The 57,455-nt window shown below is 60.7% G+C and carries 49 protein-coding genes (2 of these 49 cut by a window edge); 21 read left to right on the top strand and 28 right to left on the bottom strand.

The window, feature by feature from the left end; all coding sequences use genetic code 11:
* A protein-coding gene (locus IC231_RS17825) for a hypothetical protein (protein ID WP_190785831.1) crosses the window boundary here: on the top strand, positions 1-637 show its 3' portion. Its footprint begins 86 nt before the window's first position; the window shows 637 of its 723 coding nt (coding positions 87-723); the start codon falls outside the window, past its left edge; the stop codon is at positions 635-637.
* 254 nt (positions 638-891) lie between these two features.
* Positions 892-1,491, top strand: a complete 600-nt coding sequence (locus tag IC231_RS17820) for a hypothetical protein (RefSeq protein ID WP_190785830.1) — start codon at positions 892-894, stop codon at positions 1,489-1,491.
* A 195-nt stretch (positions 1,492-1,686) separates the two neighbouring features.
* On the opposite strand, the gene IC231_RS17815 is transcribed toward IC231_RS17820, so the two are convergent.
* Positions 1,687-3,027, bottom strand: a complete 1,341-nt coding sequence (locus IC231_RS17815) for a peptidoglycan DD-metalloendopeptidase family protein (RefSeq protein WP_190785829.1) — start codon at positions 3,025-3,027, stop codon at positions 1,687-1,689.
* A 152-nt stretch (positions 3,028-3,179) separates the two neighbouring features.
* Here IC231_RS17815 and IC231_RS17810 point away from each other — a divergent pair, with 152 nt between their 5' ends.
* From IC231_RS17810 to IC231_RS17795, 4 genes are all read left to right on the top strand, one after another.
* Positions 3,180-3,887: a helix-turn-helix domain-containing protein gene (locus tag IC231_RS17810; protein ID WP_190785828.1), complete on the top strand. Its 708-nt coding sequence runs from the start codon at positions 3,180-3,182 to the stop codon at positions 3,885-3,887.
* A 123-nt stretch (positions 3,888-4,010) separates the two neighbouring features.
* Positions 4,011-4,988 (top strand): hypothetical protein, encoded by a 978-nt coding sequence (locus IC231_RS17805; protein WP_190785827.1) that lies wholly within the window; start codon positions 4,011-4,013, stop codon positions 4,986-4,988.
* A gap of 70 nt (positions 4,989-5,058) precedes the next feature.
* Positions 5,059-5,910: a hydroxymethylglutaryl-CoA lyase gene (locus IC231_RS17800; RefSeq protein ID WP_190785826.1), complete on the top strand. Its 852-nt coding sequence runs from the start codon at positions 5,059-5,061 to the stop codon at positions 5,908-5,910.
* A gap of 133 nt (positions 5,911-6,043) precedes the next feature.
* On the top strand, positions 6,044-6,778 hold the full coding sequence (locus tag IC231_RS17795) for a (Fe-S)-binding protein (protein ID WP_190785825.1): 735 nt from the start codon (positions 6,044-6,046) through the stop codon (positions 6,776-6,778).
* Between the two features lie 132 nt (positions 6,779-6,910).
* Here the strand turns inward: IC231_RS17795 and dapA are convergent, their stop codons facing one another.
* Complete coding sequence (dapA, locus tag IC231_RS17790) at positions 6,911-7,780, bottom strand: 4-hydroxy-tetrahydrodipicolinate synthase (protein ID WP_190785824.1); 870 nt, start codon at positions 7,778-7,780, stop codon at positions 6,911-6,913.
* A gap of 123 nt (positions 7,781-7,903) precedes the next feature.
* Here dapA and IC231_RS17785 point away from each other — a divergent pair, with 123 nt between their 5' ends.
* The gene (locus tag IC231_RS17785; RefSeq protein WP_190785823.1) at positions 7,904-8,830 is read left to right on the top strand and encodes a polysaccharide deacetylase family protein; all 927 of its coding nucleotides are present in this window, start codon (positions 7,904-7,906) and stop codon (positions 8,828-8,830) included.
* A 78-nt stretch (positions 8,831-8,908) separates the two neighbouring features.
* Here IC231_RS17785 and IC231_RS17780 read toward each other — a convergent pair whose 3' ends face one another.
* The 4 genes from IC231_RS17780 to IC231_RS17765 form a co-directional block, all read right to left on the bottom strand.
* Complete coding sequence (locus tag IC231_RS17780) at positions 8,909-9,292, bottom strand: rhodanese-like domain-containing protein (protein WP_190785822.1); 384 nt, start codon at positions 9,290-9,292, stop codon at positions 8,909-8,911.
* Between the two features lie 40 nt (positions 9,293-9,332).
* Entirely contained in the window at positions 9,333-11,489 is a 2,157-nt protein-coding gene (gene ligA, locus IC231_RS17775; protein ID WP_190785821.1) for an NAD-dependent DNA ligase LigA, read from the bottom strand.
* 181 nt (positions 11,490-11,670) lie between these two features.
* Positions 11,671-12,189: a DUF4920 domain-containing protein gene (locus IC231_RS17770; protein ID WP_185886357.1), complete on the bottom strand. Its 519-nt coding sequence runs from the start codon at positions 12,187-12,189 to the stop codon at positions 11,671-11,673.
* Positions 12,190-12,231: 42 nt separating this feature from the next.
* Entirely contained in the window at positions 12,232-13,104 is an 873-nt protein-coding gene (locus tag IC231_RS17765; protein WP_190785820.1) for a TapB family protein, read from the bottom strand.
* Between the two features lie 208 nt (positions 13,105-13,312).
* Between IC231_RS17765 and IC231_RS17760 the strand changes: the two genes are divergently transcribed.
* The 3 genes from IC231_RS17760 to IC231_RS17750 all read left to right on the top strand — a co-directional run bounded on the left by IC231_RS17760 (position 13,313) and on the right by IC231_RS17750 (position 14,737).
* On the top strand, positions 13,313-13,564 hold the full coding sequence (locus tag IC231_RS17760) for a hypothetical protein (protein ID WP_185886355.1): 252 nt from the start codon (positions 13,313-13,315) through the stop codon (positions 13,562-13,564).
* The gene (locus tag IC231_RS17755; RefSeq protein WP_190785819.1) at positions 13,557-13,904 is read left to right on the top strand and encodes a hypothetical protein; all 348 of its coding nucleotides are present in this window, start codon (positions 13,557-13,559) and stop codon (positions 13,902-13,904) included. Before IC231_RS17760 ends, IC231_RS17755 begins: the two co-directional genes overlap by 8 nt.
* 188 nt (positions 13,905-14,092) lie before the next feature.
* Positions 14,093-14,737, top strand: a complete 645-nt coding sequence (locus tag IC231_RS17750; protein WP_190785818.1) for a cytochrome c oxidase subunit 3 — start codon at positions 14,093-14,095, stop codon at positions 14,735-14,737.
* Between the two features lie 45 nt (positions 14,738-14,782).
* Here the strand turns inward: IC231_RS17750 and IC231_RS17745 are convergent, their stop codons facing one another.
* Positions 14,783-17,050, bottom strand: a complete 2,268-nt coding sequence (locus tag IC231_RS17745) for a T9SS type B sorting domain-containing protein (RefSeq protein WP_190785817.1) — start codon at positions 17,048-17,050, stop codon at positions 14,783-14,785.
* 166 nt (positions 17,051-17,216) lie between these two features.
* Here IC231_RS17745 and IC231_RS17740 point away from each other — a divergent pair, with 166 nt between their 5' ends.
* Positions 17,217-19,268, top strand: coding sequence for a M1 family aminopeptidase (locus IC231_RS17740; protein WP_190785816.1), 2,052 nt, complete (start codon positions 17,217-17,219; stop codon positions 19,266-19,268).
* A 101-nt stretch (positions 19,269-19,369) separates the two neighbouring features.
* Here the strand turns inward: IC231_RS17740 and IC231_RS17735 are convergent, their stop codons facing one another.
* The 4 genes from IC231_RS17735 to IC231_RS17720 all read right to left on the bottom strand — a co-directional run bounded on the left by IC231_RS17735 (position 19,370) and on the right by IC231_RS17720 (position 22,356).
* Positions 19,370-20,002 (bottom strand): hypothetical protein, encoded by a 633-nt coding sequence (locus IC231_RS17735; RefSeq protein ID WP_190785815.1) that lies wholly within the window; start codon positions 20,000-20,002, stop codon positions 19,370-19,372.
* Between the two features lie 152 nt (positions 20,003-20,154).
* Positions 20,155-20,592, bottom strand: coding sequence for a DUF2147 domain-containing protein (locus IC231_RS17730; protein WP_190785814.1), 438 nt, complete (start codon positions 20,590-20,592; stop codon positions 20,155-20,157).
* A gap of 134 nt (positions 20,593-20,726) precedes the next feature.
* Positions 20,727-21,167 carry a DUF2147 domain-containing protein gene (locus tag IC231_RS17725; protein WP_190785813.1) on the bottom strand — a complete coding sequence of 147 codons (441 nt, stop codon included), beginning with the start codon at positions 21,165-21,167 and terminating at the stop codon, positions 20,727-20,729.
* Positions 21,168-21,804: 637 nt separating this feature from the next.
* Positions 21,805-22,356: a C40 family peptidase gene (locus IC231_RS17720; RefSeq protein WP_190785812.1), complete on the bottom strand. Its 552-nt coding sequence runs from the start codon at positions 22,354-22,356 to the stop codon at positions 21,805-21,807.
* Between the two features lie 228 nt (positions 22,357-22,584).
* On the opposite strand from IC231_RS17720, the gene IC231_RS17715 reads away from it, so the two are divergent.
* From IC231_RS17715 to IC231_RS17700, 4 genes are all read left to right on the top strand, one after another.
* A complete protein-coding gene (locus IC231_RS17715) occupies positions 22,585-24,387 on the top strand; it encodes a M61 family metallopeptidase (RefSeq protein ID WP_211539169.1) in 1,803 nt (600 codons plus the stop codon).
* Positions 24,388-24,686: 299 nt separating this feature from the next.
* A complete protein-coding gene (locus tag IC231_RS17710; protein ID WP_190785811.1) occupies positions 24,687-25,967 on the top strand; it encodes a cation:proton antiporter in 1,281 nt (426 codons plus the stop codon).
* Positions 25,968-26,183: 216 nt separating this feature from the next.
* Positions 26,184-28,334 carry a catalase gene (locus tag IC231_RS17705; RefSeq protein ID WP_190785810.1) on the top strand — a complete coding sequence of 717 codons (2,151 nt, stop codon included), beginning with the start codon at positions 26,184-26,186 and terminating at the stop codon, positions 28,332-28,334.
* A gap of 56 nt (positions 28,335-28,390) precedes the next feature.
* Positions 28,391-30,997 carry a cation-translocating P-type ATPase gene (locus IC231_RS17700; RefSeq protein WP_211539167.1) on the top strand — a complete coding sequence of 869 codons (2,607 nt, stop codon included), beginning with the start codon at positions 28,391-28,393 and terminating at the stop codon, positions 30,995-30,997.
* A gap of 427 nt (positions 30,998-31,424) precedes the next feature.
* Here IC231_RS17700 and IC231_RS17695 read toward each other — a convergent pair whose 3' ends face one another.
* Positions 31,425-31,622 (bottom strand): hypothetical protein, encoded by a 198-nt coding sequence (locus IC231_RS17695; RefSeq protein WP_190785809.1) that lies wholly within the window; start codon positions 31,620-31,622, stop codon positions 31,425-31,427.
* Between the two features lie 56 nt (positions 31,623-31,678).
* Here IC231_RS17695 and IC231_RS17690 point away from each other — a divergent pair, with 56 nt between their 5' ends.
* The 3 genes from IC231_RS17690 to IC231_RS17680 all read left to right on the top strand — a co-directional run bounded on the left by IC231_RS17690 (position 31,679) and on the right by IC231_RS17680 (position 33,437).
* Positions 31,679-32,221 (top strand): hypothetical protein, encoded by a 543-nt coding sequence (locus IC231_RS17690; RefSeq protein ID WP_190785808.1) that lies wholly within the window; start codon positions 31,679-31,681, stop codon positions 32,219-32,221.
* A gap of 156 nt (positions 32,222-32,377) precedes the next feature.
* On the top strand, positions 32,378-32,665 hold the full coding sequence (locus tag IC231_RS17685; RefSeq protein ID WP_190785807.1) for a hypothetical protein: 288 nt from the start codon (positions 32,378-32,380) through the stop codon (positions 32,663-32,665).
* A gap of 130 nt (positions 32,666-32,795) precedes the next feature.
* Positions 32,796-33,437, top strand: coding sequence for a hypothetical protein (locus IC231_RS17680; protein WP_190785806.1), 642 nt, complete (start codon positions 32,796-32,798; stop codon positions 33,435-33,437).
* A 397-nt stretch (positions 33,438-33,834) separates the two neighbouring features.
* Here IC231_RS17680 and IC231_RS17675 read toward each other — a convergent pair whose 3' ends face one another.
* The 8 genes from IC231_RS17675 to IC231_RS20260 form a co-directional block, all read right to left on the bottom strand.
* Entirely contained in the window at positions 33,835-34,038 is a 204-nt protein-coding gene (locus IC231_RS17675; RefSeq protein ID WP_190785805.1) for a PID-CTERM protein-sorting domain-containing protein, read from the bottom strand.
* Positions 34,039-34,075: 37 nt separating this feature from the next.
* Positions 34,076-36,643, bottom strand: coding sequence for an ice-binding family protein (locus IC231_RS17670; RefSeq protein ID WP_190785804.1), 2,568 nt, complete (start codon positions 36,641-36,643; stop codon positions 34,076-34,078).
* A 27-nt stretch (positions 36,644-36,670) separates the two neighbouring features.
* A complete protein-coding gene (locus IC231_RS17665) occupies positions 36,671-37,228 on the bottom strand; it encodes a helix-turn-helix domain-containing protein (protein WP_211539165.1) in 558 nt (185 codons plus the stop codon).
* Positions 37,229-37,588: 360 nt separating this feature from the next.
* Positions 37,589-39,151 (bottom strand): S8 family peptidase, encoded by a 1,563-nt coding sequence (locus IC231_RS17660; protein ID WP_190785802.1) that lies wholly within the window; start codon positions 39,149-39,151, stop codon positions 37,589-37,591.
* 192 nt (positions 39,152-39,343) lie between these two features.
* The gene (locus IC231_RS17655) at positions 39,344-41,278 is read right to left on the bottom strand and encodes a KUP/HAK/KT family potassium transporter (RefSeq protein WP_190785801.1); all 1,935 of its coding nucleotides are present in this window, start codon (positions 41,276-41,278) and stop codon (positions 39,344-39,346) included.
* Positions 41,279-41,380: 102 nt separating this feature from the next.
* The gene (locus IC231_RS17650; RefSeq protein ID WP_190785800.1) at positions 41,381-41,917 is read right to left on the bottom strand and encodes a hypothetical protein; all 537 of its coding nucleotides are present in this window, start codon (positions 41,915-41,917) and stop codon (positions 41,381-41,383) included.
* Between the two features lie 96 nt (positions 41,918-42,013).
* Positions 42,014-42,646 (bottom strand): FKBP-type peptidyl-prolyl cis-trans isomerase, encoded by a 633-nt coding sequence (locus IC231_RS17645; RefSeq protein WP_190785799.1) that lies wholly within the window; start codon positions 42,644-42,646, stop codon positions 42,014-42,016.
* A 256-nt stretch (positions 42,647-42,902) separates the two neighbouring features.
* On the bottom strand, positions 42,903-43,037 hold the full coding sequence (locus IC231_RS20260) for a hypothetical protein (RefSeq protein WP_262892778.1): 135 nt from the start codon (positions 43,035-43,037) through the stop codon (positions 42,903-42,905).
* A gap of 248 nt (positions 43,038-43,285) precedes the next feature.
* Here IC231_RS20260 and IC231_RS17640 point away from each other — a divergent pair, with 248 nt between their 5' ends.
* The gene (locus IC231_RS17640; RefSeq protein ID WP_190785798.1) at positions 43,286-43,636 is read left to right on the top strand and encodes a hypothetical protein; all 351 of its coding nucleotides are present in this window, start codon (positions 43,286-43,288) and stop codon (positions 43,634-43,636) included.
* Positions 43,637-43,659: 23 nt separating this feature from the next.
* Here the strand turns inward: IC231_RS17640 and IC231_RS17635 are convergent, their stop codons facing one another.
* From IC231_RS17635 to IC231_RS17625, 3 genes are all read right to left on the bottom strand, one after another.
* Complete coding sequence (locus IC231_RS17635) at positions 43,660-44,670, bottom strand: alpha/beta hydrolase (protein ID WP_190785797.1); 1,011 nt, start codon at positions 44,668-44,670, stop codon at positions 43,660-43,662.
* A gap of 50 nt (positions 44,671-44,720) precedes the next feature.
* The gene (locus tag IC231_RS17630) at positions 44,721-45,791 is read right to left on the bottom strand and encodes an OmpA family protein (RefSeq protein WP_190785796.1); all 1,071 of its coding nucleotides are present in this window, start codon (positions 45,789-45,791) and stop codon (positions 44,721-44,723) included.
* A 137-nt stretch (positions 45,792-45,928) separates the two neighbouring features.
* Positions 45,929-47,755: a peptidoglycan D,D-transpeptidase FtsI family protein gene (locus tag IC231_RS17625; RefSeq protein WP_190785795.1), complete on the bottom strand. Its 1,827-nt coding sequence runs from the start codon at positions 47,753-47,755 to the stop codon at positions 45,929-45,931.
* Positions 47,756-48,219: 464 nt separating this feature from the next.
* Here IC231_RS17625 and IC231_RS17620 point away from each other — a divergent pair, with 464 nt between their 5' ends.
* The gene (locus IC231_RS17620) at positions 48,220-48,894 is read left to right on the top strand and encodes a hypothetical protein (RefSeq protein ID WP_190785794.1); all 675 of its coding nucleotides are present in this window, start codon (positions 48,220-48,222) and stop codon (positions 48,892-48,894) included.
* A 135-nt stretch (positions 48,895-49,029) separates the two neighbouring features.
* Here IC231_RS17620 and IC231_RS17615 read toward each other — a convergent pair whose 3' ends face one another.
* The gene (locus IC231_RS17615; protein ID WP_190785793.1) at positions 49,030-49,599 is read right to left on the bottom strand and encodes a hypothetical protein; all 570 of its coding nucleotides are present in this window, start codon (positions 49,597-49,599) and stop codon (positions 49,030-49,032) included.
* A gap of 864 nt (positions 49,600-50,463) precedes the next feature.
* Here IC231_RS17615 and IC231_RS17610 point away from each other — a divergent pair.
* Positions 50,464-50,607, top strand: coding sequence for a hypothetical protein (locus IC231_RS17610; RefSeq protein ID WP_190785792.1), 144 nt, complete (start codon positions 50,464-50,466; stop codon positions 50,605-50,607).
* A 129-nt stretch (positions 50,608-50,736) separates the two neighbouring features.
* Here IC231_RS17610 and IC231_RS17605 read toward each other — a convergent pair whose 3' ends face one another.
* The 4 genes from IC231_RS17605 to IC231_RS17590 form a co-directional block, all read right to left on the bottom strand.
* A complete protein-coding gene (locus tag IC231_RS17605; RefSeq protein ID WP_190785791.1) occupies positions 50,737-54,210 on the bottom strand; it encodes a methylmalonyl-CoA mutase family protein in 3,474 nt (1,157 codons plus the stop codon).
* Positions 54,211-55,116: 906 nt separating this feature from the next.
* Positions 55,117-55,968, bottom strand: a complete 852-nt coding sequence (locus IC231_RS17600; protein WP_190785790.1) for a hypothetical protein — start codon at positions 55,966-55,968, stop codon at positions 55,117-55,119.
* Positions 55,969-56,118: 150 nt separating this feature from the next.
* Positions 56,119-57,312: a formaldehyde dehydrogenase, glutathione-independent gene (gene fdhA / locus IC231_RS17595; protein ID WP_190785789.1), complete on the bottom strand. Its 1,194-nt coding sequence runs from the start codon at positions 57,310-57,312 to the stop codon at positions 56,119-56,121.
* 46 nt (positions 57,313-57,358) lie between these two features.
* Positions 57,359-57,455 carry the 3' end of a GlcG/HbpS family heme-binding protein gene (locus IC231_RS17590; RefSeq protein WP_190785788.1) on the bottom strand. The gene runs 311 nt beyond the window's last position, so only the last 97 of its 408 coding nucleotides appear in the window; the start codon falls outside the window, past its right edge — the gene reads right to left on this strand; the stop codon is at positions 57,359-57,361.

Raw genomic sequence — 57,455 nt, 5'->3', positions numbered from 1 at the left:
GCAGTCTACGACGGCTGAAGACACTGTGTACGAGCAGTTCGGGCCCAACCGGGCCTTCTTCAACCACCTCTATCTGGGCTACATGCCGGTGGTAGGCAGGTCGGCGGGAAACGGTGCCAAACTGCGCTATGGCAGCTCGGCCGAGTTTATGGTAGGGGTCCGCAACAAGTTTCGCCTGAGTGAGCCGCTGAGCATTGGCTTCGACCTGCGCTTTGTGCGCCTGACCTACGACCTAGCGCAAACTTCTGGCAAACTCCTGCCTACTGCAGACCTGCACTACCGCGAGTCGCTGGCTATGTCGCAGGTGCAGGTGGAGGGCTTCGTGCGCCTGAATGCGGGCCAACGCGGCGACGCCATAGGCCGCTACCTCGACCTGACGGGCTGGGGCGGTTGGGCCCTGAGCACCGCGCACCGCTTCGAAGACCGGCCCGGCACGGGCCCCAAAAAGGTGCAGCAGACCGAAAACGGCCTGCCTTATCTGCGGCGCTGGTCCTATGGAGTGGGGGCGCGGCTGGGTTCCAGCCGGTATGCCGCCGTAGCCCGCTACCGCCTCTCCGATACCTTTACTTCTGATGCCGGCTCGCTTTTTCCTGAGCTGCCCCGCTGGACCGTGGGAGTGGAGCTGGGCTGGCTGTAATATGCCTACCACGCAGCGTCGGCCAGCTTTTAAGCGCGGCAGTCCGGCGGAGATATTTACTGCCTTACCACACGTTGGGCCCCTTATCAGAAAAGAAAAAAGTAAAGAACCCCAACCCTGTGCTATTTTTTTGGTAGATGCAGGGAGAGCCGTAGCTTTGAATAAAATTAGCTGTTGCGGCTTTATGTTCCTCTCCACTGTCGGGAGGTTTTGTAGTTAGCCGATCTGACTTGACAATGGTTGCTCACCACCAAATGAAAAAAATACTCCTGGCCGCCGCCTGTTCGGGGCTGCTGTTCCAGACTACTTCGTGTCTTAATACGGAAAAGGAAATGGGAAATTCCCGGAATCCTGACCGTCCATTTACTCCTACGCCAGAGGGTGCCCGGGGCCGTGTAAACGACCGGACTATTCTGCGGACGGTAAATGCCACGCACTACTTTTCGAATACCAAAACCAAGGACAACTTCATTCTGCAACTGCAGGGGCCTAAAATCCTCAGCTCGCGGGTGCGCCTTATCATTCTGAACAGCGCCGGCGATACACTGCGCAAAGAAGTAATGCCGGCCACGGCGCTGCTCGACGAGCGGGAAATGGCCGATCCGCAGGCTGCTACGGTGCGCGACAAGGAAATTGCCATTCTGCAGGGCATGAACTCATTCTTCCGGGAAGACCGGTTCACGCAGCCTGCTGTGCCACGCAACGCCACCCAGCCTAGCGAGGTGGATGCGCAGGCTTGGCAGGCAGTGAAGGCCGACACCAAAGCCGTGGGCTTCGATTACGTAGCCAATGGCAAGGAGCGCCGCCTCGCGTATGCCAAGAAACTGCAGAAAGCAGTTATTGTAGCCGAGTAGGACGGTATACCGTTTTCCAATAAAAAGGCCCGCACGAAACGTGCGGGCCTTTTTGCTTACGTAGTTAGGAGGGGTTGTTGCGGAAGCGCGGCATTGGCTATCCAAGGAACGCCGTGCCGCGCGGTACTCCAATCACCGTGTCAAAAGTGGTGATGGCCAGATGAGTAATAGGTGAAGCGGCGCTTTTTGGTAAGGCTAGGAAGCAGCCAGCACTATCCAGCCCAGCCGGCCAGTGGCGCTACGCACCAAGCGGTAGCCACCAAACTCACCTAGAACCGCCACCGAACTGCGGGCGGGCAACGAATCGAGCGAAGCAGACCCGGATTGAGGCAGAGTGTAGAGAATAGCAACGTCGGTTAGGGCTGCCTGGCGCAGAGGAGTGCTGGCGGGCACAACCGCTTTAGCCGGCACGTAGCCAAACCGGCCATCCGGATGCTGCACACGGTACCAGTTTGTTTGGCTGCCTACCACCAGCAGAGGAGTGTTGCGCCCAACAGACGCTACTGCAGCTTCTTTCGCAACCGGGCCCCGGCGCAGGTCAATCCGCTTATCCTGCACGCGCACCCACTGCCCCAGACGCTCGGGAGCAGTACGCGGCGTAGCCGGGGCTGTATCAGGACGACGCACAAACGGGAAAGGATCAACTGCGCCCCGGCCGCTGCGGTAGACGCCGAAATGCAGGTGCGGTGGAGTGGTGCGGGCATTGCCGGTGTTGCCTACCAGCCCCAGCGTATCTCCTATGCGTACCTGCTGGCCGGGTTGCACTAGCTGTTTGTCCAAGTGGGCGTAGTAGAGGTGCTGGCCGTGCTCCGTATCCATCAGCCAAACTACCCGTCCGCCAAGTGGCGTCTCGTTTACGCGGGTGATATAGCCATTGGCGGAGGCGACGGCCGGCGTGCCGCGCTTGGCAAAAATGTCGATGCCCTCGTGGCGGCGGGCTCCTCCGTCGCGGTCTACCCCCCAGAAGCTACCCACCGCTACGTCGTTCTTGCCGCGCACCGGAAAGCTGAGACTGGGTGCCCGCTGAATGCGCAATGTGAACCGGCCGGTACGCAGTAGCTCGGGCTGCACGCGCAACAGATGCTGCCGGTCGTCTTCGGCAAGGTAGCTGAAGGCCAGCGCCGTGGTATCAGCCGAGGCCAGGGGGCGGGTAGCACGGCGCTCCGGGTCTAGCTCGAAGGCATCCAAGAACACGCGGGCATCAGCGCCTTTGTCAAGAGTAAGGCTGATGCGGACGGTTTCGCCGGCCCGCACCTGGTAGCGGAAGGCCGCCGCAATGGCCCTCTCAGCCGCAAAGTAGCCCGTTTCCTCAAAAGGCAGTGTCACGACCAGCGAGTCGCGCAGTGCCCGGTCGGCGGCGGCCAGCCAGTCGCGGCCCAAGGCGGTTTGGTCGAGGCCAGCCTGCCGGAGTTTGCGGGCATACGCCTCATGCGGAGTTGATTTCTGAAAGATGCCCTGCAGAGTCTGCTGTTTGCCACAGGCAGCGAGAAGCAGAAAAAATGATAAATAAAAAGCGGAACGCAAGGAGTAGGGCATAGGAAGTATCGATTTCCTTCTAAACCTCAAATTGCTGAGGGTAGTTCGCTGCTTCTGCTGATCTACCCCGACAAAACCCGCTTACTTATGGCACAGGTTCTGGTAGCGGAAAGAAGTATTATTGTGGCATCATTCCCCTGCTACTTGCTACTATGTTTTCTGCTGCTCGTGTTGTTGCTATCCGGAAAAGTAAAGGTCTTTCACAGGAGGTGCTGGCGGAGCAAGCCGGCATAAGTCTGCGCACTATTCAGCGGGTAGAACAGGGCGACACCGTACCACGGGGCCACACGCTGCTGGCCCTAGCCTCGGCGCTACAAGTGCCACTGCAGGAATTACAGGCCGAGCAAGTGCCAGTAGCTGTGGCTTCTGTGGCCGCAGTGCCATTCAGCGAGATAGTAGTAGCGCCCCAGGTGTTGCCGGCCTCACTTGAGCAAGGGCTGGCACCAGCGCCGCCACCCACCCCAACACTGGTGACCAGGCCCGTTGAGCCAGCTCTGCGCTCCGACCCGGACTTTCTACAACTGCTCAACCTGAGTGCCCTCAGTTTTCTGGTGCTGCCGCTCCTGAATCTGGTTGTACCGTTCCTGCTGTGGCGCGCGCGCCGACACAGTATTGCGCATGTAGCAGAAGTGGGCCGCCGCGTACTGGGCTTTCAGATTCTGTGGCAGGTAGGCTGCTTCTTTGCCTACGTGCTGCTGGCCGTGGGCCAGATAATAGCCGCGCAGTACCAGCGGGCACCGCTCAAGGGTGGGTTTCTCTGGATACTACTGCTCACCTATCTGCTGAATGTAGCCACAATTGGGTACTATGGCTGGCAGCTGCGGCGGGGAAATCTAGCAGTTTATCCAGTTCGGTTGTAGTGGCAATGCGTTGATAAATAGCTGTATGTGATAAGTGGCGGGTGAATGTCGGGGAAATGACGCACGGCTGAGCGAGAGGAGCGGGTAGGTTTGCTACCGTATTCTAACCCGCTTTTCAGCCTCATGAAAACTCTCTTCAAAATCCTGCTGTCGGTTGTGGTGCTGCTCGTGCTGAGCGGCATAGGTGGCTACTTCTACATGAAGCAAAAGTTCGCGCCACCCGCCAACCAGCTCACTATTGCCGGGCTGCCCGCCACCGGCCTCCTGCACTGGACTGCTGATACTACGGCGAAGCCCGCCGTGCAGCACACCGCGCTGCTGGTGCCTGTCAGGCTACCTAATTGCGCGCGCACCTTCTACCTGCAGTTTGATACCGGCGTGCCCTACACAGTACTCTATGCTCACCAGCTAGAAGTGCTCCGCACCCACTACCCGGCGCTGTCTACTGCACTGCAAGCCTCCCATGATACTGTGCGCAACTTCCACTTCAGCCTAGGTGGCGCCCAGGTAGCCATGCGCCGTACCACGGTACTGGCCCAAGGCCGCCCCGAACTGCCCGCCGACAGCCTGGAGCCGTATATTATCGGTACGCTCGGGACGGATGTGCTCGACGGGCGCGTGCTGGTGCTTGACTACTCCCGGAACCAGTTTACGCTTGCCGCGCAGGTGCCCGACAGTCTGGCTCGTCGCACGGAGTTTGCGCCGCTGGCCTTCACCAACCGCCGCTTACTACTCGACGCCGGGTTGCAAGGCAAGACCCAGCAGCTTCTGTTTGACTCCGGCTCTAGCGGCAATGCCCTTATAACTAGCCAGGATACCTGGAAGCAGATGGCTACGCCGGGCGCCCCGGCCCGTACTACCGTCGCTAACTCCTGGGGCAAAAAACTACTCGTGCACAAAGCCCCGACTGCCGCGCAGCTCCGCTTTGGGGCCACTGAGGTTCCTCTGCGCACCGTCACGTACATTGAAGGTATGAACCTGATGCAACAGACGCTGATGCGCTTTTCAGGCATGGCCGGGATGCTGGGCAATGAGCCCTTTGTGGGCCGCATGCTTGTGCTGGACGTCAAAGGCGGCCGGTACGGGGTCTTGCAGCCCTGACAGGCCAGTGGCAACCGGGCAGTTGTCGTGCAGGATTCTACCTTTGCGCCTCCCACTCAGCTAGCTGCCCATGAAACTCATCGACTGCCCCCGCGACGCCATGCAGGGCTGGCCCACGCTCATCCCTACTACCCAGAAAATAGCCTACCTAAACACGCTGCTGCGGGTAGGATTTGATACGTTGGATTTTGGCTCGTTCGTTTCGGCGAAGGCCATTCCGCAACTCGCGGATACAGCCGAAGTGCTGGACGGTCTGAACTTGGCGCAGTCAAGTACGCGGCTACTGGCCATTGTGGCCAACCTTCGCGGCGCCGAAACTGCCGCCACGCACCCCCAGATTCGCTATATCGGCTTCCCGCTGTCCGTGTCCGAAACGTTTCAGTTGCGCAACACCAACAAGACCATTGCCGAGGCGCTGATTGATGTGACGCGCATTCAGGAGTTGTGCGCCCGCACCGGCCAGCAACAAGTCGTGTACCTGAGCATGGGCTTCGGAAACCCCTACAACGACCCCTGGAACCCAGACATTCTGGGCGAATTCACGCAGCAGCTCGACGAGCTGGAGGTAGGCATCGTGGCCTTGTCCGATACCATCGGAGCTTCTACACCTGCCACCATTGCACCGCCTTTCCGCGAGTTGACGGCTGCTTTCCCCCATATTGAGTTTGGCGCGCATCTGCATACCACACCCACCAGCTGGCGCGAGAAAGTGCAGGCTGCTTACCAGGCTGGCTGCCGCCGCTTCGATGGAGCGCTGGGCGGCTACGGCGGCTGCCCCATGGCCGCCGACCAGCTCACGGGTAACATGCCCACTGAGCACCTGATTTCGTTTGCTGCCGAAGCAGGGGAGGACCTGCACCTGAATCCGGAGGCGCTGGCAGAAGCCATGCGGCTGAATCAGCAGATATTTGCGGGGCATTAGCTGTACTTTGCCATCCTGAGTCCCCTGTTATGCTGCGCGAAGGAGCTTCTCACGACTACATATCTGTCAGACGTTTCGTCCAGACCTGAGAAGGTCTTCCGCGCAGCATGACAGCCATTTTCCGCCACATACCATGCCTACTGCTGTCGATATATTCATTCCCTGTTTCGTAGATCAACTTTTTCCAAACACCGCCATGAACATGGTGAAGGTGCTGGAAGCGGTAGGCTGCGAGGTGCACTACAACAACAAACAGACCTGCTGCGGGCAGCCAGCCTATAATGCCGGCTACAAGGCCGAAAGCCGCGAAGTGGCCTGCAAATTCCTGGACGACTTTCCTAACGAGCCGAGCCGCTACATCGTCAGCCCCTCAGCATCGTGCGTGGGTATGGTGCGCAACTCCTACGCCGAGCTGTTCGATGGCAGCCCGGAGCAGGGCCGCTACCACGGCACCCAACGCCGCATCTTCGAAATGACTGAATTTCTGGTGGATGTGCTGGGCGTGAAATCCATCCCGCAGGCCCGCCTCTCGGGCACTTACACCTACCACGACTCCTGCTCGGCGTTGCGGGAGTGCGGCATCAAGGAAGCTCCGCGCCGCCTGCTCGACGCTGTGCCGGGCCTGGAACGCCTGGAAATGGCTGAAAACGAAACCTGCTGCGGCTTTGGCGGCACATTCGCCGTGAAGTTCGAAGCCATATCTGTGGCTATGGCTGAGCAGAAAGTGGAACACGCCCTGGCCACCGGCGCCAACTACATCATCAGCACCGATACTAGCTGCCTGATGCACCTCGACGCCTATATCCGACGCGAGAAAAAGCCCATCAAGACCCTGCACGTCGCCGATGTGCTGGCCAGTGGGTGGTGAGAATCAACCGTAAAAAAGCCTGTCATCCTGAGCGGAGCGAAGGGCCTTATCACGTTGAACATAATCGTTCTGGTGTGATAAGGTCCTTCGCTCCGCTCAGGATGACAGGCTTTTAGCGAGATAAAATTGCTGCTACAGCAGCTTCTTCACCCGATCCATTAGGCCTTCTGAGGCGACCAGCAGCGGCAGGCGCACTTCGCCGGAACATACGCCCAGGGCTTCCAGTGCTGCTTTTACGCCCACGGGGTTGCTTTCCTCATACATCAGCGGGTTCAGGTCTACGAAGCTGAAAAGCAGCTTGGACGCCTCCTGAAACTTGCCGGCCAGCGCGTGGCGCACCATGTCGGAGAAGGGGCGGGGGAAGACATTGGCCAGCACCGAAATAACGCCTACGGCCCCGAAGCTCACGAGCGAAGTCGTCATCATGTCGTCGCCGGAGATGAGCAGGAAGTCGGCGGGCTTGGCGGCGGCTATCTGCTGGCACTGCTCTAGGTTGCCGCTGGCTTCCTTGATACCGATGATGTTGGGGTGCTGCGCCAGATGCAGTGTGGTAGCGGCCGTGAGATTGGAAGCAGTACGGCCCGGCACGTTGTACAGAATAATTGGTAGGGGCGAGGCATCAGCCAGCCGCTCGTAGTGCGCAATGATGCCGCGCTGGCTGGGTTTGTTGTAGTAGGGGCTGGCCGACAGAATAGCCGTTACGCCGCTCAGGTCGGTGCTGTGGATGGTAGCTTCGGTGCCGGCCGTGTCGTTGCCCCCGATGCCGTACACGAGTGGCACGCGGCCGGCTACATGTTCCTTCACGACGCGCAGAATCTCGGCTTTTTCCGCCGTCGTAATGGTCGGCGACTCGGCCGTGGTGCCGTTGATGACGAGGTATTCCACCCCACCTTCAATGACAAAATCGAGGAGGCGGCGCAGGGCGGCGTAGTCTACGGCGTGGTCGGGGGCAGGCGTGAAGGGCGTAACGAGGGCGACGCCGGTGCCACGGAGTTTGTCCATGCGGGGAATTAGCTGTTGCTTTGTAAGATGGAACGCCAGTGCGCCGGTTCACGGCTGCCCCAGCAGACTAATTCGACAAAAATACAGCATTTCCTTTGCGGCCCGGCCGTGTTTTCCTTTTTCATGAAGCGTACCCATTTCACGCTGCTCGCCGTAGCGGCCCTGGCCTCGGCCCTCAGCCTGCCCTCCTGCAACGATTCTAAGTCGGCCGTTACTACGGAAGCAGATTCTCCCACCAGTGAAGCCATGAGCGGTACGGCCGCCACTGCCGCGGCCGAAGATTCGGCTGCCGCAACTGCTTCCGGCACCACGGCTCCCGACCCAAGCAGCATTCCGGCCGGAAAAATTGCGGATGCCGCCACCATCACTGCCCGCCCGCAGGTTCCGATTCTATGCTACCACCAGATCCGGGACTGGCGCGCCAAGGACTCGAAAGGCGCCAAAGACTACATCGTGCCGGTTGATGCCTTCCGCAAGCAGATGCAGATGCTGGCCGACTCTGGCTACCACACCATCCTGCCCGACCAGCTATACGCCTACCTCACCACTGGTGCCAAGCTGCCCAGCAAGCCTGTGATGCTGACCTTCGATGATACTGACCTTGACCAGTTTACCGTTGCGAAGCCTGAGATGGAAAAGCACGGTTTCAAAGGCGTGTTTTTTGTGATGACTGTGAGCCTAGGCCGCCCCAACTACATGAGCAAGGCGCAGGTAAAGCAGCTTTCGGATGAGGGTCACGTTATCGGCTCGCACACCTGGGACCACCACAACGTGAAGAAATACCAGGGCCAGGATTGGGTGACGCAGATCGAGAAGCCCACCAAAACGCTGGAGGAAATTACCGGCAAAGACATTAAGTATTTCGCCTATCCTTTCGGCCTCTGGAACCCCGAGGCTATTCCACAGCTGAAGCAGCGCGGCATGGTGGCCGCCTTCGTGCTGGCCGAAAAGCGCGACCCACAGGACCCGTTGTTCACAATTCGCCGCATCATTGCTAGCGGCTACTGGAGTGCCCGTACGTTGCACAACAGCATGGTAAACAGCTTCTAAGGCAAAGGCTATTGCAAAACAAACGGCCCCGCCTGCATTATGCAGGCGGGGCCGTTTGTTTTATCACGAAGGGAAGAATTACTCCGTTTTCAACCCGGCGTCTTTCAGGTCCTTGAACGCACCGGCATTCACGATTTTGCGGAAACCAAGCTCCTCCATGAGCACGGTGCTCTGGCCGCTGCGGTTGCCGGAAGCGCAGTAGAGCACGTAGGTTTTGCTCTTGTCAAGCTTACGGACTTGCTCCCCAAAGCCCGGGGCGCGGAAATCCAGATTCCGGGCTCCTTTCAAATGACCGGTGGCAAACTCTTCGGGCGTGCGCACATCCAGTACTACAACATCCGGTTTCTTAATGAATTCAGCCGCTACAATAGGCGGAACGGGTTTGGAGGCCGTCTGGGCCTGGGCTGGCTGGAAGCTGAGCAGGGCGGCAAGAGAAGCCAGTAGCAAAAGGCGGGTAGTCATGGCGAAAAGCAGGAGTAGAAGTGGGGGGACTGGCCGGTGGCTAAAATAAAGAGCCCTGTTGGCCCGGTTGGGTATTAAGTGGTGCTGAGGGTTCTGGCGTAACGTCTGGCGTCGGTATTCGTTCCGCAGTAGCCGCCATATCCGGGGCGTTGGCGGCGGGTGTGGCAGCATCAGTGGCAGAAGGAAGCATGGCCAGCAACTCGTTTTCAGAAATGATAGGCACTTTCAGCTCGGTGGCTTTTTCGCGCTTGGCGGGGCCCATCTTGTCGCCGGCCACCAGGTAGCTGAGCTTCTTGCTGATACTGCCCGTCACCTTGCCGCCGTGCGCCTGGATAAGTGCCTGCAACTCGTCGCGGGAGTGCAATTCAAACACGCCCGACAACACGAACGTCTGGCCGTCCAAGCGGTTGCTCATAGCTTTGGGTGCTTCTCCCGTGAGGGCCAGCTGCACCCCGGCCAGTTGCAGCCGCTCCAGCAGCAACCGGTTTTCCGGTTCCTGAAACCACGCCGCCGCCGACTCGGCAATGACACCGCCAACTTCCGGTACGGCGGCCAGCTCCGTAGCCGTGGCCGCCATCAGCCCCTGAATCGTGCGGTAGTGGTTGGCCAGCTTTTCGGCAACTGTTTCTCCCACGTACCGAATACCCAGCCCGAACAGCACCCGGTCGAACGGTACCTGCTTGCTCAGCTCCAGTCCGGCCAGCAGGCGCTGCACCGATTTTTCGCCCATGCGGTCCAGCTGGGCCAACTCCTCGGCTTTGGCTGGCAGGTCGTACAAGCTGGACGGGTCCGTCACGAGGCCCAAGTCGAAGAAGCGGCCCACGGTTTCGGCACCCAGTCCATCGATATTCAGCGCCTTACGCGACACATAATGCTCCAATTTGGCCTTCCGTTGCGGGGGGCAGCTCCGGTCATTGGGGCAGCGGAAGTGCGCTTCGCCTTCGGGACGGATGAGCGGTGTGCCGCAGGCCGGGCACTCAGTAGGATAGACGATGGGCTGGCTGTCCTCGGGCCGGGCGGCCAGATCTACGCCAGTAATCTTAGGAATGATTTCGCCGCCTTTCTCCACGAATACCATGTCGCCGAGGCGCAGGTCCAAGGCGGCTATCTGGTTGGCGTTGTGCACGGAGGCGCGCTTTACCACGGTGCCGGCCAGCGGCACCGGGTCCAGCAGCGCCACCGGCGTAACGGCGCCCGTGCGGCCCACCTGGTACTGAATAGCGCGCAGGCGCGTGCGGCCCGCCTCGGCCGGATACTTGTACGCAATAGCCCAGCGCGGACTCTTGGACGTGTAGCCTAGCTGCTCCTGCTGCCGGAAATCATCGACTTTGATGACAATGCCATCGGTGGCAACCGGCAGCGTGAAGCGTTTCTTGTCCCATTCGTGCACGAAGTCCAGCACTTCCGCCATGGAGCCGCACAGCCGCCACGTGTCCGACACGGGCAGGCCCCAGCCGCTGAGAGCCGCCAGCGAGGCGCTGTGCGTGGGGAACACGCTGCGGCCGGGCATCAGAAACGAATAGGCGTAGAAGCGAAGCCGCCGGGCGGCCACCAGCGCCGAATCCTGGAGCTTGAGCGCCCCACTGGCCGCGTTGCGCGGGTTGGCCAGCAGCGCCTCACCGTTGGCTTCCCGCTCGGCGTTCAGCTCGGCAAATACCGGCAGCGGCATAAAAATCTCGCCGCGCACCTCAAACTCGGCGGGCTGTGGCGAGGCGGCGCGCAGGTGTAGCGGCAGGTTCTTGATGGTGCGCACGTTGCTGGTTACCACGTCGCCGCGCGTGCCGTCGCCGCGCGTGACGCCCTGCGTCAGCTGGCCGTTTTCGTACGTCAGGCTCATGGCCACGCCATCGAACTTCAGCTCGCATACATACGCGAAGTCGGCCCCTTCCAGGCCCTTGCGCACCCGCTCATCGAATTCGCGCAGGTCAGCTTCGGAATAGGTGTTGCCGAGGCTGAGCATGGGGTAGCGGTGCGCAGCCGTCGGGAACTGCTTGGTGATGGTGCCGCCCACGCGCTGGGTAGGGGAGTTGGCGTGCGCGAATTCGGGGTGCTGCTTTTCCAGCTGCGCCAGCTCGGTCAGCATCTGGTCAAACTCCTGGTCCGGAACCTCTGATATGTCGCGCTGGTAATATTGGTAGTTGAGGTGGTGTAGCCGTTCAGTAAGGGCCGTGATGCGCTGCTGGATGTCAGTTGTCATAGGCGGGCGGAGCTATAGCAGGGGCCAGATCGGAGGATTCGGTAGTATGGGTCAAAGGCTCCGCAAGCTACTAACCGGGGCCCGTTTCTGACAGCCATATGCCTCTAACCAGTGGTGAATTTCAAAAACAAAAGCCCCGCTTGTAGAGCGGGGCTTTTCTTCGTGAGGCCAGATGCTTGTGCTACAGCTTATCTGCAATTAGCACTCCGTCAGCCTCAAAGTTGAGTTGCTGTTCGGGTTTGGTAATGGCCGCAATTTCTTTCTCAGACTTGCCCGCGTCTTTGGCGTAATGCTGCAAATCAGACACTGGCACTTCTTCCCGGTGCGCCCAGCCATTGATAACGACAGTTTTGCCGGCAATGTCTTTGGGAACGAAGAAGGCATAATCCTTGAACCGCACCCGCATTTCCCGGCCATCTGGCGTCTTCATCGTCATCCAGCAACCCTTGGCCTGGCACACGGCATCGGCTTTGCCAATCAGCTTCACTTGCGCCGAATCCTGGGTGCCGAGCACCTGATTGAGTTCTGACAGTGGCTTGGCACCTTCCGAGTTTACCGCAGCCCCGTAGGTTTTGCCGGTAAGCAAAACGGGCGTTTCGGTAGCGGGCTTATCAGTAGCCGCTGTTTCGGTTGCGGGAGAAGATTGGCAAGCAGCCAGGGAAAGCAGGGCCGCCGCGAAAACGAAGTGCTGGAAGGACATGGAAAAGAAAGGTGAGGACAACGAAATATTCCGGTCCGGAAATTACGATTTTTTTGCCTTGTATTTCACCTTCTCATCCGTAGCGCCCGCCGAGGTAGTGCGGGAAGTGAGTTCCTGAACCTGCTCAAGCTTACCGCCTTTCGTGTAGCGCTCCGTCCGGATGATGCCCACGCCGGGTGCATAGAAATCCACTTGCTTCGTGGTGCTGCGCATGGCCATGTCGGGGCGGGGCACCGTGGCCTCTTCCCGCTCAGATTCCACTTTGTAGCAGGAGAAGGTGCCGGCTGGTGTTGTAAGAGGAGTAGGGCCGCCTACCACCCGCCGCTTGCGCAGCGTGGTGCTTACGTTGGCAATGCTCACCACGGAGCTGCTGACGTTGATGGTGACGCCACCATCGGGCAGGTCGGTGCCAACGGTGGGCCGGTCGGGCCAGGCCAGCGCTACCGGGGTGTACACGATTTTCCGGTCGCGGAAGGAGCGCAGCGCATCGTGGTTGATGCAGGCCATACCGTCGGTGAAGCTGGTGTCGCGGCGGGCCCGGAAAGTGAGGTCCTGGAGGGTTACCAGAATATTTTTCTTGTCGTAGAGGCCGCTCTTAAGCAGCGCGGTTTGCTCCGTTACTACCTGCTTTTTGCTTTCTTCCCGCTCATCCCTCTTCAGGCGAACTACACGTTGGTGCAGCTCGCCGGCAGGCTTGCCATTGGCATCCAGCAGACGATAAACCAGTTCGGTGTTATCAGAAAGGCCGAAAGGCTGGCCGGCGGCGGGCTTTATGGCTGGTGAAAGCAATGCTCTGTCTGCCGGGCGCACCGCATTGGATTCGGCGGCAGCAGGAGTAGTTTGGGCATAGGTGAGACTTGGTGCCAATGTGAGGACCGAAATCAGCAGAAAGGGGCGAGGACAGGAGAATAGCATGCGAAACAGGTGCAAAAGAGACGTACAGCAACGGGCCAACATACGCAGTCCGCAATATTTTGATTGCAGTAGCTGAGCTTCGGTAGTGCAAAATCGTTGCCAGCCTGCCGTTGTGCCCAATGCCGGAGTCTACATCCCGGAATCCAATGGGGCGTGTAACTTGCGCCACTCGCCTTCGTTTTCATAGCAACACCCTCACCTCTTCCTTATGCCCGATTCTTCTCAACCCACCTCCTGGGCCGACACGGCTGCCTCGTTGCTCTCCAAACTGTCGGGCGGCGTAGAGCTGGCCCTGACTTTCGACCAGATGGAGCTGCAGATGCCCAATGCGCAGAACGCCAGTGCTCCGGCCACCACGTTTCGCCTGAACGGTTCCCTGCGCATCCGGACGCGCGGCGAAAACCCGCCTGCGCCGGCCCGGCCGGAACTGCCGTCCTCAACTTCGCCGTCCCTTGGCTAGCGGCCTCGATATTGAGGCTCAGCTGGTTATTTCCTTCGACGGCGACGATATTCAGGTGGCAGCTTCCGGCTCCTACCTCATCCTGAACGTACCCAGCCAGCGGGTCCTCGATAAGCTTACCAGCGGCCCACCCAAAGACCCGAACGCCCCGCCCAAACCCAAAGGCCCCCGCGGCCCCGATCCGCTGCAGCAACTGAACGACCTGGCCCTGCAGCTGGGACTGGTGCTGGATCTGCGGGTAGCCGGCAAAACCTACGTTACGTTCGGCGCCGGCCGCAGCCCTAAAATCACCCTGAATGCCGTGTTGGGGAAAATAGGTTCCTTCTTTCGCGGCGACTGAAAAGGCCGTCTTTCCGCCCTGAGCGGGAGGACGGTTTTTTTCTGGAAAAATGCCCCGAATCCTACTCGTCGGTACGAACCGGTTTTACGTATCTGGCTCTAAGACCTTGGGTTAAGCGGCGGCAGCGCGTCCGGAACTAAAGGCCTTTCTATTGGTTTGCAAAAGACCGTTGCCTACTACCGCCGCTCATGAACTCCGATAAAGAACACAAAGATAAAGTCGGTGCCAACCGGCCGGCTTCCGCCTTCCAGCGCATGGAGCGAGTACCGCCGCTGCTTATGATTCTGTACCTGGGGCTGTCGGGGGTGGCGGTGCTGTTTCTTTTTCTGGTAGTGGCGTATGCCTATACCCGCTACGCGGCCGAAATGCCTACTAGCACACAGTCCCTCCCAAGGTTCTTTTCCATTAGCACAATTGTGCTGCTCATCAGCAGCTATGTACTAAGCCAGGCCCCACGCCTCTACCGCGCCGACGATGTGCAGAGCCTGACCCGGTGCTTGGGTGCCACTCTGTTGCTGGGCTGCATCTTCTCAGGGTTGCAGGTACTGGGCTGGCGCGAACTGCTGCTGCAGGGCGTACCCTTCGGGGGCCGGGCCAGCGGCACGTTTCTATATTTGATTTCGGCGCTGCACGTCGTGCATCTGCTGGGCGGCATGGTGTTCCTACTGGTGCTGTTGCTGCGTACTCTGCATGCCTCCCATGATGCCGTGCGCACCCTGGTTTTTATCCGCAACCCCTACCGCCGTCTGCAACTACGGATGCTCAATATCTACTGGCACTTCATTGATGTGCTCTGGGTGGCACTGTTCGTGGTATTTGTGCTGCTCTATTAGCTGTGGTGGCAGAAAGCAGCTGATACGTAGCCTTGCCTGTCAGCTTCATCTTTCCAGTGTGATAGGGCCTTTGTATTTGCGGCCGTCGGTGAACTCAATCAGGTAGAAGTACACGCCAGCCGGCTGCTGGCCACCATTCCAGCGGAAGTTGCGGAGCTTGCTCTCATACACCTGATTTCCCCAGCGCGAAAACACCTTGATGCTGGCAAAGCGGGAGTCGCAGAAGTCAGGCGGCAGATTGGGGATAGTGAAGAACTCGTTGCGCTGGCCGGGGTCGTTGTTGGGAGTGAATATATTAGGCGGCGTGAAAGCCAGCGTATCCGGGTTAATCAGCTCAAAGCGCACAACCCGGGTGCGAGGCTCAGGGCGGCAGGTGGTTTCCTCCAGCCGGAACGTTACTTCCAGCGCCCCATCGGGCTGCTGTTGGCCGGCGCAGTTGGCATCCCAGCGAAAAACGGCCGTAGCACGACCAGCGCCATTGGTAGCCCGGAAGCTCATGCCCGCCGCGGCCAGATCAAACCCGTTGCCCGTAGCCGACAGCACCAGCGGGTCTGTGTCGGCATCGGTGCCGGCGAAGGTGGCTTCGTACACGCCGCCCACGGCCCGCCGGATGCGCACCGGCGCGTCGATGGGCGTGGTGGGGGCGGGCGGCAGGCTGGAGGTCAGGACCGGCGGGGTATTGGTGTAGTCAATCTGAATGGGAATGCGCAGGCTTGCCGTCTGGGCCTCACTACAGACCGATGAGCTGGCCAGGAAATTCAGCTCGTACAGCGGCCGGCCGACTGCCCGGCAATCCACGCGCCAGGAGAAGCGCCCCCGGATCTGGTTGCCGCTGGCCCCCTGCGTGAAGGTAATGCCCTGATCAGCTGGCTGAAAACCCTGGCCGGTCATCGAAAGCGACAGTGGGTCGCCGTCGGTATCGGTGCCGGTTACGTCGAACGTTATCAGGTCGCCGACGCGGGCCCGCAGTGGCAGCGCGGCTGTGGAGGTGATGGTGGGCGGGCTGTTGGGGTCCGGGATGGCCGTGAAAGCCACACGCACGGTGTCGCGCTTGGGCAGGCTGCAGCCGTCATCGGCCACTATTATATCAAGCAGATATACCTGGCCCCGCGAGTTGAAGCAGGCCGGAAAGCACAGCTGCGATACCAGCGTATCGGGGGCGCCCGGGCTTTTCACGGTGCCCTGCGTGACGGTGAAAGACGGCAGCAAGGAGGCCGGGAAGTTGACGGGCCGCAACGACAAGGCCAGGCGCGAAGGAGAGTCAGGGTCGGTGAAGCGCAGCGTGATGCAGCGGCTGAAGCCGGGGCGTAGGCGCAGCGTGTCGCGGCCGGGTAGATAGGAACTGGTGGTTCCCGGCATCTGCACGCTCATGCTGGGGGCCGCGTTGCGCGGGCAGGAAATCACCTTGAGCTGAAAGTCGCGTCGGGTTTCGCCAATCTTGGTGCCGTCCCGGAACTCCGAGCATTTGATGCCAAATACAAACAGCCCGACATTGGTGGGCCGGACTTCCAACCGGCCCGTAGCCGAGTTGATGCTAAGCGTAGGTGCCCCCGGAATCTGATTCTGCACGCTCAGGCCAGTACCCCAGCGTACTTCAGGGTAAGGCTGCGGGCGGGCTTCCGTGGGCTTGGGCACGCCCGTAGTAGAGTAGCCATTGAAGGGCGTAGCCAGCTCATACACCAGCGAGTCGCCGTCGGTATCTACCCCGCCGAAATCATAATAGAACAGCTCACCCAGGCAGGCATAATCACTCAGGGGCGGAAAAATGCGGGGAGTAGAGTCGCGGAAGGGCTGGCCGTTGCGCACCACCGGCGGAAACTCCAGGTAGAACGTCTGGCCGGCATCGGCGGGCAGCACAATGTTGCTGATACCATTATTGCGGCAGCACCGCTCTACGGCCGCATAGTAGCCCGCCGCATTGGTGTAGATGTTGGCCGATAAATCAACGCGGGCGGCGTACACAATGCGGCGCGTAACGAGCGAAGGCGACGAACAGGCCGGGTTTGTGTAGTTGACGAGCGTGTTGGAAGCGAGCGGCAGCGTCAGGTTTTGCATGCGGCGGTTAGAGCCTTTTTCAAAGATGCTGACCGTCATGTCATTGTCGAGGGCGCCAGGGTTGCCGTTCAGCGCGTCGAAATACAGGTTGAGCGTAATCTGGTAGGTATTGCCCTGCAGATAGAGCAGGTCCATTTCGCCGCCCACAATGTGCGTGGCACGGGCCGCCGGCGCGCAGCCCAGCCACAGCGCAAGCAGCAGAAACAGGCCCAGGCAACGGCTGCGGCAACGGACGAAACGGGGAGTAGCAACGGGCATATAGCAGACGGATATAACAGGTTGAAAAGAGCTTCCGAAATATACAACCAGGACAGTGGAACCCGGTTCTTTTCAGCAACGGTTAGTGAAGGGTACTGCGTATCTTGGCGGGCTGCTTCTTGCTACTGCAGCGGCTTCTTCACTCTTTAACATTCCCGGTTTCTCTATGTATCGTTTCTACTCTTTGCTGGCAGGGGTATTGCTGGCCGCTTCCGGAGCGCATGCTCAGTCGCCGGCCGCCCGACCAGATCCGCTTAGCCTAACCCATGATGGGGCCGCCAGTTGCGTGCGGGCCCATGCCCAGGCGGCGCAGCGCGGCCCGGCAGCTACCGTGCGCCACCGCCAGAAAATGGACCGCTACGATGTGAAGTACTACAAGCTGGATATTGCGCTTGAAAACAACTCCCGCAACGTTGGCGGCAATGTCCGGATGGTGGCCCGCACCCTCGCCCAGCCGCTGGACTCTGTTGCGTTTGAGCTCTACCAGACGTTCACCATCGACTCGGTGGTAGTAAACGGCCGCCGCTCACCGGGCCTGCGCCGCGCTGGCTCCGATGTGACGGCCGCTCTGCCGCAGGCCGTACCGGCAAACACCCAGTTCAGCACCGTGGTCTACTACCGGGGCACGGCACCGAACGGCAACACGGCGGCCATTGGCAATGCGCTCAACACGCGTTCCAGCGTCCGGATCAACAACCTGAACTACACGTACAACGTCACCTGGAGCCTGTCGGAGCCTTTCTCGGCCCATGAGTGGTGGCCCTGCAAGCAGGTGCTCACCGACAAAGCTGATTCTCTGGATGTGTGGGTGACAACGAGCAGCATCAACAAAGTGGGCTCCAACGGGGTGCTGCAGCGGGTTTCGCCCATGCCCAATGGCAAGAGCCGCTACGAGTGGAAGCACCGCGCTAAACCCATCGACTACTACCTGGTGTCGGTGGCGGTGGCACCTTATGTAGAGTACATCAACTACGCCAATCCCGTAGGCGGCCCCCAGATTCCCATCGTCAACTACGTTTACAACCAGGCGGCGCTGACTTACTACCGGACGGAAATTGACCGCACGCCGGGCTTCCTCGAAAACTTCTCCAGCCTGGTAGGGCTCTACCCGTTTGCCAGCGAAAAGTATGGCCACAGCATGGCGCCCATCGGGGGCGGCATGGAGCACCAGACCATGACCACGCAGGACGGGTTCAACTTCACGCTCACGGCTCACGAGCTATTTCACCAATGGTTCGGCGACAACGTGACCTGCGCGTCCTGGGAAGATATCTGGCTGAATGAGAGCTTCGCTTCCTACGGCGAATACCTGTCCCTCACGCGCTTTGCCTCGGCGAATGATGCCAGGCAGTGGATAGAAACGGCCCAGTACTATGCCAAAAACCGCTACGTAGGCGGGCAGTGGGTACCGGCGCTGGGCGGCAGCGTCCGGGTGCCGGACACGACCAACGTGGGCCGCATTTTCGACTACAATCTGACCTATAAGAAAGGCGCGATAGTCGTTCATATGCTGCGCTACCTGCTCAACGACGACACCAAGTTTTTCCGGGCCCTGCGCACCTACCAGAGCACGTACAGCGGCCGCACGGCCCGCACCCGCGACCTGCAGGCTGTTTTTGAAGCCGAAGCAGGCCGCTCCCTGCAGTACTTCTTCGACCAATGGTACCGCGGCGAGGGCTACCCCACATTCTCGGTTTACTGGAATCAGGTAGGCCAGAACTTCTACCTGCGCAACACCGAAACGGTATCGGTGGCCGGCATAACGCCCTTTTTCGATACCGACGTTGATTACACGCTGTTCTTTACTGATGGTACTTCGCAGGTGTTGCGTCTGCGTCAGTCTCAGTTGGTTTCCAACTTCACCGTACCTATCACCAAAACGGTAGCTTTGGTAGAGGTAGATGCCAACAACTGGCTGCTGAAAGGCGACGGTATCACCTCGCGTGACTTCACGCTGATACTGGGCACCGAGGCGGCGGCCCGCACTGCTCGGTTCACCGTGTACCCAAACCCCTGCCGCGAAACGCTCCGGCTCCAGGACCTGACTGCCCGCGCCACTGCGGAAGTTACCGATGCTACCGGCCGCGTGCTGTTGCGCCAGCAGGTAGACCCGCTCCATGCTCAGCTCGATACCAAAGTGCTGGCTGCGGGCCTATACCACATGCGTCTCACTTTCGCCAACGGCAAAGTGGCACTGGCCCGCTTCGTGCGGGAGTAGCCGTCGATACGCTACAGAACCAACAAGCCCTTGCTGCCACGATGGTAGCAAGGGCTTGCTGTATAACAGGGGGCTACACAGAGTCCAGTAAAGCTGGTAAACTATCCTTTGGCGTACTGCTTGATGCGGGCCTGTACTTCCTTTGGAGCGGGTGGCAGGTCCAGTACTGCCGCCATCAACTCGTCAAAGGAGTGTGGCGCCGTAAAGATGGAATCCTGAAAGGGGTTGCTGAAAAAGCGGATGAACCCCGGCTGACCGTTTACCTGCACCAGGTCTACCACCACATTGCCATAGCGCTGGTTGCAACGGCCGGTGGCGGTACAGTCGTTGGGCCGGGGCTTCAGAAAATGCTTCTCTATGGTTTCGGTATACTGCTCGTGGTGCAGCGTGCGCTGGTCCGAAGTCGAGACGTTATAACCCAGCGCCAGCACACGGTCGCGCAGCAGGTCGAAGAAGTGGCGGAAATTCCCTGGACCAATACTGGGGTCGTAGAGCAGTACCGCTCCCTGGCGGCCGGGCTCATTCAGGAGCTGCACCCGCAGGCCATGCCCCTGAATACCGGCTTTGCAAAAATGATAGGCCTTGAAGTAAGGCCCGGCCCAGTTCAGATACACCTGTTGCGCTATCCAGCGGGCATGCAGCCGCTCTTGCGCAGGCGTGCGGTGCAGTGGCTTCCACTCAGTTGGCTGAGTAGCAGCGCCGGAGGAAAAGAGCCGTTTAAAGAGTTGTAACAAGGTGAACCGGGTATATCATGAAGAACACCACCCCAGGCAAATGGTTTTTTCAGTGGGGGCAGGGCGAAATTTTTTTGACCCCCTCGGGAAGGCAAGAAAAAAGGCAAGCACTGGAAGGTGCCTGCCTTGCAAAGAAAAAACAGTGCCGGTTTCTACTTCACGCGCTGCCAGTAGTGCGCCCGCCCAAAAAGAGAGAACCCAATGTATCCTTTCACTTCCAGCCGGTCTTTCCCGGCGGCGGCGAGGTAGCAGGAGTAGGTGCGGCCATTGTCGGGGTCGTAGAGTGAGCCGTCTTCCCATCGGTCATTCTCGGCATTGTAGCGCAGGTTCTGCAGCACGGTCATGTTGTGCAACGGCTGGCTGCGTTTGCTCTGGTCGGGGTGGTGTTCGTCGAGGCGGGGTTTGCCGTTGGCATCAGTAGGAGTGCGCAGCCACACCAGCCGTCCGCACAGCTGCTCCCCACAGCGGTAAAGCTCAATATGGGAGTCACCGGAATCATCGGCCCAGACGCCCAGCGGCACCGGGGTTTGGGCGGGCGCTGGTACCAGCGCCCGCAACCATAGCAATAAACTCAGTAATAAGGATTTCAAAGCGTTGAAAAGCTGGTTTGAGAGGGAATGATGAGGTGCAGCGCATGGGCCACAACAACTCTATGGCAGCAAAAAGCGACGCCCCCGCACGTGCGGAAGCGTCGCCAAGTATACGCCTGAAAAGTGAATCGGGCTTATTTGACCCGGGTCCAGGTCTGCGATTTGCCAATCATGGAGAAGCCGATGTAGCCTTTTACTTCCATGGTGTTGGCGTTGATCATCTTCATGTAGCAGGAGTAGGTTTTGCCGCTTTCGGGGTCGTAGATCTTGCCATCATCCCACTTGTTGCTATCATCATATTCGAAGCCCTGCATGAACACCAGGCCCAGACGTGGACGGTTGCGCAGCTTGGGGTCGGGATTCTGGGAGTCGGTTTTGGGTTTGCCGGTAGCCGGGTCGTTGGGCACGGTCAGGGTCACGATTTTGCCACACAGCTTGTTGCCGCATTTGTAGATTTCGAACGTGGCTTTCTTTTCTTCGTTCTGCCAGGTGCCCAGCGGGGAGAGGGTCTGGGCAGAGGCCAGCCGTACCAAGCCAAGCAGGAAAGCGAGGGAGAGAAACAGGGATTTTTTCATGGTGTGAAGAGAGGGGGGTAAAAAGATGGTGGGAAAAGATAGGAGAAAACTCCTACATGTCAGCAACTCCCGGCAAATAGCTGCTACCTGCCCGGATTGCAAGTTTGAGGCCAGTGCTGCGTTTATCCGTAAAAGAAAAATTAAAACGGCTGAGGATCAGGTTTATGACCAGTAAAGCGGCTTGCAGTGCTAAAAAAAGCCCTTTTTATTTTGAACCATCCCGCAGGCTTTTAACTTTACCAACCGTAGTGAGTGCTACAGCCCCGCCCAAGGAGCCCTAAGGTATTGGGAGACGCGGCCGGGGTTATGTCGAACGTAAAGAAAGGAGGTACAAAATGTCTAGTAGTCCCAAACAAATCCTGCCAAGCCTGTCGAATGTAGTCCGCTTCACCGCCGGACGCGCTTAACAAAAGGTTTCGCGCGGAACCTGCTTCCATTTTAGCATTTCCCGCATTACGGCAAGGTCTTACCTATATAAGGAGATGACGGGCCTGTACCCCAGACTCGTCGCTTGGTAAGATTTGAAGGATTAGATGCCCGGCCCGCCCAGCAGCCTCAATCAGGAGGACATGCATAGGCGGCCGGGCATCGCTCTTTTATAGCTCCGGCACAACTAGGCAAAAGGGCCGTTTTTCGGCTATAGTACCCGGCGCACCTGCATAAAGCGCCGCTCGTAGTCGGTGCCTTCTACCTGGCTGATCTTGACTCCGGATTCACGTCGGGCGGAGGAAGAGTGAATAAAGCGCAGCGGCTCACCGGGAGCCGACACCACAATGCCGGCATGGCCGGGCGTGCTGGACGTGGCGGCCGTACCTGTAAATACCACAATATCGCCGCGGCGGGCTTGTGCACGAGCCACCGGGCGGCCGACCTCAATCAGGAGGGCCGTGGAGTGGGGCACCGGCAGATTGAAATTTCTGAATACGTACTGCACGAAACCCGAGCAGTCGAAGCCGGTGGCGGGAGTGTTGCCGGCGTAGCAGTAGTTGGTGCCTAGCTGGCGCATCGCGAAGCTGACGATACTATCGGCTTTTGGGGGAGTGCGGTTGCTGGTGACCCAGGCCGTACGCTGCACGGGCAGCGGCTCCTCAGCAGGAGCAGCAGCACGCTCCACCGGGCGGCTAGGCCACAAAAACACGCCCAAAAGCAGAGCAACCAGCGCACTAAAGGCTATCCAAACGAAGCGCATAGGGTAACGCGGCCCGGAAAGCGGCGGGCTGCTGCCTCCCTAACGGCGGAGCTACGTAGCGGGTTCCGGTCCGGCTGTGGGCGGGCTGGGCACCAGCGGCCAGAGCGGAGACTTTGCCGATAGGCTTGCAGCCCTGCCTGTTTTTCCCCGTTCTTTGCCTTGGCCCGCTGTGGAAGGCACTACGGTGGCACCCGGCGGGCTCCTTACTTCTCACCTAATTCCCCTTTCATGACCCATTCCCGTACCCGCCTGCTTGTGGCGGCGGTGCTGGTGCTGCTGCTGAGCCAGTTCAGTGCGGCACTGGCGGCTCCGGTGCTGCGCTACACGCTGGCCATGCCCGCCCCGCAAACCCACTATTTCGAAGTTGAAACCTCGCTCAGCGGCTTCAGCAAGCAGTATACCGACATGAAAATGCCGGTATGGGCGCCGGGTTCCTATCTGGTGCGGGAGTTTTCGCGGCACGTAGAGGGCTTTGCGGCCCAGGCCGGGAGCGAGGCACTGCGGGTAGAGAAAGTGGCCAAAAACACCTGGCGCGTGTATCATCCTAAAAACAAGGATTTCACGGTGCGCTACCGGGTGTATGCCTACGAGCTGAGCGTGCGCACCAGCTTCCTCGACGCGGCCCACGGCTACGTAAACGGCACCAGCGTATTCATGTACCCCGCTGAAAACCAGGCGCTGCCCAGCACGCTAGAGGTAAAGCCCGCCCCGGGCTGGACGCAGGTGAGCACCAGCTTGAAGCCGGCTGGCGGCCAGTTCACGTTCCGTTCCTCGGGCTACGACGAGCTGGCGGATTCGCCCATTGAAATCGGGACGCACAAGGTACTGAGCTTTGAGGCTGCCGGCACGCCGCACACCATTGCCATGTTCGGGCAAGGCGTGAAGTACGACGAGGCCAAGCTGCTGGCCGACATGAAAAAGGTATGCGAGGAAGCGCACCGCGTGGTGGGCAAAAACCCGCTGGACCGCTACCTGTTCATCATTCACAACATCGACCGGGGCACGGGCGGCCTGGAGCACCTGTTCTCCACCACGCTGTCGGTGTCGCGGAACGCCTACAGCACCGAGGGAAGCTACAAAGGCTTTCTGGGGCTGGTGGCGCACGAGTATTTCCACCTCTGGAACGTGAAGCGCATCCGGCCGGTGGCGCTGGGGCCGTTCAACTACGACCAGGAAAACTACACCCGCATGCTGTGGGTGAGCGAAGGCGGCACCGAGTATTTCTCGAACCTGATTGTGCAGCGGGCCGGCTTTGTAACCCCCGACGGCTATCTGGCCGACCTGAGCAACGGCATTGGGCGGGTAGAAAATACGCCCGGCAACAAGCAGCAGTCGGCCGCTGAGAGCAGCTACGATGCCTGGATCAAGTACTACCGTCCCAACGAAAACTCGGCCAACACCGGCATCAGCTACTACGACAAGGGCGAGCTGATCGGGGCCGTGCTGGATCTGATGGTTATCAACGAAACGAAGGGCCAGAAAAGCCTCGACGACGTGATGCGCACCCTCTACGACGAATATTACACGAAAAAGCAGCGCGGCTTCACCGACGAGGAATACCAGGCCGCCGTGGCGAAAGTGGCCGGCCGCCGCTTCGATGAGTTCTTCCGCCGCCACGTGTACGGCACCGAAACGCTGCCCTACGAAACGGCCTTCGGGTATGCAGGCCTCACGCTGAAAGCTACGCCGGTGGCCGAAGGCGCGGCACTGGGCGCTACGGTAAGCAGCGCCAGCGGCAAGAACGTGGTGACGAACACCGTGCGCGGGGGCAGTGCCTGGCAGGGCGGCCTGAACGTGAACGACGAGATTCTGGCTCTGGATGGCGCCCGCCTCACCGGCGACCTGACGCAGGCGCTGGCCGGCCGGGCCACGGGCTCGGAGGTACAACTGCTGGTTTCGCGCGATGGGCAGGTGCAGGAGCTGCGGTTTCCGCTGCTGGCGGCCACGGCCCAGCGCTACCGCATCGAGCGGGTAGCCAGCCCCACGGCCGCCCAGCAGGCGGTACTGGCTAAGTGGCTGCCGGTGCGGTAAGCCGCCGTTGGTTTTGGCACGCACAACGCCCCGTCCGGATTCCGGGCGGGGCGTTGTGCGTGCTGAGCTTGTGTATTCTTCGGGGCCGCTGTTTGGGCAGCGCCGCCAGCGCGTGCTGGTCGCGTATCCATATCGACAGCGTGTTAGCCGCCTATCATTGCGGGTGGCGGGCGCGGTGGGTTCGCCCGGCTTTGAAAAGGTTGCACCGGAGCCCGTACCAGCAAGCAGCCAACCCTACTGCCGCAAACCCTACTGCTCCCATCCGCGTCTTACCTCATAACTCATCCACCCTCTATTGCATGGAATTGTACAACACCCTGGCTCTGCTCATCGTGGTGGCCGCCGTTTTCGGCTATCTTAACTACCGCTTTCTGAAGCTGCCGGGCGTCATCGGCCTGATGGTTCTGGCCCTTATTTCGTCCTTGGCGGCTATCGGGCTGGGCAAGCTGGGCGTTGGGTGGGTGCTGCAGGCCGGCGAGCTGGTACGCGGCATCGACTTCCACGCCGTGCTCATGGAAGTGATGCTCAGCTTTCTGCTGTTTGCCGGGGCGCTGCACGTGGATGTGGGGGCCCTGGGCCGGCAGGGCGTGGCCATCGGCACCATGGCCACGGTCGGGATTCTGCTGTCCACGTTCCTGATTGGCACGGCCTTCTACTACCTGCTGCCGCTGTTCGGGCAGCCCATCGATTACATCTACTGTCTGCTGTTCGGAGTGCTCATCTCCCCCACCGACCCGATTGCCGTGCTGGGTATCCTTAAGGAAGCCCGCATTGATAAGTCGCTGGAAATCCGCATTGTGGGCGAGTCGCTGTTCAACGATGGTATTGCCGTGGTGGTGTTTATCAGCCTGTTTCAGATTGCCAAATTCGGGGCCGAGCAGGCCACGCCGGCCGTTATCGGCGAACTGTTTCTGGTGGAAGCGGTGGGCGGCATTGCGCTGGGCGCAGTGCTGGGCTACGCGGCCTATTGGGCGCTGCGCACCATCGACAACTACCAAGTAGAAGTGATGATAACGCTGGCCCTCGTGATGGGCGGCACGGCGCTGGCCACCAGCCTACATACCTCGGGGCCGCTGGCCATTGTGGTGGCCGGCCTGATCGTGGGCAGCAAGGGCCGCAGTCTGGGCATGTCGGACATCACCCGCGAGTACCTCGACAAGTTCTGGGAGATTCTGGACGAGATTCTCAACGCGGTGCTGTTCGTGCTCATCGGCCTGGAAATGCTGATTCTCGACATCAGCCGCACCACGCTGCTGGTGGGCCTGGTATCGATTGGGCTGGTGCTGCTGGCCCGTTGGGTGTCGGTGGGCGTGCCGCTGGTACTGCTCAAGCGCTTCTACCCGTTCGACCGCCAGACGCTGCGGATACTGACCTGGGGCGGGCTCCGGGGCGGTATTTCGGTGGCCCTGGCGCTGTCGCTGCCCGAGTCGATGCCCCGCGACCTGCTGGTGGGCGTGACCTATGTGGTGGTCATTTTCAGCATCATCGTGCAGGGGCTCAGCATCGGGCCGCTGGTGAAAAAGCTGGGCCTAAGCACCGCCCCGCCCGCCGACGGCAGCGCTGACAGCGCTGCGCACTAAGCTATAAGGGGCATTGAACCGATTGTTTAGTAGTGAAATGACATGTTTTTGATTTTCATGAATTTAGCTAAGTGAGTTGATGCTGCCGGGTAGAAATAATGACAATCTTGAGCCGTGAGGCAGCCCAAGGCATCCGGGTTGCGTACCAAGGGTAGAGCCGCCGATTCAGGCACTATCGGGTCGGCAGCTCTCCATTTCACTATCCCACTCCCAGTCATGAGTCAACCAGCTAACCCCGAAAACACCAACGCCAAATCCCAGGACTTGGAGCAGAACCGCGAGTACGGTACCGGTGAATTTCTGACCTCCAACCAGGGCCTGCGCGTCAACGACGACCAGAATTCGCTGAAAAGCGGTGAGCGGGGGCCCACGCTGCTGGAAGACTTCCTGCTGCGCGAGAAAATAACCCACTTCGACCACGAGCGGATTCCGGAGCGGGTAGTGCACGCCCGCGGAGTAGCTGCCCACGGCTACTTCGAGGCCTACGACAACGCCAGCCAGTATTCCAAAGCGCATTTCCTGCAGCCGGGCGTGCGCACGCCCATCTTCACCCGCTTCAGTACTGTGGCCGGCTCGCGTGGGTCCACCGACATGGCCCGCGACGTGCGCGGCTTCGCCGTAAAATTCTATACCCAGGAAGGCGTATATGACTTTGTGGGCAATAATATCCCGGTATTCTTCATCCAGGACGCCATCAAGTTCCCGGACCTGGTTCATGCCGTGAAGCCGGAGCCGCACAACGAAATTCCGCAGGCGGCCTCGGCGCACAATACGTTCTGGGACTTCATTTCGGTGACCCCCGAGGCCATGCACATGATCCTCTGGACCATGTCGGACCGGGCTATTCCGCGCAGCCTGCGCACCATGGAAGGCTTCAACATCCATACCTGGCGGCTGATTGATGCCGAGGGTAAGTCGCGCTTCGTGAAGTTTCACTGGAAGCCCAAGCAGGGCATCAAGTCCGTAATGTGGGACGAGGCACTGCAGATTTCGGGCAAAGACCCTGACTTCCACCGCCGCGACCTGTGGGACAACATCGAGCAGGGCAACTTCCCGGAGTGGGAGCTGGGCGTGCAGGTGGTGGAGCAGGAAGACGAGCACAAGTTTGACTTCGACTTGCTGGATGCCACTAAGATCATTCCCGAAGAGCTGGTGCCCGTCACCATCATCGGGAAGATGGTGCTGGACCGCAACCCCGACAACTACTTCGCCGAAACCGAGCAGGTGGCCTTTCACCCCGGTCACGTGGTGCCCGGCATCGACTTCACCAACGACCCGCTGCTGCAGGGCCGCCTGTTTTCGTACACAGACACCCAGCTGACGCGCCTGGGCGGCCCCAACTTCCACGAAATTCCGATTAACCGCTCGGTGGCGCCCATCCACAACAACCAGCGCGACGGCCACATGCGCCAGCAGATGAACGTGGGCAAAACCAGCTACTCGCCCAACCTGCTCAACGACAATACGCCCAAGCAGGCCAAGCAGAGCGAAGGCGGCTTCAGCAGCTACGAGGAGCGCGTGGACGGCAACAAGGTGCGTGCCCGCAGCAAGAGCTTCGTCGACCACTATAGCCAGGCCCGCCTGTTCTGGAACAGCCAGGCCGACTGGGAAAAGGCGCACATCGTAAAAGCGCTGCGCTTCGAGCTGGGCAAAGTGGAAGAGGAATCGGTGCGGAAGCGCATGCTGATTCATCTGGGGCTGGTGGCCGACGAGCTGGCGCAGCGCGTTGCCAAAGGCCTGGGTCTGGAGGTTCCTTCGGCCGAAGGCGTGCAGCTCAACTACATCGTGGGAGCCGATGCCGACGTGGCCGCGCACCAATCGAAGCCCGCTACCGGTAAGGAAGGAAAGTCGGCGGCGCTCAGCATTGAGTTCAGCCCGGTGAATGCCAAAAAGGACATCAAAACCAAGATGGTAGCCGTGCTGGCCGCCGACGGGGCAGATGCCGCCAGCATTTCGGCCCTGAAAAAGGCGCTGGAAGCCGGTGGCGCCACGGCCAAGCTAGTAGCCCCGCACCTGGCCATGCTGAAAGTAAACGGCGGCGAGGCCCTGCGCATCGACTTCAGCCTGCAAACCACTGCCTCGGTGCTGTTTGATGGCGTGTACGTGGCGGGCGGCGAGAAAAGCGTGCAGACGCTCCGGCAGCAGCCCGACGCGGTGCAGTTCATCAACGAGGCCTACCGCCACTGCAAGCCGGTTGGCGCGGCCGCCGAAGGAGAAGCCCTGCTGAAAGCCGCCGCCTATGCTGGTGCCGAAGCCCTGCCCGGCGGCCCCGGCGTGAGCGTGGGCAACAGTCCGAAGCAGTTTATCCAGGACCTGACCACCGGCCGCTTCTGGGAGCGGGAGCTCAGCTCGGAGCCCAAAGTATAGTTTCAGCGCAGATGCGCGGCAAAACGGAATGCGCCCAGAAGGGTGCATTCCGTTTTTTGCGTACAGGCCCTGCCAAGCTGCCCATAACGGTGTACCTTATGCTCGTCAACACGGGCGGCGAAGTCCGGCCCAGGGCGTTGCCGTTTCCTCACCGCTACCCATCGTGCCTGCCTATGCCGCTGCTTCCTGATGCTCCCGCGCCCGGTCTGACTGATGAGGCCGTAGCTGCTTCCCGCGCTGCCCACGGCCGCAACGTACTGACGGCCGCTGCTCATTCCGGGCTGCTGGCTACGTTGCGGGAAGTAGTAACCGAGCCCATGTTTCTGCTGCTGCTGGCGGCCTGTGCCGTGTATAGTGCGCTGGGCGAAGGTGCCGAGGCCATGACGCTGGGCGTGGCGTTGCTGGCGGTGGCGGGCATCTCGGTATACCAGGAAATCCGCAGCGACCGGGCCCTGAGCGCCCTGCGTCAGCTGACGCAGCCGCGCGCCCAGGTGCGCCGCAATGGCGTGGTGGGTCCGGTGCCGGTGGAGGACCTGGTGGTGGGGGATGCCGTGCTGGTGGCCGAAGGCAGCCGCCTTCCCGCCGATGGCACGGTAACAGAACCGAACGACTTCTCGGTGGACGAGGCCATCCTGACGGGGGAGGCCGTGGCGGTGACCAAGGCCGTGGGCGACCCGGTTTTTGCGGGCACCAGCACCGCTTCCGGTAGCGCCTGGCTGACGGTTACGGCCGTGGGTGCGACTACCAAGCTTGGTCGTATCGGGCAGAGTATGGAGGGCATCGTCACCGAAAAAACGCCCCTGCAGCTTCAGGTCAGCCGGTTTGTGCTGCGCATGGCCTGGGTAGGAGCGGGCGCTTTTGCCCTGGTCTGGGGTATCAACTATGCTCACTCCGGCAACTGGGTGACGGCGCTGCTCTTCGGGCTTACGCTGGCCATGTCCATTCTGCCCGAGGAAATTCCGGTAGCATTCAGCAGCTTTATGGCCCTGGGCGCGGCCCGCCTGAGCCGGCTGGGCGTGCTTACCAAGCAACCCCAGACGGTGGAAAGCCTGGGGTCGGCCACCGTCATCTGCGCCGACAAAACCGGTACGCTGACCCAGGAGAGTATGCGCGTGCGCCAACTGTATGACGGAGCCGCTGCCCGCCTGGTGCCGGTGCCCGGCCCGCTCGCGCCCACTGCTGCCTCGGTACTGGCCTACGCCCGCTGGGCCAGCGAAACCGAGCCCTTTGATGCCATGGAGAAGGCCATTGTGGACGCCTATGCCACCGCCGATCCGGCCGGTGCCGCCAGCCCCGCGCCCATGCTGCACGAGTACTCGCTGGGCGGCACCCCGCCCATGATGACGCATGTGCGCCAGGTAAACGGCGCAACGCTGGTAGCCGGCAAAGGCGCCGTAGAGCATATACTGGCCGTGTGCCGCCCGCTCCCGGCCGTAGCGGCCGAAATCCGGCGGGTGGCGCAGGAGCTGTCGGGGCAGGGCTACCGGGTGCTGGGCGTGGCCCGGGCGGCGGCGGCCGGTGCCGGATTTCCGGCCGAGCAGGACGATTTTGCCTGGGAGTTTCTGGGGCTGGTGGCCCTCGAAAACCCGCCCAAGGCCAACGCGGCGGCCGTGATTCAGGATTTCCTCGCCGCCGGTATCAAAGTGAAGATGATAACCGGCGACTTTCCCGAAACGGCCCAGGCCATTGCGCGCCAGGTGGGGCTGCCGGGCGCCGATACGCTGCTGACCGGGCAGCAGGTGATGGCGCTGTCCGAAGCGGCTTTGCAGCAGCAGGCACCCGGCACGGCGGTTTTTGCCCGTATGTTTCCGGAGGCCAAGCTGAAAGTAGTGGAAGCCCTCAAAGCCACCGGCGAAGTGGTAGCCATGACCGGCGACGGGGTCAACGACGGGCCCGCCCTCAAGGCGGCCCACATTGGGGTGGCCATGGGCCGGCGGGGCACCGAAGTGGCCCGGCGGGCGGCTTCGCTGGTGCTGGTTGAGGATGACCTGGCCGGCATGGTGACGGCCATTGCCCAGGGCCGGCGCATCTACCAGAACTTCAAGAAGGCAGTGTTCTACGTCGTTTCCATTCATATCCCGATTGTGCTGACCGTGGCCGTGCCGCTGCTGGCCGGCTGGCCGCTGGCGAATCTGTTTGCGCCCGTGCACATCATCTTTCTGGAGCTGGTGATGGGCCCGACCTGCTCCATTGCCTTCGAAAACGAGCCGGCCGAAGCCGGCCAGATGCGCCAGCCGCCGCGCCCGCTCACGGCCACCTTTCTGGGCCGCGCCGAGCTGGGCCGCAGTCTGGTGCAGGGGCTGGGTATTGCGGCGGCGGTGCTGGGCGTGTACTACGTTGCGATGCGGCAGGGGGCGCCCGTGCCGGTGGTGCGTACGCTCACGTTTGCCACGCTGGTGTTCAGCAACCTGTTTCTGACGCTGGTCAACCGCTCGTTTACACAGTCCGTCTTCCAGACGCTACGCGTGCCCAACCGCATTCTGTGGCTGATGCTGGGCCTGACGCTGGCCCTGCTTTTGACGACGCTGCTTTTGCCGGCGGCGCAGCGGCTGTTTGGTTTCGCGCCGGTGCCGCTGGCCGCGCTGGGCTGGTGCGCGCTGGCCGCGCTGGTGGGGGCTGGCTGGATAGAAGGGTACAAAGCCCTGCGGCGGACTGCCGGATGACCGGCGGGGGGGCTGTCAGCTCTTCCCACGCCTGCCATGACGCTCCTGTTTCTGTGTTTAACCTGTTATCGGAAGAGCTGCCGTAGGGGGCAGGGCATGAGACGGTGCGCTGCGTGCAGCAGCAGAAATAGTGGTGAGACGCCCGGAATGCCACTCGCCTTCGCAGTCTCCCCGACGAGATGACGCACACAGCTTCGGAAGGAGATACAGCCTGCTCGTAGGCGTACTCTATCCGCTCGTAGGCGTGCCATGAGAGGACATAGGCATCAAGTGTCTGCTCGTAGGTGTAAAGTGCCTGCTCGTAAGCGTGCGGTGCCTGCTCGTAAGCGTGCGGTGTCTGCACGTAGGCATCAACTGTGTACTCGTAGGCGTGAACTACCTGCTCGTAAGCGTGAACTACCTGCTCGTATGGGAAAAGCGGCTGTTGCTACGCGAAAGAAGGCGCGGGGTGGGCGTGGCGGTGGTAGGCGTGGCGAGCCAGCGCCTCCTGGTAGGGAGCAGAAGCGTGCGGCTGAAGTGGGGGCCGGCCGGCGTCCCGGCTGAGGGCCGCGCCGCGCGCAGGGCAGGCGGCGGCCGGGGGGCGGAAATAAAGCCAGCCGGGCAGGAGCGGGAGAGATACAGGCAATGGGGGAGGCCAGTATCTTGTGGGTTTTCCATCTTCTACCTTATTTCTTTTATTACATGAACAAGCAGGATTTTTCCATTCTGGAAAGCGGGCAGCGCGTGGGGCTGGCCGTGGAGGCGTATCGGGCGGAAATCGATGATTTCGGACCCTTGCAGGAAGCCAATGCCAGCCGGGAGGCGCTGGTGAAGGCCATTGAGGAGAAAGCCGGGACGCAGCAGACGATGACCACCGATGCCACCACGGCCAAGGACGCGGCCCGGGAGGCCATGGCGCGGGCCACGGAGGTGCTGTCGGCGCGGGCGGTAGCGTATGCGCTGGCGGCGGGGCGTCTGGATCTGAAGCAGGCCTTTACGCTCACGTACTCGGACGTGCGCAACGGCGAGGCGGCCGAGGACGTGGACCACGTGCGGGAGCTGGTGCGGCGGGTGAGCGAGCTGCCGGCCGACGTGCGCAAGAACTACCGGCTGACGCCGGCCGTGATGCAGGCGCCGGCCGACGCGGCCGACGCGTTTGAGGCGGCGAGCGACGTGCAGACGGAGGCCAAAGCCGCCCCGCGCCTGGCTACGCTGGCGCTGCCGGAGCTGCTGCGTCCCGGTTGAGTGGGGCGCTGCTGCTGATGCAGACGCTGCTGCGGGGCCAGCGCAACGACCCCGACCCGCGCTGGGGCGAGCTGTACGCCGCGTTTGAGCAGGCCAACAAGCGCCGCAAAGTGGCGGGGCAGCGGCGGGTAGCGGACGGACACGAAGCCGCGCATTGTGCGGACGCTGCCCGTGCGCCTGCCCGATGGCGCAGCGGCCCGCCTGGCCAACACCAACTACGGCCCCCGCTACACGCTGACGGTGGAAAACCGGGCCGCCAGCGCCCTGCGGCTCTGGATGGCGCAGAAAGACGGGGCGCCCACCAGCCCGGCGCTGTGCCCGGCCGGGCAGGTTACGGAGCTGACCCGTGAGCAGCTCGGGCCGGAAACGGCCCGCTACCTGATGGGGCAGTTTGCGGACGCGGCCGGCGGGGAGGCCACGGTGGTGATTCGGCGGGTGGTGTAGGGAGGATAGGGCAGCTGCATAGAGCGGATGTGACCAGCGGGCGGGACTACCAGGCACGTGTGCTGGCTCAGAACAACCAGCTCCAGGCCACTCAACTCAATCAATTCGTTACATCTTACCGCTGGTAGCTATGCGTTATCCGCTTCTACTACTGCTGCTGTTGCTCTCACTTACGGGCTGCCCGAAGAAAAAAGATCCGTACCCAGAGCTGGTGAAGGTGACGTTTGTGGTGCCGGCACGCATCGAGCCGGGCGGCGACGTGGTAGCGCTGGGCGACACGCTCTGGCTGGACCTGGATGCCCCGGACTCGCTGCTCGACCTGCGCAGCAATACCCGCTACCGGGTGCCGGGGCAAGAGCTGCTGCTGCGTTCGGCCATTGGCTTCTACAAGCTAACCGGCCCTACGCAGGCCCGGCAGGGCTACGCCCGCGGCTTTGCGGTGGTGCCGGATATTGGCCGGCTGGAGCAGGGCAGCGGTACCTCAGTGCTGTTTGAGCCGGTGTATGACGCGGGGCGGCAGCGGCACCGGGCGCGGGTGGGCATGGTGCCGCGCGAGCGGGGCGTGTTTGCGCTGAGCCTGATTACGCTCTTGCCGGAGCCCTACGGCCCGGAGCGGCCGCTGCCCTTCCTGGCCGTGCCGCCGGGCGCCGACGGGCGCCGCCGGGCGGGCACGGCGGGCCATTCTGGACAACTTCTACTACGTGCTCAACGATGGCAACGTGCATTTCGGCTTGCAGCAGCAGCACAGCCAGGTGTACTCCACGCTGCCTGACCCGAGTGAGGGTACTTTATATTACGAGCAGAAGAGCACGTTCACGTTCAGGGTGCAGTAGCGGGCCGGCCCCGCGCGGCACTATACAAAAACGCCCCGCCCGGATTTCGGGCGGGGCGTTTTTGTATAGTGCCGCGCGGGGCCGGCAAGATGGCTCTGCCCAGGTGCCACGGCAGAGAACCTCTACAGCGGCAGGGCTCCCACAGCAGCCGCCACATTCACGCGGCTCCAGCCGAAGCTGCTGCTGCGGGCGGTGCGGTTAGAGCTGGCGGCCACGAGGCGGCTTATGATCTGGGCGCGGGTTTCGGTGGGGTATCTGGAACAGCCTATTCAGACAAAAACCCATCCGAAGCAACGGATGAGTTTTTGTCTGAATAGGTCGGTGGCAGTCTGCCGGCTATTTTTTGTTTCTCATACGGCGCCAGCCGTAGGCAGCCCCGGCGGCCAGCAGCAGCGAGGCGCCGCCATCAATGGGCACGGCGGTGGGTTGTTGCGGCTGCTGTGGCTCGGGTCCGCCGGAGCCGGGGCCCTGGGCCAGCGCGGCGGAAGTAGTGAGAACGAACAGAAAAACGGCGGTAACGGGGATAAGAACCTGTTTCATGACGAGGTGAGTGAGGATACGAAGAAAAGGCGGCCGGCTAGTTGACCACCACCTGCTTGGTGATGGTAGCGGCGCCGGCCTTCACGCGCAGCGTATATACGCCCAGCGGCAGGCCCTGCACGGTTAGAGTAGCCTGAGCACCGGCGGCCGGCAGCGCCAGCGTCAGCTCCCGTACGGGCTGCCCCAGTACATTGTAGAGTACGGCGGTAGCCTGAGTAGCACCGCTAACGGCGGGCACCAGCAGCGTAAAGCTGTTGTGCGTAGGGTTCGGATAGATGCTGACGCTGGCGGCCGTGAAGCTATTATTGGTGGCCAGGGCCCGCAGCGGGCTGAATTGCAGCGAGAAGCGGCCCATAATCAGAGCGGTGTTGCTGGCTGAGAAGCTATAGCTCGGTTGCTGCTGCAGGTTTATCCGCTGTCCGGTCAGGGCGTCGTGCAGATACACGTCGGTCGTGCTCAGGTTCAGCAGCGAAGCGGCCTGCAGCGAATAGGAGCCCGTTGCGGGAACACCAATGCTCAGAGGAACGATGGTGGCAGCCGTAAGCAGGGGCAGGCCATTGACGGCCAGATCGGTGCCGGCGGCTACCGAGGCCAGGTTAAGGCCCGTGGTGTTAGGCAGTTTCACGGCATCATAGTGGTCATCGATGCCGGCAGTAGCGCCGTTCTCGAAGTACACGTAGGCGGGCTCATGCGTGCCCTGCGCCGATACCAGATCCAACTGAACGGCAGGCCGGGTTTCGGTGGTAGTGCGGTTGAAGGTGGCATCTTCGTATGTGTCCGAGCGCCAAGCATCCATGAAACTGAACGAGGCAACGGGCTGGTTCACGCGCAGGAAAAAGCCCTGCATAGAGCCGATCAGGCCATTGGGAAGAGTGCCGAAGCCGTTCTGGTAGAACTGGTAGGTGCCCCGGTACTGGCTGCTGGACTTGTACACGTACACGGCATCAACCACGCCGGCCGGCAGGTTCAGGCGCGCCTTTTTCCAGTCGAGCGGAGCAGCGTAGGGGTTACCCAGCAGCTGCCAGCCCGAGTTGGCTTCGGTGCCCCGCGTGAGTGCGCCAACCGGTACGTTACCCGTGTTGAGCGTGCCCACCAAGTCTATTTTTTCATTTGCAGTGATGTTGACCGTGTAGCCGAGGCCGCGGGTGAGCGGGGTGCTCAGGCTAGCCGGCGAAAAGAAGCCGTAGTCAAAATCCTGGGTGGTAGAGTTGGTACCCACAATGCGGCTCTCGCTGAAGCCGTAGACCGTCGGGAAAGGGACTGTGGTGTTGCCCTGGGTGTTGTAGGCCGGGTTTACTACCGGTGAGAAGCCGCTGGTAGCCAGGTCGGCTACGGTAGTGGTTTGTACCGGCGAGCTGTAGTGGCGGTAGCCCAGGCCGTTGTTCAGGCTCGGATTGATATAGCGCTGCACCGTGGCCGTGCCAAGCACGCTACCGCCGGTGTTCACAACCATAGCCGTGCCGGTGGCATCGGAGAGCAGAGTAAGCAGGCGGCTGTTGGTGGTCAGGTTGCCGCTGGTAAGGCCCAGCAGGCCGTGGATGCTGACGGCGCCGGACTGGGTAGCGCCGGCCGAGTTGGTCAGTGACAGGCCCCAGAACTGGGTGCTGCCCGTGCCGCCAATTGCCTGGGCAGTGGTGCCGCTCAGGTTGACATTGCCCGCGGTAGCACTGATCGTGCCGCTGTTGCTCACATCACCTTTCACGTCGAGGGCACCGCCGTTTTGCGTGAGGCTGGCGCTGGTGCCGATGGTCAGGCTCTTAGCAACGGCGCTGCCGCTGCCAATCACCGGGTAAGGCGAGGTGCCGGTCGGGACTACGGCATCCAGCAGGCTGGTCGGCACACCCGCCGACCAGTTGCTGTTCGTGTACCAGTCGGTGGTGCGGCTGCCCAGCCAGAAGGTTGAGGTCGGAATGGCAACCGGCACGGCGCCCGTACCCGTGTCGATGGTGATGGCACCCTGCCGCGACAGGCCGCGGCCCAGCAGCGAAGCGCCTTCAATCAGATTGATGGCTCCGTCAACGAGTAGTGTGCCGCGCATTACGGAGTTGCGGCCCAAGTCAGTGCGGCCCGTTATCTGCCAGTACACGTTGTTGAGCGAAGCACCGTTGATAACCGATACGGTAGAGCCCTCGCCGGTGGTCAGCGCGCCCGATACGCGCAGAAAGAACATGGCATTCGGGTTGCCCTGGCCGTCCAAAATCAGGCTGCCGGCCAGCGTAGTGGCGGCGCCTACACAGTAGGAGTTGGGCGTCAGAACCTGCGGGTTACTGACCGGCCCGCCGTATACGGCCAGCGGCACCACGCAGGAAATAGTAGACATGTAGCCGAAGGCGGCCTGCACATCGGTGGCAGCCTGGGTAGAGCGGGTATCGGCCACGTGAATCGTGCCGTTTACAACGCCGGGCGGAAAGCCGCTGAAGGCACCGGCATTCGTGCCAATGTCGCCTTGGATGACGGTCGGGCCGACGTTGTCGAAGGCCCCGACTGCGGTAAAGAAAGCAAAGCTTGAAGCTGCTCCCAGCGCCGGCGCAACCTGGGCCATAAGTGCCTTGGGAAGGACTGCCAAAGCAACCGAGGTCAGAAGCAGGAGAAATTGTTTTTTCATAGGAATGTAAGCTTTGTAGCGCGCAAACTATCTGCACGCTACAAAGCTTATCCCTCTGGTTTCTACAATACTTACACAATTGCAGAACATAGTTACACCATTCCCACTTTCCGGAATAATACCCTGATTAACGTTGTGCTGCTTAAAGACGGTAGGCGTCAGGCCCGTTACTTTCTTGAACTGATTGGACAAGTGAGCCACGCTGCTGTAGTTCAGCTCGTACGCTATCTGCGTCAGGCTAAGCTGCCGCTGCAGCAGCAGTTGCTTCACCTGCTCAATCCGGCACTCTATCGTGTACTGCTCAATAGTGCCACCCGTCGCCTCCGAGAAAATGGTAGACAGATAGGAGTAGTCGTAGCACAGCTTGCGGCTGATGTAGGCTGAGTTCTTGGATTTGCGCAGGCCGGCAGCATCGTGCAGCATTTCCCCGATAACCGTTTTGGTTTTCTCGATCAACGACGCCTGCGCACTACCCAGCAACTCCAGGCCCGACTTCATCAGCGCCAGCCGTAGTTGCTGGCGTTGCTCGTCGCGCAGCTTTTCGGTTAATTCTGCTCTGCCTAGCTCCACTATCTTGTACTGCAATCCTAACGCGGTTAACCTTTCACGCACAATCTTTTTGCTATGCTCATCAGTCATATACTTGATATAGATTTTCATTTTCTGATACGCTGATGCCATGTGAATCCGGTACCTGGCTAGGTCCCAAACATCATCAGCCGCACAGTTCTGCCATACGGCGCGTTGTGATAATAAATAATTGCTTTTGGAGGTATGAGAAAAATAAGTACATGAAAATCAGTAATTTCTCAAAATGGATTGTAGCACTGCTTCTTTTCTCATATGGAGAGCAAGCAATACGCTCCCTTTAAGGCCAGCACAACCAAAAAAGTCCTGCCCGGAAATTTCCGGGCAGGACTTTTTACAGGCCATAAGGCCAAGCCGCTACAGCGGTAAGGCTCCCACAGCAGCCGCCACATTCATGCGGCCCCAGCCGAAGCTGCTGCTGCGGGCATTGCGGTTGGAGCTGGCGGCCACGAGGCGGCTCATGATCTGGGCGCGGGTTTCGGTGGGGTATCTGGCCCACACTACGGCCGTCATGCCGGCCATGCTGCTGGTAGCCACGCTGGAGCCGCCCACGGTGCTGGGCGCGTCGCCGGACATGGCCAGCGTGAGGGGCCGCCGGTCTACGCTGGTGCGCTGCATGACCACGGTGAACTCCACGTCGGAGCCCACGTGGCACTCGTCGCAGCGGGTAGTGAGGTTGTCTTTCACGCCCGTCACGGCCACGGCTTCGGGCAGCGAAGCGGGGTAGATAACGCCCACAAGGCCCGCCGACCAGTCGAAGGAAGTGCCAGCGGCGCAGAAGATGAGCTTGCCGCGGCCATAGGCGTAGCGGATGGCATCCAGCATCTGGGAAGAGCTGGTCAGGCGGCCCATGCTCATGCTGATGATGCGTACGTCGGCGCGGTTGCCGGCCAGGATGTAGGCATCCGACACGCCTTTTACTTCGCGGCTGGCGTCCAGGAACACGTCTTCGGCGGCCCGCACCGTAATCAGGTTGGCGTTGTAGGCAATGCCTACGGAAGCGCCGTCGGTGCCGCGCGGGGCGGCGCAGGCGCCGGCCATGCTGGTGCCGTGGCCGCAGCCGTCGTTGGGCGTTTCGGCGTCGCCGTACGGAATGCCGAAAATGCTGTTGCGGGGCATGGTCACGAGGCGCTCAATGGTGCGGCCGGTGCTCTGGCCCTGGTTGAAGGCCGAACCCAGGTTTTCCTGCGCGTCGGAGCAGCCCGAATCGATGATGAGCACCTTCACGCCGCGGCCCGTGCTCTGGTTCCAGGCCGAGCGGATGCCGTGGTACTGGTCGGCCTGGTTCCACGACGACTTGCTGCCGCCGCTGAGCACCGTGTAGTCGGAGCCGGCCACGAGGCCGGCCGTGGCGGTGTTGCTGCCGCAGCCGCTGCTGCTCAGGGCGGCCGCGCCTTTGTGGGCATCAGGGCGGTTGGGCTCGTAGCCCATGGGCTCGGCGTAGCGCACCAGCCCGGAAGCCCGCAATGCCTTGATGGTGCTCAGCTCCCGCACCGTCACGTCGAGCACGGGCAGCACGTTTTCCTCATAGGCCACCAGCTTTTCGGCCGTCAGCTCGGGGTGCGCTTTTTGCTCCTCGGCCAGAATCAGGGCCAGCACCTGGGCACGGGCCTGCTGCCAGGCCGGATTGGTGGCCGCATTATCCGGCAGAGCACCGGTGTGGCCGGCGGGCCGGTAGCCGACCGACAGCACGTAGTCGGAGCGGGTGAGGGCACTCCAGACGACGTGGGCCGTGGCCTGGTTCCAGTCGTATTTGCCGGTTTCGCGCAGGCGGGTCATGATCTGCTCGTCGAGCTGCTGGCTAGTGAGGGACGTGGTCGGGTCGGCTTCCGGTTGGGGCGCAAGCTGCTCATCGTTCTGTTGCTGGCAGCTGGCCAGCAGCACCGCCAGAAGGGCGGCAGAAAGGGTAATGGTACGCATACGGTTGGGGGAGTTTGGGTTGTGGAAAAAGCGCAGAGCTTCAAGGGAATAAAATTCCGGCCCAAATCCAAGTATTCGGCTTGCCTAATTTGTTGGGCCTCAGTGCGTGAAGACCGTTGAAAAGCAAAAAAGCCCTGCTGAGGGTCAGCAGGGCTTTCGGCGAGCCGGCAACGGCCGGTAAAGCACAAAATTTTACAGCACGCGTTTCAGGGCCACGTCGCGCACGGGCGTGATGACGAGTGGTACTTTTTCCACTTTCACGGAGCTGGTATCGAGGCCGAAATACTTGTCTTCGGAAGCAATGAACTGCTTGATGTAGAAGTACGCCTGCATCACCAGCTTCTCCACCCACGGAAACTCGTTTTCGACGGAAAGGAATTTTTCCAGTACCACGAACCGGAAGTCGCCCGTGACGTGCTGCTTGCTCAGCGACTCGTAGCGCGAGGTAATGTCCACTTCCTTGTTGCGCACCAGATCTTCCACCACCTTGCGGAAATACAGGTTGATGCGCTGCTCAACCCGGAAGCCCAGCCGGAACGTGATGCGGAAGGCATCATCGGGTGCCAGCTCGTGCACTTTGTACTCCATCGTGTAGGGCTCATCGGTGGTATCGACGTGCACAAACCAGTAGATGTCGGCGCGCTTGGGGCGCTTCTGGAAGATGGAGTAGATGATTTTCGACTCAATTTCCGAAGCCCGCTCGGCCGAGGTCATGAACACGAGGTGGGTCGCGTACTTTGGCACCGTATCGTCGTCGGAAAGCTCCTTGAGGGCGTCCATGTACGGGTCAATCTTGACGAATTCCGTGAGGCGGCGCTTGATGTAGAAGGCCCGCAGCCACACGTACATCACGCTGACCAGCGTAGCGCCAATGGCCAGCGACACCCAGCCGCCGTGCGGAAACTTGATGAGGTTGGCAATCAGAAAGGACATTTCAATGGCGCCATACACCACTACAAACAGTACAATAGCGGCCAGCGGCACCTTTTTGGAGTATAGCCACATGGTGAGCAGCAGCGTGGTCATGAGCATGGTGAGCGTGATGGCCAGGCCGTAGGCGGCTTCCATATTTTCGGATCGCTGGAAGTACAGCACCACGCCTATGCACCCGAACAGTAGCAGCCGGTTCATGCTGGGCACATAGAGCTGGCCTTTCACGTCGGTAGGGTAGTTCAGCTTCACCTTAGGCCACATGTTCAGGCGAATGGCTTCGGCCACCAGCGTAAACGAGCCCGTAATAAGGGCCTGCGAGGCAATAATGGCCGCAATAGTGGCAATACCGATACCGATAAGCAGAAACCACTCCGGCATCAGCTCATAGAACGGGTTGCGCTTGTTGAGCATTTCACCCTGATGGGCAATCAGCCAGCCGCCCTGGCCCATGTAGTTGAGCACGAGGCAGGACTTTACAAAAATCCAGCTGATACGGATGTTGCCTTTGCCGCAATGGCCCAGGTCAGAGTACAGTGCCTCGGCTCCGGTAGTACACAGAAATACCGCTCCCAATAGCCAGAATCCGCCGGGGTAGTTCACCAGTAAATCGTAGGCGTAGTAGGGGTTGAGGGCCTTCAGAATCTCGGGGTGCATCATGACGCCGTGGACGCCCAGCACCGCCAGCATCGAAAACCAGACGAGCATGATGGGCCCAAAGGCTTTGCCCACAATCTGAGTGCCGAAGCTCTGGAGCAGAAACAGCCCCGCAATAATGCCGATGACAATGGGGACCGTCGGGATGCCCGGATACACGGCCTCCAGCCCCTCAATAGCCGACGACACCGAAATAGGCGGCGTAATGACCCCATCGGCCAGCAACGCCGAGCCGCCGATGATGGCGACAGCCGAGAGCCAGGGTCCTCGCCGACGCACCAGGGCGTAGAGCGAGAAAATACCGCCTTCCCCGTTGTTATCGGCGTTGAGCGTCAGCAGTACATACTTGATGGTGGTCTGGAGCGTAAGGGTCCAGAACACGCAGGAAATGCCGCCATATACCAGCATCGGGGTGATGCGCTCTGGCACGATGGCCTTCATTACGTAGAGCGGCGAGGTCCCGATATCCCCGTAAATGATGCCGAGGGCAATGAGCAAACCGGCCGTAGAAATAGCCGTGTGCGAGTGTTTGGCGTCCATGTGCGGAATGAGAAGGAAGTAGGGGCCGAAAAAGGCGCCCAAAGGTAGGGCCCGGCGCGCAATCATCGCCGGGCGTTTACCAGCCTGCAGAAAGTGGTTGTTTTATTCGGTCGTCGGCGGCTCGGGTGGCCGGGCTGCAGATTCGGCCGCCAACAGCGCCAGGGCCGCAGCTTCGGCCGCTTCATCGTGGCGGCGGCGGATGCGGCGGTTGGTTTCGGCCATCAGCTTCTGCCACTGCGTAGGCTCGCCGGGCAGGGCAAAGTGCACGGTTTCGCGGCCCAGGCGGTGCAGCCGGAGGCGGTTGGTGCCGCGCTGGCCCCACGCCAGCAGCAAGGCGCCCACCGTGATGCCCAGCGCGGCCGGCATCAGGCGCACCCAGTTTTGCAGCAGACCCAGCAGAAAGCCAGCCAGCGTGAAGCCACCCAGCAGAAACCACAGCAGCCAGCGTACACGCTGCACTTCCACGGCCTCCAGCTCCAGCATCGCAAACCGCTGCCCGTTCACCTGCAGTGCCTCCTCAGTCAGCACTATGCGGCCATCTTCGCTGCTGAGCGTAGGCAGCGGTGGGCGCGGCGGCAGCGCCGTAGCCGGCGCTTCGGCGGGCGGTAGATGCTCTTCGGGTAACAATTGGTCAGACACGGCAGGGGCAGAAGAAGCCCGCCCGGCCGCTGTGCTGCTGCGTACCCAATGCGGGGCAGCAACAACCGTAGCAGCCGGGCGGACGACCGGGTTTCCTCAGTTATTTACTTTCAGCAACTCCACGTCGAAGATGAGCGCCGAGTCGGGGCCGATGTCGCGGCCGGCACCACGCTTGCCGTAGGCCAGGTTTGAGGGGATATAGAGGCGCCATTTCGAACCTTCGGGCATCAGCTGCAGGGCTTCTGTCCAGCCGGCAATTACCTGGTTTACACCGAACGTAGCGGGCTGGCCGCGCTGGTAGGAGCTGTCGAACACATTGCCGTTGAGGAGCGTGCCGTGGTAGTGCGTGGTTACCTGCGAAGTGGGGCCGGGCTTCTTGCCCGAGCCTTCGGTCAGGACTTCGTACTGCAGGCCGCTGGGCAGCGTCGTGATGCCGGGCTTGTTCTTGTTTTCGCTCAGGAAAGCTTCGCCTTCTTCTTTGTTGTTGTTCATGGCATTAGGGTCTTGAGTGTCGTCTTCGTCTTCAGGGCCGCCCATCTGCTGCTGAAGCTGCATCATGGCTTCCTGCACCTGCTCCTGGCTCAGGCGGCTGGGCTCCCCGCTGATACCTTCCTTCATGCTGGCCGCCAGGATGTCCACATCCAGGTCGAGGCCCTGCTGGGCGAAGTTGCGGGCCAGGTCGCGGCCGATAATGTAGCTGATCTGCTCTTTCAGGCCAGTTAAGTTCATAATACACTGTGTTGTGCTGCGCTTCCGGGAGGCTGTAGCTGAGGGCCGGCTCCGGCAAGGTAGCGGGTGAGAGAGGTATCCGGCTGCCCACCGCGGGCCGCCGAACTGTGAAGTACCGAAAACAGCCGGGAATAGATGTGGTTTTTTCAGTTTTGGTTTATAACCCCCTGATTTTGAATCCGGGTTTGTTCGGGGCTAAACAAAAGGAACCCTGCCGCAGGGCAGGGTTCCGGATAAACAGCCGGTAAACCGGTGTTTAGAAATGCAGCTCTTCGCCGTCGTGCAGGTCGAAGTAAAGGCTCAAATCCAGAACCTGAGCCGCCAGGTAACTTAAAGAACCCAGTCCACCCAGGACCAGCAGCGAAGAGAAAGCAGCAGTGGTCTTTTTCATGGAAAAATGTGTATGTATTGGTAAATCAGTTTGTTGACTGCAAAGGTAATACGTCAAATCCGATAAATTGTTATGCAAGCATCATTTATTTCCGGTCCAAAGCCCCGGAGAAAATAGGGGGGCTGGGCCGGAAAGTAGCGCTGCTGCCGGGGCAGCGTACAAAACCTTTAGGTGAAGCTTTGAGGGCAGCCGGTAGGTGGTATAGTGTTTGCCCAGGCTGGACAACCACTTTTTACCTTCTGCCTGCTATGAAAAGATTCTTACTCGCCGCCCTGCTGACGGGCAGCGCCCTCACCGCCCAGGCACAGCAGCCCGCCGCCACCGCAGCGCCCGCCCGCACCGAAGAATACTGCCAGCTGAATGCCCAGCAGAAGCTGAACGGCAAAATTACCATCTCCGTCGACTACGGCCAGCAGCAGAAGTTCTTCTCCCGCAACCTGTTCCGGGATGCTGAAGGCCGGCCGGTGGAGTTCAACTCCGTAATTGATGCCCTGAACTGGCTTAACAGCCAGGGCTGGGAGTTTCTGAATGCCTACGTGCAGGTAGAAGACGGCAGCAGCGTATCACACTACGTGATGCGGCGGCGGATACCCTCCTGAACCAGCCAACCCAGCCGCCCCATTTAGCGCCTTGGAAACACCTTGTTCAGGAAACTTACCGTGTACTCCAGCGTGGGCTGAAACCAGGGGTTGAACAGCGGAAATGGGTGAGGGGCCTCCGGGAAGCTGTGCACTTCGGTGTAGATGCCTAGCGCAGTAAGTTGGCGCATCATATCGTCGCGGCCGGCGTGCATACGGTCTACGCCGCTGTTGATGAACAGCATCGGCGGCGTACTGGCCCCCGCGTGGCTCAGAGCGGAAGCCTGCTGCCACAGGTCGGGGCGGGTGAGCTTGTTGCTGCCGAACCAGTAGGTAGCCGCCGAAGTGCTTTTGCTGTCGTTGCCCTCGCCCGACTCAGGATGAAGGAACGCCAGAATACCATCTACGTCCACAATAGCCTGCACAGCGCTGGAGTGGGTGCGGTGGCAGCTGCCGGCCTCAAACAGCAAATTGCCGTTGGTGCTGCCGACAAGGGCTGCCAGCTGCCCGCCGGCCGAAAAACCCCAGACCGCCACGCGGGTAGTGTCGATGGCGTAGGTCCGGGCATTGGCGCGCAGCCAGCGAATGGCGGCTTTCAGATCCTGCACGGCGGCTGGGTAAGTTGCTTCCGTAGAAAGCCGGTACTCGGCCGTGACGGCTACAAAGCCACGCCCGGCCAACTGCTGCGCCAGCGGCACATGCTGGCTTCGGTCGCCGGAGCGCCAGCCGCCCCCGTGGATGAGCAGCACGGCCGGAAACTGCTGCCGGCGTTTGGCTTTCGGGTAGAACACATCCAGCTGCAGGGCGCGGCTGCCCTGCAGGCAATACGTGAGGTTGGTTTGGGCCCGGACTCCGCGTGGTACCAGCGGCCGCGCAATACTGATATCAGGATGCTGCTTCTTAGCCTTAACGTAAGCGCTGTGTACCGTGAAGGAAGTGTCGCGGGGTGAGGCAAGCTGCTGGGCCAGTGCCCCAGTGGGCAAGCAGGGCAGCAGCAAGCCGATGCTTAGGCGGCGCAGCAGCCGGGTAACAACTAGCAGAGGAGAGACAGGCATCGGAATATCAGAGAGTGAATAGAACGAGTCTCTAAGCTACGAGCCCTGGCTCATTCCCGAGCTTCGGCTACTTCCACGCGGCGGTTGCGGGCGTCGGGTGAGGAGTATAGAGGGCGTGAGTCGCCGTAGCCGATAGTGCTGATGCGGACGGCTTCAATGCCGGCCTTCACCAGGTACGTCTTCACGGCTTCGGCCCGCTGCTCCGACAACACCTGGTTTTTCTGAGGTTCCCCAATCTTGTCGGTGTGGCCGGCTATGCGCAGCCTGAGCGTAGGGCGGGACTTCAGTTCCGCGGCCAGCCGCTCCAAGGCAGGCAGGCCTTCCGGGAGCAACTCAGCGGTTCCCAGCCGAAACAGTACCGTGGGCAGCACAACCGGCGAGGCTGCTACCAGGGGCGTTGGTACCCGGCGGGCAGTATCCTGCCGGGCACTCGTGTCGGGCCGGATGGCGGCCGGGAGTGCGGGCTTTGGCGGCGCACTGGTCACCTGAATGGTGATGGGAACGGCCGTGCTCTGGCGGGTAGGGTAGTAGCCCTGCGTGAGGTAGAAAGTGGTGGTCTTGCTGAGCCGGGTGCGGTAGGTGTTGCCGGTTGCTACGGGCTGTTTCAGGGCGGCATCGGCGTACCAGAGCACGTTGCGGCCCGATACGCGGATGGTGCTTTCGGTGTTGGCCGCCACCGTAGCCGCCGACTTCAGCTTCACGCGGTACAACGTAAACGTACCCACGTCGCAGTTGCCGGTGGGCTGGTAGGTGGCCCGGCCGGTCAGCTTCTCCTGGGTTGGGTCGTAGGTGAATGTGATGGAGCCTTCACACCAATAGGTGAAGGGCGTGGCGCCGGTTTCGTGGAGCTTGCGCACGTGCTCCAGCCGCATTCCGGTAGCGGTGCGGGTGCCCTGCATCTGAAACGTAACCGTCATATTCTGCTGCCCGCCCTGTTCCTGGTACAGCACCCCAAACAGCGTAGTGCCGTTGCTTTTCTGCAGCCGCATCACGGCCGGCCACACTTCCCCCGGTTCGCCGGTATCGGTTTCCACGCCCTGCCATACGCCCGACAAGGACTGCGCCGACGTGGTGAACGACGCCAGCAGCGCCACCAGAATCAACCAGAACCGAGGTTTCATGCCACGAAATAAAACGGATTTGCCGGAAAAAGTCGGGGCGGGCGAGTGGAAGGTTGCAGCGCCTGGGTGTGCGGCTCATTGCTGCCAGCATAAGTTGCTTAGGGCCCGGACCGTGCGGCTTATAGGAGCTTCTGCTGCTAGTAGTCGTATGTGGCCCGGTGCTGGATGCGCTTTTCCCAACGCTTGCGCTTGGGCGCGATGCTGCCTCGCAGGTACTTTTCCATCACCAGCACGGCGCAGGGGGCCGCGGCGGTAGCGCCGAAGCCGGCGTTTTCGAGGTACACGGCCACGGCTATTCTGGGGTTGTTGGCGGGCGCGAAGCCAACGAAAGCGGCGTGGTCGTCGCCTTCGTCGTTTTCCACGGTGCCGGTTTTGCCGGCCACCGTAATGCCGATGTTGGAGAGGCTGGAGGCATCGGCGGTGCCGCCGCGCTGCAGCACGGCTATCATGCCGGGCACCAGCGCCGCAAAATGGACACTGTCGATGAGCGTGCGGCGCTTCTCGGTGAAGCGCGGCAACGGGCCGCCCTGGCCGATACCGCGCACCAGATGGGGCGGATAATACCAGCCGCGGTTGGCAATGATGGCGGCCATGTTGGCCATTTGCAGGCCGGTCAGGTTGATTTCGCCCTGCCCGATGCTGAGGGAATAGATGGAGCGGTAGGTCCAGTTGCGGGTGCGGCGGGCCTTGTCGTAGTAGGCCGGGGTGGGCAGGAAGCCGGGGGCTTCGCGCGGCAGATCCACGCCCAGCACCGAATCGAGCCCGAACGAGCGTACGTAGCGCCGCCACTCGGCCAGGTTGGTGTGGCGGGCCGCCACGGTATCGGCCACCAGACTATCGGGCACGCGGCTGATGAGGTTCTGCATCACCTGATAGAAGTAGGGGTTGCAGCTGTACTTGAGGCCCACGGTGAGGCTATTGGGCCTGGGGTGGTGGTGCACGCAGCTCACCAGGGTCTGGTCGCAGCGGAAGGCGGTGGCGGGGCTGATGGCGCCCAGCTGCAGGGCCACGGCGGCATTCACCAGCTTGAACACCGAGCCGGGCGGGTTAGCCAGCATGGCGGGCCGGTTGAGCAGCGGCATGTTTTCGTGTTCCAGCAGTTCGGCGCGCACCCCGGCCCGGTCGGGGGCGGTGAGGGTGGCCGGGTCGTACACCGGTGCCGATACGTAAGCCAGGATTTCGCCGGTGCGCGGGTCGAGGGCCACGAGGTAGCCCTTGCGGTTGCCGAGCAGCTTTTCGGCGTAGGCCTGCAGCTTCACGTCGAGGGTGAGGTGCAGGTCCTGGCCCTGCTGGAAGGTAGTGTCTTTGGCCCAGGTGCCGTGCTGCTGGCCCTTGGCATCGAGCAGCGGGTGCAGGTAGCCGTGGCGGCCGGTGAGCAGGCCATTGTAGTAGGCCTCCACGCCGCCGTTGCGCAGGCGGTAGAAACGGCCGCGCCGGTAGCGTCTGGCCTGGCCATAGAAGCTCTGCGCCTCCGTGCTCCGGTAGCCCAGCACGGGCGCCCCGGCGGCGGTGGTATATACGCGCTGGTAGCGCCGGGTCAACTGCAGAGTAGGCCAGTCGGCGCTGTCGCGGCGGACGCGCTTTACTTCGGCGGCGGTGAGGCGCAGCCGGACCGGGGAGGCAGGCCGGGCGCCCGGATAGGGCAGGGCTTCGGTGATGCGGCGGCGCACGGTGGTGGAGTCCCAGCCCAGCAGCTTGCCCAGCGCCAGGGTGTCGAGCGGGGCGCGGCGCGGCAACTGCAGCACGTACTGCAGGCGCGTGTCTACCAGCACCGAGTCGTAGCGGTCGAGCACGCGGCCCCGGATGAGCGAGTCGTTCACCACCACGCGCCGCTGGGTGTAGACTTCGCCGGTGGCGGGGTCTTGGGTCGGTACGTTCGTCTGCGGATCAGGGGACGAACAAGCAGTTAGCCCGGCGAGCAGGGTCAGTAGAATGTTTCCCCACTTCGTGAAAGCCGTGCGCATGCCGGCAAAGCTAGGCAATTGCCGGGCTTCGGCAGTGCGACCGTGCGCCTCACCCCCCGGCCCCCTCTCCTAAGGGGGAGGGGGAGCCAGACGTGGTTGCGAGGTGGGATTGGCACACTCCCCGGCGGGTGTTTTGCTTTGGACGGGAGGTGTTTTTAGGTAGTCGGAAGGTGTTTTTGATTTCTTGGGAGGTGTTTCGGGCTGGTCGGGAGGTGTTTTGCTTTGCTCGGAAGGTGTTTTCAATCAGACGGAGAGTGTTTCATCTCGGTCGGATGGTGTTTTGTGTTAGTCGGGACGTGTTTCGTGTTGGTGGGGAGGTGTTTTGCTTTAGTCGGGACGTGTTTCGGGTTAGTCGGAGGGTATGCGGGATGGGTTGGTATTGTTGGGTAATTCGGATATTTTGGATGCGGTAAGCAGGGGCTTATCACGCCGGGCGGAGCGGTTCTGCTATGTATTATAATTGTATGGATAAGGACAGAGAAGACCAGTTAGTGATGTGTGGACAGGTGGTGGAATATCTGACAGAAAATAAAGGCGCGCTGGCGGTTAGTGAGGTGGCGGCCGAGCAGGCCGACGAGGTGACGGCGCACTATACCCAGGTAGGCGGAGCCCGGGCGGGCACCACCAAGCGCACAAAAAATCTGACGGAGGACGCCAAAACAGCCAAAAAGACGCTGCTGGAACTGCTGCCGGCTCTGTTGGGCCCGCTCAGCCGCATTGCCACCCGCCTCCAGGACAACGACCTGCTGGCCTCGGTGACGCTCAGCAGCAAGCAGCTGCGCAAGCTGCGGCCCATGGCCTTCGCGGCGGTGGCAGAGGCGGTGTTGGCCAGCGCCGCCCGCCCCGACGTGGTGCCGGAGCTGGCCAAGCAGGGCCTCACGGCCAAGGTCCTCCAGCCCCTGCGCGACGCGCTGGCGGCCTTCAAAACGGCGCAGCCCGCCACGCGCAAAACCATCAACGAGCGGGTGGTGGCAGGGGCCGCGCTAGAAGAGCTGGTGGATGCTCTGATGGATGAGGTGCGCCAGCTGGACGCCGATATGAAAGCCTTCAAGCTGCTGGACCGGAGCCTGTACAACGGCTACACCCAGGCCCGCAAGCTGGTAACGACGGGCGGGAGAGGTGGGACTTCGGCGGCGTAGGAATTGGGTTTGAATTGGAAAAGGCCCACTCGGGAGAGTGGGCCTTTTTTGTTTTGGGGCGGCAGTACTGGCACGGGTTACGGCTGCGCCTAAACTCGCGCCAGATGAGGAATAGCCGCCTACGAATATAGCCAGTCAGCGCACGTAAATGCAGTAGTTGGTATTTTCTGGGCCGTAGCGCAGAAACAACGTGTCCTGCTGCCGGACGGGGTGGTTGTATTGGTAGAAATCATCCAGCGAAGTAGACAGTACGGATATATCCGATGCTTTACAATTGGCTTTCACGCCTCCAATGTTCAGCTCCAGATACTCGTGGCCGAAAGTGCTAAAATGCGGGTTCCAGGGCTCCTCGGGGCGCACTGAGCTATTGCCCGGGTACACGTGTAAGCGAATGTGTATGTCTGAGTCGAAGTCGTTTTCCGTAGCTTGAAAGCCGATGGAACGAATGTTCTGCAGGCTTCGGTGGTCGTCGTACAGCTCCCAACTTCCATGCACCCGTTGCGGCCCATCGAAGTCATTGAAAGTCTGGTAGTGCAGAACAGTATCTGCTTCATCCGGATACGAAAAGCGGTGCCCGTACTGCGGCCCAAACACCGAATCCGGTATTTCCACTACCACCAGTTGCGGGTTGGTGAGGACCGGGAAAGGCTGCCAGGAGGGGTGGCGGTCGAAAGACGGAATCTGATAGCCAAGCGAAAAGCACAACGCCACCCAACCGGCAGTCCCGGCAACCAGCAGGCACCCGGCCGACTTCGGGTGTAATCTTACCCACCGCAGCAGGGCACGGGCTTGTCGTAGAGTAGCTCGAATCATCAGGCGCGCTTCACCGGTTGTAGCAGGTTGTAGTGCTGCAAGTAAGTAAGTACACTACGAACTATCCAGTGCATGCGACTCCAGATGGCGCGATACTACCGCACCGCCGCCGAAACCCAGAAACCCTCCGTGACTTCGGCCGCAGCAGCTTCGTGGAGTTTTAGGAGGTGGAAGTCGCAGAGTAGGCGAAAAAAGCCGCGCCGCCCGGATGATTCCAGAGGGCGCGGTTTTGGGTTGCGGCAGCGCAGGCACAACCTCCACGTTAAGGTTAGGCACGAGTTACGGCTGCGCCTAAACTCGCGCCAGATGGGGCCAGATGGGGTATAATTCGGTAGCCATGTAGAGACGCATATTTGCGTCTCGTCGTTGAACGATAACGCTTGGGTTCGTTCACGGTAAATAACATCAGCAACGATTGAGACGCAAATATGCGTCTCTACATCCATCGGTGGCGCTCAGCAGAATTGACGCCCGGATTGCTCAGGATGGAGCTACATGGCTTGCATTATTTAAGCGAATGAAACGATGTAGTAGTACATCATATATGCTAAGAAAGCTATTGGCATAGCCGAGAGTAATATCTGTATCCTTGTGGAGAGGCGCTTCTCAATATGAAATGACTTGAGGTGGTTTCGTACTACTACGCCATTGATAAATATGGGTAGGAAGTAAAGTAGAGTAGTAGAAAAATCATTGTTTATGACACACCAGATACAAGCATATGCCGGCCATATGCACATGATAACTGCTGTGGCTATGGCAACTGATTTTCCTGGTTTAGGAAATATTAAAAACAACCAACTGCTTATACCAATATGCAGTATGCTTGCTGCGAAACTGGTAATCGGTATCCATGTAATGCCTGCTGCCACTGCTGACATGGCAGCGAACATAAAATAGACTAATAGTCCTGAAAGTATTGTCAATGCATATGAAGTATCGGTTCGAGTCATAAATGAAGCATTGATATGAAAAAAGGGCACTACCCTGGCAAGGTAGCGCCCTCTTAACTTGATTCTGAAAGAGAAATTACATATTCCGGCGGTACTGCCCGCCCACCTCAAACAGCGCATTCGTAATTTGCCCCAATGAGCAGAACTTCACCGTTTCCATCAGCTCGGCGAAGAGGTTGCCGTTGGCAATGGCGACTTGCTGGAGCTGCTTGAGGCGGGCTTCGGTCTGGTCGGCGTTGCGGGTATGCAGGAGGTTGAGCATCTCAATCTGGTACTGCTTTTCCTCGTCGGTGGCGCGGATAACCTCGGCGGGCACCACCGTGGGCGAGCCTTTGGAGGAGAGGAAGGTGTTCACACCGATGATGGGGTACTCGCCGGTGTGCTTGAGCATCTCGTAGTGCATGCTTTCCTCCTGAATCTTGCCGCGCTGGTACATGGTTTCCATGGCGCCCAGCACGCCGCCGCGCTCCGTGATGCGGTCAAACTCCAGCAGCACGGCCTCTTCCACCAGGTCGGTCAGCTCCTCGATGATGAAGGAGCCCTGGAGCGGGTTTTCGTTTTTGGCTAGGCCCAACTCCCGGTTGATGATGAGCTGGATAGCCATGGCCCGGCGCACCGATTCCTCGGTGGGCGTCGTAATGGCCTCATCGTAGGCGTTGGTGTGTAGGGAGTTGCAGTTGTCGTAGATGGCGTAGAGGGCCTGCAGGGTGGTGCGGATATCGTTGAAGTCGATTTCCTGGGCGTGCAGGCTCCGGCCGCTGGTCTGGATGTGGTACTTGAGCATCTGGCTCCGGGCGTCAGCGCCGTACTTGAGCTTCATGGCCTTGGCCCAGATGCGGCGCGCCACGCGGCCAATCACGGCGTACTCGGGGTCGATGCCGTTGGAGAAGAAGAAGGAGAGGTTGGGCGCGAAGTCGTTCACGCTCATGCCCCGGCTCACGTAGTACTCCACGAAGGTGAAGCCGTTGCTGAGCGTGAGGGCCAGCTGGGTGAGCGGGTTGGCCCCAGCCTCGGCAATATGGTAGCCGGAAATGGACACCGAGTAGAAGTTGCGGACCTTCTCCTTGATGAAGTATTCCTGCACGTCGCCCATCAGGCGCAGGGCGAATTCGGTGCTGAAAATGCAGGTATTTTGGGCCTGGTCTTCCTTCAGGATGTCGGCCTGCACGGTGCCGCGCACCTGGCTCAGCGTGCGTTTCTTGATGGTGTCGTACACGTCGGCGGGCAGGACCTGGTCGCCGGTTACGCCGAGCAGCATGAGGCCCAGGCCGTCGTTGCCGGCGGGCAGCTCGCCCTGGTAGCGGGGCCGGGTCTGGCCTTGGTAAAGGGCGTCGATTTTCTGGTTTACCTCGTCTTCCAGGCCGTTCTTCTTGATGTACAGCTCGCACTGCTGGTCGATGGCGGCGTTCATGAAGAAGGCGGCCAGGGTAGCAGCGGGGCCGTTGATGGTCATCGACACCGAGGTGCTGGGGTTTGCCAGGTTGAAGCCCGAGTAGAGCTTCTTGGCGTCGTCGAGGCAGCAGATGCTCACCCCGGCGTTGCCGATCTTGCCGTAGATGTCGGGCCGGTGGTCGGGGTCTTCGCCGTAGAGCGTTACCGAGTCGAAGGCCGTGGACAGGCGCTTGGCGGGCAGGCCCATGCTCACGTAGTGGAAGCGGCGGTTGGTGCGCTCGGGGCCACCTTCGCCGGCAAACATGCGGGTCGGGTCTTCGCCCTCGCGCTTGAACGGAAACACGCCGGCGGTGTACGGGAATTCGCCGGGCACGTTTTCCTGCAGCTGCCAGCGCAGCAAGTCACCCCAGGCTGTGTAGCGCGGCAGGCTGACTTTGGGAATCTGCTGGTTGGAGAGGCTAGTGGTGTGGGTCTGGATGCGGATTTCCTTGTCGCGCACCTTGAAGACAAACTCCGGGGCCTTATACGAGGCTACCTTTTGCGGCCAGGCCTCCAGGAGTTTCCAGTTCTGCCCGTCCAGCCGAAGCTTGACCTCCTCGAAGGTGCTCTCCAGGCCGGATACGAGGCTTCCTGCTCCGGATCCGTGGCTGCTGCTCCCAGCGCCAGATCCTGCACTGGTGGTGTTTCCGTCGAGGCTTTGGACGGCTCCAATTGCCTGCCGGATTCCGTAAAGTTGCTGAGCGACGTCAGACTGTTTTTGAACCCACTGGTCATATTGGCGGTTGGTTTCGGCTATTTCAGAAAGGTAACGCGTGCGGTGCGGCGGAATGATATAAATCTTCTCCGAGTCCTCGGTCGTGGTTTCGAGGTGTGACGCAAACGGCACCCCGGTCTTGGCTTCTACGGTACTCAGGATGGCGCGGTACAGCCGGTTCATGCCTGGGTCGTTGAACTGCGAGGCAATGGTGCCAAATACCGGCATGTCATCCAGCGGCTTGTCCCAGAGCTGGTGGTTGCGCTGGTACTGCTTGCGCACGTCGCGCAGGGCGTCCAGCGCCCCACGCTTGTCGAACTTGTTGAGAGCAATGACGTCGGCGAAATCGAGCATGTCGATTTTCTCCAGTTGGGTGGCCGCCCCGTACTCGGGCGTCATCACATAGAGGCTGGCGTCGGAGTGCTCGATGATTTCGGTGTCGGACTGGCCGATGCCGGAGGTTTCGAGGATGATCAGGTCGAAGTCGGCGGCCCGCACTACGTCCACGGCATCCTGCACGTACTTGCTCAGGGCCAGGTTGCTCTGGCGCGTGGCCAGGCTGCGCATGTACACCCGCGGCGAATTGATGGAGTTCATCCGGATACGGTCGCCGAGCAGGGCCCCGCCCGTTTTGCGCTTGCTGGGGTCCACGGAAATGATGGCAATGGTCTTGTTGGGGAAGTCCAGCAGAAAGCGGCGCACCAACTCATCCACGAGGCTTGACTTGCCTGCACCACCCGTTCCCGTGATGCCCAGAATAGGAGCTTTCCTGGTTTCGGCCGGGGTAGGGTTGAGGCGCTGGTCGGCACCGCCTTCGGCCGTCTGGAAATCGGCAATCAACTGGCCTTTCACCCGCTCAAACTCCTGCGGGAAGTTTTCGGCGGCCGAAATCAGGCGGCCAATGCTGCGGGCGTCTTTCTCCTTCACGTGGCCGGCCTCCCCATTGAGGTTCTGGCCGGTTGGGAAGTCGGATTTCTGCAGCAGGTCGTTGATCATGCCCTGCAGGCCCATCGCGCGGCCGTTGTCGGGCGAGTAGATACGCTCAATGCCGTAGGCTTCCAGCTCCTCAATTTCGGTGGGCAGAATGACGCCGCCGCCGCCGCCAAAGATTTTTACGTGCCCCGCGCCGCGCTCCTTGAGCAGGTCGTGCATGTACTTGAAGTACTCGTTGTGGCCGCCCTGGTAGGAGGTAATGGCAATGGCCTGGGCGTCTTCCTGAATGGCGCAGTCCACGATTTCCTGCACCGAGCGGTTGTGGCCCAGGTGAATCACTTCGGCGCCGCTGCTCTGGATAATGCGGCGCATGATATTGATAGCGGCGTCGTGCCCATCAAACAGGGCCGCGGCCGTCACGATGCGGATGTGGTTCTGAGGCTTATAGGGAGCTGCAGGAGCTACTGACATAGCAGTGGGAAGTTGGGTGGAAATTGGGGCAGCGAAGGTACGAAAAAAGCCCCGGCAGGGTAGGCCGGGGCTATTGTAGGAACTGAATAGAGGTAACAGTCCGCACGATTTCGGCGCGCACAACCGGGCTGATTTCAGTAAGTGGATATTTCCGAAGCGCGGCGTTTAAGGAATCCATAGTTGCGGCTTTGCTTAACAGAAGTGGAACGACAGTGGCGGCTTTGCTGCCATTGATGACCAAAATCGGGCCTTCGTGCGAGTAGTTATCGAAGTGCTACAGACCCCGAAAGTGCTGATCCACCACGATAGGCCAGTAATCGTACCGCGTCAAAAGCTTCGGCATGTTTTGATATTCTTCAGGCAGTCGTTCGTTGGCGGCCCGGCGTAAGACCACCAGCTTTGCCGGGGTTGGTCTGAAACGCCGCTCCCATTGCTGGTCGGTAAGTTCAGTATCACCAACAGGGAGGAATCCTAGGCAACTGGACAGCAGGGCGAGACCTATGCAAGGAAGATAAAGGAACCGCATAGTTGGGCTTGTAGGGGCAAAGTAAGCATTAGAAAAGGTCTTAAACGCCACTCTTGTCTAAGCGCTAAAGCTCTAGTAGTCCAAGTGTCATAAGCTGCTGCGGAGGCGGCAAGGGCCGCTGCCTATGTGTCAACGGCCCTTGCTCTCGTGACAACGGCTTCTGCCGAGGTGGCAATGGCTGCTGCCCTGGTGACATTGATTGGTGGCGGGGTGGCAACGCCTGCTGCCCTCGTGACAACGGCATCTGTCTTCGTGGCAATGAGCACTGGCGGGGGCAATGGCCCGTGAACTACAATGGCTGCTGGCCGCTTCACACGTGGCGGTAGGGCTACTCCATTTCACTGCAGTTCCACCAGTCGCCCAAGAAAAACCAAGCGAGGCTACCCAAATGTAATGCCGGATGCCAGCACCAGTCGCCAAGCCAGCAGCGCACCGCTCAGCAACAGAAGCAGGCCGGTAGCCAGCCGCGTGCGGCTGGGGCTTTCAATAGTGTCTTCAAACGATTCGTTAGTGCAGGCCATGTAGAGCGGGCCTAGCAACAGCAGCATAGCCACATAACGCAACTGCTCGGTAAGGCTCTGAGTAGGCCAGTGCAGTAGCAGCAGTATCGCGCTGCCCACCAGCCACGGCAGCAATACCGCCGACACCAACAGGCGCCGCCGATTGTGGTACTGCATCATTGTAATAGAGTCGTGGCTCTGCAGAAAAAGTATGGCGGCCAGATAGCCCACTACCATCTGTAGCATAGCAGCCAGCAGCGCCACTATTACATTCAGAGCATTGCCGGCCTTGAAGAGCCAGCTGGGGACAAACCAGGTGCCGCTTTGGGTGAGCGTGTCGGCCGCCAGTGCCCCCAGGGAAAGGTTGCAGGCGTGCAGTACCATCCAGAACAGAAACAGCTTCAGCAGGCCCCGGCGCCGGCGGGCCCATTTCCAGAACAGCCACAGCGCCCCGATGCCCAACCCCAGGCTTACCACCGGCCCAATCCCGTACACGGCCAGCACCGCTGCCTGCCACCATTCCGAGTCGGCCATGCGGAACTGCAGGCGCCCCAACTGCCAGGTGCCCCGGATTCCGAGCTGTGCGGCTGTGGCCACGGTAGCCAGCTGAAAGGCACTCTGCACGGCCAGATAGGCAAGCAGATAGAGCGCCGTGGCATTCACTGCCACGATGGAGGCCTTGCCGGAGTCAGACGAGGGAATGAGGGAGGCGCGGGTAAGGTCTGATTCCATGAGAGCGGGACGGTGGCGGCCGAAAATAGCGACTTGAGCGCACAACTGCCATTGCACCGGAAAAGCCGGTTCAGAACTTACTGCCTAAAAACACAAGCGCCGGCCTGCCCGAGGGCAGGCCGGCGCTTAGGCCGCGAAACCAGCGCATTGCTACGCCGGTATCAGGTTGTGTGGATTGATGACGAATTTCTTCGCTACGCCGCTGTCAAACTCAGCGTAGCCTTTCGGAGCCTGGTCGAGGGTGATGATTTCTACGTTGACGGCTTTGGCAATCTGCACCTTGTCGTACAGAATGGCCTGCATCAGCTGGCGGTTGTAGCTCATCACCGGAGTCTGGCCGGTATGGAAGGAGTGGCTTTTGGCCCAGCCTAACCCAAAGCGGATGGACAGATTGCCGGTTTTAGCCGCTTTTTCCTTGGCACCGGGGTCGTCCGTTACGTAGAGGCCGGGAATGCCAATGGAGCCGCCCGCCCGCGTGATTTCCATAAGCGAGTTGAGCACGGCGGCGGGCACTTCGGTTTTGGCCTGAGTGCCGTGCCCACTGGCCTCGAAGCCTACGCAGTCGATGGCACAGTCAATTTCCGGTACCCCCAGGATGTTGGCAATCTGGTCGGCCAAGTTGGCGTCTTCATTCAGGTCCACGGTTTCGCAGCCGAAGGAGCGGGCGTGCGCCAGCCGGGCTTTGTTCATGTCCCCGACAATGACTACCGCGGCTCCCAGCAGCAGTGCCGACGCGGCGGCTGCCAGTCCTACGGGGCCAGCTCCGGCCACATACACAGTAGTGCCCGGACCTACGCCCGCCTTCACCGCCCCATGAAAGCCGGTCGGAAAAATGTCGCTTAGCATGGTCAGGTCCCGGATTTTCTCCATGGCCTGGTCCTTGTTCGGGAATTTGAGCAGGTTGAAGTCGGCGTAGGGCACCATTACATACTCTGCCTGGCCACCTACCCAGCCCCCCATGTCCACGTAGCCGTAGGCTCCGCCGGCGCGACCCTCGTTCACAGTCAAACAAATGCCGGTCTTCATTTCCTTGCAGGTGCGGCACCGGCCGCAGGCCACATTGAACGGCACCGATACCAGGTCGCCTTTTTTCAGGAACTCTACATCGGCCCCGGTTTCAATTACTTCCCCCGTTATTTCATGGCCCAGCACCAGGCCGGCCGGTGCCGTGGTCCGGCCGCGTACCATGTGCTGGTCGGAGCCGCAGATGTTGGTGGAAACCACCTTCAGAATTACGCCGTGGGTTATTTTTTTGCCCTTGGGGTTTTTCAGCTCCGGGAAGTCAATGCTCTGTACCTCGACCTTGCCCGGCCCCAGGTACACTACGCCTCGGTTGCTCGCCATATACTTAGGATTTAGGGTGAATGAAAATGCCTACGTGCCTCGCCGTCTACCGGCCGGCCAGCGCCTGCACACCGGCTTCGGCCACGGCGTGGTCGTCCTCTACCGTGCTGCCCGATACGCCAATGGCCCCGATAACCTTGCCT

It is taken from the genome of Hymenobacter duratus, from assembly GCF_014698995.1.
Classification (GTDB): Bacteria; Bacteroidota; Bacteroidia; order Cytophagales; family Hymenobacteraceae; genus Hymenobacter; species Hymenobacter duratus.
Note: the sequence above shows the minus strand (reverse complement) of the source record. Positions and strands in the feature narration are given on the sequence as shown.

What these genes read in the sequence shown, in the direction of transcription:
- IC231_RS17785 (WP_190785823.1), top strand. Translation starts at nt 7,904, where the DNA reads ATGAAGCGTACCCATTTCACGCTGCTCGCCGTAGCGGCCCTGGCCTCG.
- IC231_RS17680 (WP_190785806.1), top strand. Translation starts at nt 32,796, where the DNA reads ATGCGTTATCCGCTTCTACTACTGCTGCTGTTGCTCTCACTTACGGGC.
- IC231_RS17745 (WP_190785817.1), bottom strand. Translation starts at nt 17,050, where the DNA reads ATGCCCGTTGCTACTCCCCGTTTCGTCCGTTGCCGCAGCCGTTGCCTG.
- IC231_RS17660 (WP_190785802.1), bottom strand. Translation starts at nt 39,151, where the DNA reads ATGCGTACCATTACCCTTTCTGCCGCCCTTCTGGCGGTGCTGCTGGCC.
- IC231_RS17620 (WP_190785794.1), top strand. Translation starts at nt 48,220, where the DNA reads ATGGATAAGGACAGAGAAGACCAGTTAGTGATGTGTGGACAGGTGGTG.
- IC231_RS17820 (WP_190785830.1), top strand. Translation starts at nt 892, where the DNA reads ATGAAAAAAATACTCCTGGCCGCCGCCTGTTCGGGGCTGCTGTTCCAG.
- IC231_RS17815 (WP_190785829.1), bottom strand. Translation starts at nt 3,027, where the DNA reads ATGCCCTACTCCTTGCGTTCCGCTTTTTATTTATCATTTTTTCTGCTT.
- IC231_RS17625 (WP_190785795.1), bottom strand. Translation starts at nt 47,755, where the DNA reads ATGCGCACGGCTTTCACGAAGTGGGGAAACATTCTACTGACCCTGCTC.
- IC231_RS17635 (WP_190785797.1), bottom strand. Translation starts at nt 44,670, where the DNA reads ATGCCTGTCTCTCCTCTGCTAGTTGTTACCCGGCTGCTGCGCCGCCTA.
- IC231_RS17715 (WP_211539169.1), top strand. Translation starts at nt 22,585, where the DNA reads ATGACCCATTCCCGTACCCGCCTGCTTGTGGCGGCGGTGCTGGTGCTG.
- IC231_RS17600 (WP_190785790.1), bottom strand. Translation starts at nt 55,968, where the DNA reads ATGGAATCAGACCTTACCCGCGCCTCCCTCATTCCCTCGTCTGACTCC.
- IC231_RS17805 (WP_190785827.1), top strand. Translation starts at nt 4,011, where the DNA reads ATGAAAACTCTCTTCAAAATCCTGCTGTCGGTTGTGGTGCTGCTCGTG.
- IC231_RS17765 (WP_190785820.1), bottom strand. Translation starts at nt 13,104, where the DNA reads ATGCTATTCTCCTGTCCTCGCCCCTTTCTGCTGATTTCGGTCCTCACA.
- IC231_RS17795 (WP_190785825.1), top strand. Translation starts at nt 6,044, where the DNA reads ATGCCTACTGCTGTCGATATATTCATTCCCTGTTTCGTAGATCAACTT.
- IC231_RS17655 (WP_190785801.1), bottom strand. Translation starts at nt 41,278, where the DNA reads ATGGACGCCAAACACTCGCACACGGCTATTTCTACGGCCGGTTTGCTC.
- IC231_RS17605 (WP_190785791.1), bottom strand. Translation starts at nt 54,210, where the DNA reads ATGTCAGTAGCTCCTGCAGCTCCCTATAAGCCTCAGAACCACATCCGC.
- IC231_RS17670 (WP_190785804.1), bottom strand. Translation starts at nt 36,643, where the DNA reads ATGAAAAAACAATTTCTCCTGCTTCTGACCTCGGTTGCTTTGGCAGTC.
- IC231_RS17760 (WP_185886355.1), top strand. Translation starts at nt 13,313, where the DNA reads ATGCCCGATTCTTCTCAACCCACCTCCTGGGCCGACACGGCTGCCTCG.
- dapA (WP_190785824.1), bottom strand. Translation starts at nt 7,780, where the DNA reads ATGGACAAACTCCGTGGCACCGGCGTCGCCCTCGTTACGCCCTTCACG.
- IC231_RS17720 (WP_190785812.1), bottom strand. Translation starts at nt 22,356, where the DNA reads ATGCGCTTCGTTTGGATAGCCTTTAGTGCGCTGGTTGCTCTGCTTTTG.
- IC231_RS17645 (WP_190785799.1), bottom strand. Translation starts at nt 42,646, where the DNA reads ATGAACTTAACTGGCCTGAAAGAGCAGATCAGCTACATTATCGGCCGC.
- IC231_RS17705 (WP_190785810.1), top strand. Translation starts at nt 26,184, where the DNA reads ATGAGTCAACCAGCTAACCCCGAAAACACCAACGCCAAATCCCAGGAC.
- IC231_RS17610 (WP_190785792.1), top strand. Translation starts at nt 50,464, where the DNA reads ATGGCAACTGATTTTCCTGGTTTAGGAAATATTAAAAACAACCAACTG.
- IC231_RS17640 (WP_190785798.1), top strand. Translation starts at nt 43,286, where the DNA reads ATGAAAAGATTCTTACTCGCCGCCCTGCTGACGGGCAGCGCCCTCACC.
- IC231_RS17800 (WP_190785826.1), top strand. Translation starts at nt 5,059, where the DNA reads ATGAAACTCATCGACTGCCCCCGCGACGCCATGCAGGGCTGGCCCACG.
- IC231_RS17750 (WP_190785818.1), top strand. Translation starts at nt 14,093, where the DNA reads ATGAACTCCGATAAAGAACACAAAGATAAAGTCGGTGCCAACCGGCCG.
- IC231_RS17780 (WP_190785822.1), bottom strand. Translation starts at nt 9,292, where the DNA reads ATGACTACCCGCCTTTTGCTACTGGCTTCTCTTGCCGCCCTGCTCAGC.
- IC231_RS17675 (WP_190785805.1), bottom strand. Translation starts at nt 34,038, where the DNA reads ATGAAACAGGTTCTTATCCCCGTTACCGCCGTTTTTCTGTTCGTTCTC.
- IC231_RS17810 (WP_190785828.1), top strand. Translation starts at nt 3,180, where the DNA reads ATGTTTTCTGCTGCTCGTGTTGTTGCTATCCGGAAAAGTAAAGGTCTT.
- ligA (WP_190785821.1), bottom strand. Translation starts at nt 11,489, where the DNA reads ATGACAACTGACATCCAGCAGCGCATCACGGCCCTTACTGAACGGCTA.
- IC231_RS17725 (WP_190785813.1), bottom strand. Translation starts at nt 21,167, where the DNA reads ATGAAAAAATCCCTGTTTCTCTCCCTCGCTTTCCTGCTTGGCTTGGTA.
- IC231_RS17770 (WP_185886357.1), bottom strand. Translation starts at nt 12,189, where the DNA reads ATGTCCTTCCAGCACTTCGTTTTCGCGGCGGCCCTGCTTTCCCTGGCT.
- IC231_RS17740 (WP_190785816.1), top strand. Translation starts at nt 17,217, where the DNA reads ATGTATCGTTTCTACTCTTTGCTGGCAGGGGTATTGCTGGCCGCTTCC.
- IC231_RS17630 (WP_190785796.1), bottom strand. Translation starts at nt 45,791, where the DNA reads ATGAAACCTCGGTTCTGGTTGATTCTGGTGGCGCTGCTGGCGTCGTTC.
- IC231_RS20260 (WP_262892778.1), bottom strand. Translation starts at nt 43,037, where the DNA reads ATGAAAAAGACCACTGCTGCTTTCTCTTCGCTGCTGGTCCTGGGTGGA.
- fdhA (WP_190785789.1), bottom strand. Translation starts at nt 57,312, where the DNA reads ATGGCGAGCAACCGAGGCGTAGTGTACCTGGGGCCGGGCAAGGTCGAG.
- IC231_RS17710 (WP_190785811.1), top strand. Translation starts at nt 24,687, where the DNA reads ATGGAATTGTACAACACCCTGGCTCTGCTCATCGTGGTGGCCGCCGTT.
- IC231_RS17690 (WP_190785808.1), top strand. Translation starts at nt 31,679, where the DNA reads ATGAACAAGCAGGATTTTTCCATTCTGGAAAGCGGGCAGCGCGTGGGG.